At 42.0% G+C, this 57671-nt stretch carries 48 protein-coding genes (2 of these 48 cut by a window edge); 25 read left to right on the top strand and 23 right to left on the bottom strand.

Going from position 1 to position 57671, the window contains the following annotated elements; translation table 11 throughout:
• Positions 1-174, top strand: partial view of an acyloxyacyl hydrolase gene (locus DN068_RS11060; protein WP_165836361.1) — the 3' end only. Its footprint begins 912 nt before the window's first position; only the last 174 of its 1086 coding nucleotides appear in the window; its start codon lies beyond the left edge, outside the window; it ends in the stop codon at positions 172-174.
• On the opposite strand, the gene DN068_RS11065 is transcribed toward DN068_RS11060, so the two are convergent.
• Together DN068_RS11065 and DN068_RS11070 are read right to left on the bottom strand one after the other, a co-directional pair.
• Positions 171-1895 carry a glycosyltransferase family 39 protein gene (locus DN068_RS11065; protein WP_110998975.1) on the bottom strand — a complete coding sequence of 575 codons (1725 nt, stop codon included), beginning with the start codon at positions 1893-1895 and terminating at the stop codon, positions 171-173. The two genes, DN068_RS11060 and DN068_RS11065, sit on opposite strands and share 4 nt — an antisense overlap.
• Before the next feature lie 9 nt (positions 1896-1904).
• Positions 1905-2873, bottom strand: coding sequence for a KpsF/GutQ family sugar-phosphate isomerase (locus DN068_RS11070; RefSeq protein WP_110998976.1), 969 nt, complete (start codon positions 2871-2873; stop codon positions 1905-1907).
• A 154-nt stretch (positions 2874-3027) separates the two neighbouring features.
• On the opposite strand from DN068_RS11070, the gene DN068_RS11075 reads away from it, so the two are divergent.
• Both DN068_RS11075 and DN068_RS11080 read left to right on the top strand, forming a co-directional pair.
• Positions 3028-4401: a LutB/LldF family L-lactate oxidation iron-sulfur protein gene (locus DN068_RS11075; protein ID WP_110998977.1), complete on the top strand. Its 1374-nt coding sequence runs from the start codon at positions 3028-3030 to the stop codon at positions 4399-4401.
• Between the two features lie 23 nt (positions 4402-4424).
• Entirely contained in the window at positions 4425-5720 is a 1296-nt protein-coding gene (locus tag DN068_RS11080; RefSeq protein WP_110998978.1) for a polysaccharide deacetylase family protein, read from the top strand.
• Here DN068_RS11080 and DN068_RS11085 read toward each other — a convergent pair.
• Complete coding sequence (locus DN068_RS11085; protein ID WP_165836362.1) at positions 5707-6378, bottom strand: L,D-transpeptidase family protein; 672 nt, start codon at positions 6376-6378, stop codon at positions 5707-5709. The genes DN068_RS11080 and DN068_RS11085 overlap by 14 nt on opposite strands.
• Positions 6379-6579: 201 nt before the next feature.
• On the opposite strand from DN068_RS11085, the gene DN068_RS11090 reads away from it, so the two are divergent.
• Positions 6580-7254 (top strand): metal-dependent transcriptional regulator, encoded by a 675-nt coding sequence (locus tag DN068_RS11090; protein ID WP_110998980.1) that lies wholly within the window; start codon positions 6580-6582, stop codon positions 7252-7254.
• A 1-nt stretch (position 7255) separates the two neighbouring features.
• On the opposite strand, the gene DN068_RS11095 is transcribed toward DN068_RS11090, so the two are convergent.
• Together DN068_RS11095 and DN068_RS11100 are read right to left on the bottom strand one after the other, a co-directional pair.
• On the bottom strand, positions 7256-7765 hold the full coding sequence (locus DN068_RS11095) for a DUF2480 family protein (protein WP_110998981.1): 510 nt from the start codon (positions 7763-7765) through the stop codon (positions 7256-7258).
• Between the two features lie 102 nt (positions 7766-7867).
• The gene (locus DN068_RS11100) at positions 7868-10027 is read right to left on the bottom strand and encodes a peptidylprolyl isomerase (protein ID WP_110998982.1); all 2160 of its coding nucleotides are present in this window, start codon (positions 10025-10027) and stop codon (positions 7868-7870) included.
• 771 nt (positions 10028-10798) lie between these two features.
• Between DN068_RS11100 and nadA the strand changes: the two genes are divergently transcribed.
• The 4 genes from nadA (at position 10799) to apaG (ending at position 15596) form a co-directional block, all read left to right on the top strand.
• Complete coding sequence (gene nadA / locus DN068_RS11105; protein ID WP_110998983.1) at positions 10799-11812, top strand: quinolinate synthase NadA; 1014 nt, start codon at positions 10799-10801, stop codon at positions 11810-11812.
• 932 nt (positions 11813-12744) lie between these two features.
• Positions 12745-14613 carry a tRNA uridine-5-carboxymethylaminomethyl(34) synthesis enzyme MnmG gene (gene mnmG, locus DN068_RS11110; protein WP_110998984.1) on the top strand — a complete coding sequence of 623 codons (1869 nt, stop codon included), beginning with the start codon at positions 12745-12747 and terminating at the stop codon, positions 14611-14613.
• Between the two features lie 88 nt (positions 14614-14701).
• The gene (locus DN068_RS11115; RefSeq protein ID WP_110998985.1) at positions 14702-15160 is read left to right on the top strand and encodes a regulatory protein RecX; all 459 of its coding nucleotides are present in this window, start codon (positions 14702-14704) and stop codon (positions 15158-15160) included.
• Between the two features lie 49 nt (positions 15161-15209).
• Positions 15210-15596: a Co2+/Mg2+ efflux protein ApaG gene (apaG, locus tag DN068_RS11120; protein ID WP_110998986.1), complete on the top strand. Its 387-nt coding sequence runs from the start codon at positions 15210-15212 to the stop codon at positions 15594-15596.
• A 101-nt stretch (positions 15597-15697) separates the two neighbouring features.
• Here the strand turns inward: apaG and DN068_RS22130 are convergent, their stop codons facing one another.
• Positions 15698-15871, bottom strand: a complete 174-nt coding sequence (locus DN068_RS22130) for a YciI family protein (RefSeq protein ID WP_165836363.1) — start codon at positions 15869-15871, stop codon at positions 15698-15700.
• A 413-nt stretch (positions 15872-16284) separates the two neighbouring features.
• On the opposite strand from DN068_RS22130, the gene typA reads away from it, so the two are divergent.
• From typA to DN068_RS11140, 4 genes are all read left to right on the top strand, one after another.
• A complete protein-coding gene (gene typA, locus DN068_RS11125; protein WP_110998987.1) occupies positions 16285-18093 on the top strand; it encodes a translational GTPase TypA in 1809 nt (602 codons plus the stop codon).
• A 114-nt stretch (positions 18094-18207) separates the two neighbouring features.
• Positions 18208-19233: a homocysteine S-methyltransferase family protein gene (locus DN068_RS11130; protein WP_110998988.1), complete on the top strand. Its 1026-nt coding sequence runs from the start codon at positions 18208-18210 to the stop codon at positions 19231-19233.
• A 368-nt stretch (positions 19234-19601) separates the two neighbouring features.
• Positions 19602-20474, top strand: coding sequence for a UDP-2,3-diacylglucosamine diphosphatase (locus tag DN068_RS11135; protein WP_110998989.1), 873 nt, complete (start codon positions 19602-19604; stop codon positions 20472-20474).
• An 11-nt stretch (positions 20475-20485) separates the two neighbouring features.
• Positions 20486-21514 carry a glycosyltransferase family protein gene (locus DN068_RS11140; RefSeq protein ID WP_110998990.1) on the top strand — a complete coding sequence of 343 codons (1029 nt, stop codon included), beginning with the start codon at positions 20486-20488 and terminating at the stop codon, positions 21512-21514.
• A 27-nt stretch (positions 21515-21541) separates the two neighbouring features.
• Here DN068_RS11140 and DN068_RS11145 read toward each other — a convergent pair whose 3' ends face one another.
• The 3 genes from DN068_RS11145 to DN068_RS11155 form a co-directional block, all read right to left on the bottom strand.
• Entirely contained in the window at positions 21542-22318 is a 777-nt protein-coding gene (locus DN068_RS11145; protein ID WP_110998991.1) for an enoyl-CoA hydratase-related protein, read from the bottom strand.
• A gap of 131 nt (positions 22319-22449) precedes the next feature.
• The gene (locus DN068_RS11150; protein ID WP_110998992.1) at positions 22450-22875 is read right to left on the bottom strand and encodes a bactofilin family protein; all 426 of its coding nucleotides are present in this window, start codon (positions 22873-22875) and stop codon (positions 22450-22452) included.
• A 178-nt stretch (positions 22876-23053) separates the two neighbouring features.
• On the bottom strand, positions 23054-24712 hold the full coding sequence (locus tag DN068_RS11155) for a CTP synthase (protein ID WP_110998993.1): 1659 nt from the start codon (positions 24710-24712) through the stop codon (positions 23054-23056).
• Between the two features lie 337 nt (positions 24713-25049).
• On the opposite strand from DN068_RS11155, the gene DN068_RS11160 reads away from it, so the two are divergent.
• Positions 25050-27029 (top strand): alpha-ketoacid dehydrogenase subunit alpha/beta, encoded by a 1980-nt coding sequence (locus tag DN068_RS11160; protein WP_110998994.1) that lies wholly within the window; start codon positions 25050-25052, stop codon positions 27027-27029.
• A gap of 83 nt (positions 27030-27112) precedes the next feature.
• A complete protein-coding gene (locus DN068_RS11165; RefSeq protein ID WP_110998995.1) occupies positions 27113-27946 on the top strand; it encodes a hypothetical protein in 834 nt (277 codons plus the stop codon).
• A 497-nt stretch (positions 27947-28443) separates the two neighbouring features.
• On the opposite strand, the gene DN068_RS22265 is transcribed toward DN068_RS11165, so the two are convergent.
• Both DN068_RS22265 and DN068_RS11170 read right to left on the bottom strand, forming a co-directional pair.
• A complete protein-coding gene (locus DN068_RS22265; protein ID WP_207798910.1) occupies positions 28444-28602 on the bottom strand; it encodes a hypothetical protein in 159 nt (52 codons plus the stop codon).
• A 109-nt stretch (positions 28603-28711) separates the two neighbouring features.
• The gene (locus DN068_RS11170; RefSeq protein ID WP_110998996.1) at positions 28712-29128 is read right to left on the bottom strand and encodes a RidA family protein; all 417 of its coding nucleotides are present in this window, start codon (positions 29126-29128) and stop codon (positions 28712-28714) included.
• Positions 29129-29243: 115 nt separating this feature from the next.
• Here DN068_RS11170 and DN068_RS11175 point away from each other — a divergent pair, with 115 nt between their 5' ends.
• Together DN068_RS11175 and DN068_RS11180 are read left to right on the top strand one after the other, a co-directional pair.
• Positions 29244-30947, top strand: coding sequence for an acyl-CoA synthetase (locus tag DN068_RS11175; protein WP_110998997.1), 1704 nt, complete (start codon positions 29244-29246; stop codon positions 30945-30947).
• Positions 30948-31174: 227 nt separating this feature from the next.
• Complete coding sequence (locus tag DN068_RS11180; protein ID WP_110998998.1) at positions 31175-31693, top strand: hypothetical protein; 519 nt, start codon at positions 31175-31177, stop codon at positions 31691-31693.
• Here the strand turns inward: DN068_RS11180 and mreD are convergent.
• The 3 genes from mreD to DN068_RS11195 form a co-directional block, all read right to left on the bottom strand.
• On the bottom strand, positions 31690-32238 hold the full coding sequence (mreD, locus tag DN068_RS11185) for a rod shape-determining protein MreD (RefSeq protein ID WP_110998999.1): 549 nt from the start codon (positions 32236-32238) through the stop codon (positions 31690-31692). The genes DN068_RS11180 and mreD overlap by 4 nt on opposite strands.
• A complete protein-coding gene (gene mreC, locus DN068_RS11190; RefSeq protein WP_165836364.1) occupies positions 32235-33098 on the bottom strand; it encodes a rod shape-determining protein MreC in 864 nt (287 codons plus the stop codon). Before mreC ends, mreD begins: the two co-directional genes overlap by 4 nt.
• 87 nt (positions 33099-33185) lie before the next feature.
• Positions 33186-34208, bottom strand: a complete 1023-nt coding sequence (locus tag DN068_RS11195; protein ID WP_110999001.1) for a rod shape-determining protein — start codon at positions 34206-34208, stop codon at positions 33186-33188.
• A gap of 245 nt (positions 34209-34453) precedes the next feature.
• Between DN068_RS11195 and DN068_RS11200 the strand changes: the two genes are divergently transcribed.
• The 4 genes from DN068_RS11200 (at position 34454) to DN068_RS11215 (ending at position 42605) form a co-directional block, all read left to right on the top strand.
• Positions 34454-37486: a glycoside hydrolase family 3 N-terminal domain-containing protein gene (locus DN068_RS11200; protein WP_110999002.1), complete on the top strand. Its 3033-nt coding sequence runs from the start codon at positions 34454-34456 to the stop codon at positions 37484-37486.
• Between the two features lie 175 nt (positions 37487-37661).
• On the top strand, positions 37662-40475 hold the full coding sequence (locus tag DN068_RS11205) for an outer membrane beta-barrel family protein (protein WP_110999003.1): 2814 nt from the start codon (positions 37662-37664) through the stop codon (positions 40473-40475).
• 10 nt (positions 40476-40485) lie between these two features.
• On the top strand, positions 40486-41223 hold the full coding sequence (locus DN068_RS11210; RefSeq protein ID WP_165836365.1) for a GLPGLI family protein: 738 nt from the start codon (positions 40486-40488) through the stop codon (positions 41221-41223).
• 152 nt (positions 41224-41375) lie between these two features.
• Complete coding sequence (locus DN068_RS11215) at positions 41376-42605, top strand: glycosyltransferase family 39 protein (RefSeq protein WP_165836366.1); 1230 nt, start codon at positions 41376-41378, stop codon at positions 42603-42605.
• On the opposite strand, the gene DN068_RS11220 is transcribed toward DN068_RS11215, so the two are convergent.
• The 3 genes from DN068_RS11220 to DN068_RS11230 form a co-directional block, all read right to left on the bottom strand.
• A complete protein-coding gene (locus DN068_RS11220) occupies positions 42600-43049 on the bottom strand; it encodes a GNAT family N-acetyltransferase (RefSeq protein WP_110999006.1) in 450 nt (149 codons plus the stop codon). The two genes, DN068_RS11215 and DN068_RS11220, sit on opposite strands and share 6 nt — an antisense overlap.
• A gap of 231 nt (positions 43050-43280) precedes the next feature.
• Positions 43281-45473: a glutamine synthetase III family protein gene (locus DN068_RS11225; protein ID WP_110999007.1), complete on the bottom strand. Its 2193-nt coding sequence runs from the start codon at positions 45471-45473 to the stop codon at positions 43281-43283.
• Positions 45474-45566: 93 nt separating this feature from the next.
• Positions 45567-46211 carry a 4'-phosphopantetheinyl transferase family protein gene (locus DN068_RS11230; protein WP_110999008.1) on the bottom strand — a complete coding sequence of 215 codons (645 nt, stop codon included), beginning with the start codon at positions 46209-46211 and terminating at the stop codon, positions 45567-45569.
• A gap of 876 nt (positions 46212-47087) precedes the next feature.
• Between DN068_RS11230 and dcd the strand changes: the two genes are divergently transcribed.
• Positions 47088-47624: a dCTP deaminase gene (gene dcd / locus DN068_RS11235; protein ID WP_110999009.1), complete on the top strand. Its 537-nt coding sequence runs from the start codon at positions 47088-47090 to the stop codon at positions 47622-47624.
• 180 nt (positions 47625-47804) lie between these two features.
• On the opposite strand, the gene DN068_RS11240 is transcribed toward dcd, so the two are convergent.
• Positions 47805-48257, bottom strand: coding sequence for an LEA type 2 family protein (locus tag DN068_RS11240; protein ID WP_110999010.1), 453 nt, complete (start codon positions 48255-48257; stop codon positions 47805-47807).
• A gap of 279 nt (positions 48258-48536) precedes the next feature.
• Between DN068_RS11240 and DN068_RS11245 the strand changes: the two genes are divergently transcribed.
• Together DN068_RS11245 and DN068_RS11250 are read left to right on the top strand one after the other, a co-directional pair.
• Entirely contained in the window at positions 48537-49466 is a 930-nt protein-coding gene (locus DN068_RS11245; protein ID WP_110999011.1) for a T9SS type A sorting domain-containing protein, read from the top strand.
• Between the two features lie 6 nt (positions 49467-49472).
• Complete coding sequence (locus DN068_RS11250; protein ID WP_110999012.1) at positions 49473-50942, top strand: ArnT family glycosyltransferase; 1470 nt, start codon at positions 49473-49475, stop codon at positions 50940-50942.
• 157 nt (positions 50943-51099) lie between these two features.
• On the opposite strand, the gene DN068_RS11255 is transcribed toward DN068_RS11250, so the two are convergent.
• The 3 genes from DN068_RS11255 to DN068_RS11265 all read right to left on the bottom strand — a co-directional run bounded on the left by DN068_RS11255 (position 51100) and on the right by DN068_RS11265 (position 53712).
• Positions 51100-52068: a transketolase family protein gene (locus DN068_RS11255; RefSeq protein WP_110999013.1), complete on the bottom strand. Its 969-nt coding sequence runs from the start codon at positions 52066-52068 to the stop codon at positions 51100-51102.
• Positions 52069-52175: 107 nt separating this feature from the next.
• On the bottom strand, positions 52176-52517 hold the full coding sequence (locus tag DN068_RS11260; protein WP_110999072.1) for a translation initiation factor: 342 nt from the start codon (positions 52515-52517) through the stop codon (positions 52176-52178).
• Between the two features lie 334 nt (positions 52518-52851).
• Positions 52852-53712, bottom strand: coding sequence for a glycosyltransferase (locus DN068_RS11265; RefSeq protein ID WP_123985317.1), 861 nt, complete (start codon positions 53710-53712; stop codon positions 52852-52854).
• Positions 53713-54136: 424 nt separating this feature from the next.
• Here DN068_RS11265 and DN068_RS11270 point away from each other — a divergent pair, with 424 nt between their 5' ends.
• Both DN068_RS11270 and DN068_RS11275 read left to right on the top strand, forming a co-directional pair.
• Positions 54137-54379 (top strand): hypothetical protein, encoded by a 243-nt coding sequence (locus tag DN068_RS11270; protein ID WP_110999015.1) that lies wholly within the window; start codon positions 54137-54139, stop codon positions 54377-54379.
• 99 nt (positions 54380-54478) lie between these two features.
• Positions 54479-54880: an RNA-binding S4 domain-containing protein gene (locus DN068_RS11275; protein ID WP_110999016.1), complete on the top strand. Its 402-nt coding sequence runs from the start codon at positions 54479-54481 to the stop codon at positions 54878-54880.
• Here DN068_RS11275 and DN068_RS11280 read toward each other — a convergent pair.
• Both DN068_RS11280 and DN068_RS11285 read right to left on the bottom strand, forming a co-directional pair.
• Positions 54877-55911, bottom strand: a complete 1035-nt coding sequence (locus tag DN068_RS11280) for a WD40/YVTN/BNR-like repeat-containing protein (RefSeq protein WP_110999017.1) — start codon at positions 55909-55911, stop codon at positions 54877-54879. The two genes, DN068_RS11275 and DN068_RS11280, sit on opposite strands and share 4 nt — an antisense overlap.
• 87 nt (positions 55912-55998) lie before the next feature.
• Positions 55999-57671, bottom strand: partial view of a DUF4836 family protein gene (locus DN068_RS11285; RefSeq protein WP_110999018.1) — the 3' portion only. 76 nt of this gene lie beyond the right edge of the window; 1673 of the gene's 1749 nt are visible here — the last part of the coding sequence; the start codon falls outside the window, past its right edge; its stop codon occupies positions 55999-56001.

A 57671-nucleotide genomic window follows, 5' to 3' on the forward strand; every position in this document is an offset into this window, starting at 1 on the left:
TATATCAAACAGGCAGACCTGAAACTGGATCCTTATTACGAAAAACTCGGCGGCAATTTGTACCTCGTACAAAAGGAAAAAGGAGTGCTCAAAGAACTCTGCCTTTCTGCATTGCTCAAAGTACACCAAACACAGGCAGAATTCGCTGAAATGGGCATCGGGTTTGGTTTCTAGTCGCCCATCTGCAAATGCTGTACACGAAATCCCTTCATTATTCCATTAAAATCCCAATCAGAACTTAAATACACTTTCAACTTGCTTTGACGGAATGCTTCTGGCACATCAATATAAAAAGCGTAGCGGTTTAAACTGTCGTTTTCGGCAATTGCATTGAATAAACGAACATGCCGATGCAATGTGGAATCGTTATTTATCAAATCTGCATTTAGATTGCTGGACCAAAGGCTATTTGGCGCCTTGATTAATGCCTCAATCTTCAGCCATTCTTCTCCATGTAAATTCAAATTCGTGTCCAATAATACTTGCTGATTATTCGCTAGGAAATGGATGCTCGTTGTATCCTTAACATCGGCCAGAACAAAATGCCGGTATAAATCTTCAGTCTTGAAGCGGTCATTGTTATCCAGCAAACTCATCTGCTCTGCTGTAGGATGCGCATTGAGATAAACAGCACGATAATACGCACGGTTCATGTCATTATAATGGATAATCGTACGGTCATATTGCCAGGTCTGGAAAAGATTGACACCAAGCAAATAAATGCCCACCGCATAAAATACCAGCTTCCATTTTGTTTCTTTCACCTTTTGCACCAAAGCCCCCAATGGCAGCGCAAACACAGGGTAGCTCTGCATCAGCGCCCTTGTAGAAAAACTACCACCATAGCGCCAGTCATCCCAGGCAATAATGATGTAGATGTTTAGCAAACAAAACCATAAAACTGATTTCCGGAACGGAAACTTCCTGATGAAAAACATACCGGCAATAAGAAACAAAGTAACCGGTGTGTAGATAAACCAGCCCTTTTCAAAGCCAAACAACACACGGAACCACGGATTTAAAAACACCCATTTGCTGCCTACATCAAAGATGAATGAACCGGACGTTATCTTCCAGTAGATAAGCTGCGGAAGGATGCCTAAAATGCCAAAGAACGCCGCAACAAATACCTGTTTACGATGCGCCTTTACCATTGCCCATTTTTCTTTCGCCGCTTCTTTATTCTGCGTAGCCCAGAAGATCGGGATAAACACCATTATCGCCTCCGTAGGGCGGCTTATCGTGGCTAAACCTATTACATATCCAATAAGCGCTGCCCAGCCTATTTTAGGCCGTTCATGCCATTTAATGGTAGCAAATAAAACCAACACATAAAGCGGGAAAATATAAACATGACTTTGCGCATTATCTACCGCTGCATATTGTATGAAATTTGAAGCCAGACAAAGCAGCAATAGTGTAATCGCAGTGGTCGTATCATCAAAATAGCGAAGAAGTATTTTGCGCAGCAATAAAATAGCCAGGAGACAATAAACAAGCACGCCAAAGCCAAGTGCATACTGATATGGCGGTGAAAAACCATCCACAGGATAACCGTAATTTCTGGCAACAAAATCTCCAATAAAAAACCACGGCATTTCGAGAATCGCTACACCCCCGAGGTATTTAAAAACATAGTTGCCATTCTCCTGTTTTTCGGCCTGCCAACCATCACCGCCTGTTACGCTGTATTTTTTATCGATTTCTGTAAGCCAGTCCAGCTTCTTAAAATCATGATAAGTAAATACGGCCGGCAAATACATGTAATAGCCAAAAGCATCCCAGGTTGTGACGACGAGTGGCTTCCCGGATTGTTTGGGAGGATTAATACTACGATACTGAAACAACACGGCAGTAATAAGAATAACCGCCAGCAGGGAAAAAAGGTTTTTCATCAGATTCAATTAGATCAGTCCTTCTCTTACCAGGTCATGCAGATGCAACATGCCGGAATAGCGGCCATCGAGCGTTACCACCAATTGTGTTATATCATACTCCCGCATTTTTTCCAACGCCAGCACGGCAAGTTCACTTTCATCAATATCCTTGGGATTCGCACTCATAATATCGACAGCCGTCAGCTTATTTGGCTCATCGTGCTTCTCCAGCATACGACGGATATCACCATCGGTAATGATTCCTTTCACAACATTGTTTCCATCTACCACCACAGTGGCTCCAAGGCGCTTGCTTGAAATTTCGTAAATGATTTCGCGAATGCGGGCATCTTCTTTTACTTGCGGCTTTTCATTCATTTTGCTCATGTCTGAAACGCGCAGATAAAGCTTTTTGCCCAATGCACCACCCGGATGATAACGAGCAAAATCGCGTGAGGTAAAACCTTTCAGCTCCAACAAACAAACAGCCAATGCATCACCCATCACCATTTGTGCGGTCGTGCTGGTTGTGGGCGCCAGGTTATTGGGACAAGCTTCTTTATCAACGGTGCTGTTTACAAAGCAATCTGTATTAGTCGCGAGGTATGATTTATCGTTACCGCAAAGTGCGATCACCGGATTACCGAAATTTTTCACAAGCGGTACCAAAAATTTGATTTCCGGACTTTCACCGCTTTTTGAAATAATGATCACTACGTCATCTGGCTGAATCATACCGAGGTCGCCATGAATCGCATCAGCAGCATGCATAAACAAAGCAGGGGTGCCTGTAGAATTCATGGTGGCCACAATCTTTTGTGCAATAACCGCGCTTTTGCCAATGCCTGAAACCACCACACGTCCTTTGGATTCGTGTATCAGTGATACGGCTTTTACAAATTCGTCGTTGACAAATGCTTTTAATCCCGCTACAGACTGGGCTTCGAGCTCTATCGTCTCTAAGGCTTGCTTGAGTACAGCTTCTGATGAAAACATAGGCAACAAAGTTGGGCATTTTTATACTCAAAGACAACCCTTTGTTTTTCACTGCCGCCAGACCGTTCTGTTAGCGGTTTTCATGATGATTTCTCGGTAATACTTTTATATTTTTACCGTAATTTTCTTACGGCATAAAATTCCGACCGGCGATATGACTGATAACCGTACCAATTTTCTGGCAAAAAGTGAGGTAAAGGCGCAAGACCTGGAGCACAAACGCAAAGTAGCGTTCAATATTGACAAGTATAATGCTGCTGTGATCAATGGGAAAAAGCAGTTTGCCGATCTTGAACTGGCTCGGAAAAAGGCCAAGAACGCCAAATGGAAAGCTATTGAAAACCTGGATCAGTATCTTGAGCAGTTTGAACAAAACTTCACCGCTCGTGGCGGCAAGCTGATCTGGGCTGAAAATGCAAACGATGCGCTGGACGCAATTCTGGCGATCTGCAAAGAAAAGAATACGCATCAGGTGGTGAAATCAAAGTCGATGGTGACTGAGGAAATTCATCTCAATAAATTCCTTGAAAAAAATGGTATTGAATCTGTAGAAACTGATCTCGGAGAGTATATCCAGCAGCTGGACGGTGAGCCACCGTACCACATCGTAACGCCAGCCATGCACAAAAGCAAGGAAGATGTAGCGAAACTCTTTCACGAAAAATTGGGTACTGATCCCAATCTCGCACCGACAGAACTAACATTGATTGCGCGCGAAAAACTGCGTCAGAAATATCTTACCGCGGAAGTCGGTATTACTGGCGGAAACTTTCTGTTGGCCGATATCGGAGGCGTTTGCGTAACTGAAAATGAAGGAAACGGAAGATTGAGTACTTCTTTTCCAAAAACACATATTGCTATTGTTGGCATTGAAAAAATATTGCCTTCGGTAAATGATCTGCCGCTGTTCTGGCCTTTATTGGCAACTTACGGAACTGGTCAGCAACTTACTGCCTACAATACTATTTTCACTGGACCACGTCAACCAGGCGAAACGGATGGCCCCGATGAGATGTATGTAATTTTGCTGGATAACGGCCGTACAAACATGCTGCAGCACCCTGAAATGCGCGAGGGTATGTATTGTATCCGTTGCGGCTCTTGCCTCAATGCTTGCCCCGTTTACAAAAACATCGGCGGTCACGCATACGGCACTACTTACAGTGGCCCGATCGGATCTGTAATTACGCCACATTTGCAGGGCATTGATGAATACAAGCACCTCAGCTATGCTTCTACTTTATGTGGCAACTGCACAGAAGTGTGCCCGGTGAAAATAAACATTCACGGTATGCTGCTCGAAAATCGCCATACTGCTACCAAAGAAGGCATGAATGGTTTTTCTGAGAACATAGGTTGGAAACTCTGGAGAAAAGGCATGATGAGCCGCACAATGATGAATGCAGCCGGCCCTGGTTTTAAGAACATGATGCTGAATAAAGTGTTTGGCGAAACCTGGCTCAATCGCCGCTCTGGTACACACTTTGCCGAAAAATCATTTAACAAGCTCTGGAAAGAACGGAAATAGTCACGTTCACAAATCGCTGTTTCATGCAAACAATCTCTGTTTTTGTTCCGCAACTTTCACCCAGGCTTTTTTATACGCTTGATTGGGTCTTCAAGGAGCAATTACATTTGGATTATCGTTTGCTTACAGATGAAACTTCTTTGCCTGAAGATTTTTTTATTACCTACGGAAAACCCTTAACTGGTGGGCTTTTCATTCCCGACAACGGTCTGTTGTGGCAGCAAAATATCAGCACAGCGTATCAACCTGTTTTCGAGGAAACACTAGCCTATAATCCATCAGAAAAAGCATTTTCATTTGACGTTTTTTCGGCTGTTTTTTATTTGATTGCACGCTATGAAGAATACGCACCCAATCGCTTTACACCCGACAAACATAACCGTTTTCCGGCAACCGAAAGCGTATTGTATAAACGTGGTTTATTAGAGATTCCAATTGTCGATGAATGGCTGCAAACACTTCGTGAAATACTGACCCAACAATTCGGTTTTAAGCTGCCGCAAAAAACTTTTTCCTTCTTACCTACTTACGATATAGATATTGCATGGTCTTATCAAAACAAGGGCTGGAAACGGAATACAGGCGCATTAGCAAAAGATATTTTATCAGGCAACCTCAGTGCTGCATCAAGTCGGGTGAAGGTTTTATCTGGTCAACAAAAAGATCCTTATGATGCTTTTGACTGGATGCAAAAATTGCATGATCAACTTGATGTGAAGCCGATTTATTTTATGCTTGCGGCTTTAAAAACTACGCCTTTCGATAAAAATATTCTTCCTTCAAATCCGGCAATGCAAGCCTTAATTCGAAAGCTTTCTCTGAATGGTACAATCGGCATGCACCCATCTTATTTTACGGAAAAGAACAATGATCTGTTTGCTCAGGAACAACGCAACTTAGCCCTGATTGCTGATCAGGATATTACTATTTCAAGACAGCATTATATTAAATTGCATTTGCCTGAAACCTATTACCAGCTTAGTTTACATGGCATCACGGCCGACTACAGTATGGGTTATGGCGCCCATCTTGGATTCAGAGCAGGTACAGGTAATTCCTTCAATTGGTACGATCTCCAGAAGGAAGAGGAAACCAGTTTACGAGTATATCCGTTTTGCTTCATGGACACTACAGCGCATTATGAGCAAAAACTCACGCCGGACTTGGCTTTCGAGCGTTTACGCCAGATGGCATTACGTCTTCAAAACTGTAACAGCACGCTGATCACAGTCTTTCATAATTTTTCTTTAGGAACAGATCCTGAATGGAAAGGTTGGCATAATGCTTACGAGCGGTTCCTTCGTTTTATTTACGTATAAATACTCGGGTACCCACGCCCACAAAGCCATACAGCTCTTCGATATCTTTATTTTTTAACGCTACGCAGCCATCGGTCCAGCCGACGCCAAGCTCAATCATATTATCACCGCCAGGCCAGATGCCATGAATACCTACGGAACCACCGATTTTGGCAGTTGCTGGTATAATATGCTGTGCTTTCAAACGATTGAAACGTGCAATAGCCGAGTCATTTGGATAACTCAACCCCATGAACTTGTTATAATGGGATTTGGCATTTTTGTTGGTAATTTTAAACCAGCCCTCAGGCGTACACCGGTCGCCTTCCATGCACTTGTTTTCTTGCGGTCTTGGTCCGAAAACTGCCCGGTAACTCCGAATGACACGGCTTTTATAAAATACCTGCAGGCAATAGTCTGATTTATCAACCATTACCGTAATTGAATCTTTATTTAATGTATCGGGATTTACCGGCGCTGCAAAACCAACTGCCACAGTTTTAGGAATAATGATGGTCTGTGTAACTTTCATCAGTCCTTCGCGGTACTGAATAATGCGTACAATGTTGCCTTTATGGTCACTATACTCATCAAGGACTTTTACATCCTTTGGAATAGCTGTAGCTCCGTTGTTTGCCTGCTGCGCACACACCCAAACTGCACAAAAAATACCCAACACAAAAAGGCCCAATTTTAAGCCCCCCGACAAACTGCGAAAACTTGATAAAAACATATTCCTGACAGCAATAAATTAAATTATTGTGAAGTAAGCGAAAATAGCAAAAATTAAGGTAAGTATGAAGCCAAAAATAATTTGTTTTATATAAAATTTATGAGCTTAGTTGCCAAATCATTAGGGGGTTTCGTAAATTTACCGTCCATGCAAGCACTAACCCTGACTGAGGAAAATTATCTCAAAAGTATCTACACACTGCAGCATCGAAATGCTACGGGTGAGGTCTCTGTAAATGAGATCGCCGAACGTATGCAAACGAAGCCAGCAACGGTTACGGACATGCTTCGCAAGCTTTCTGAGAAAGAACTCATTCATTACGAGAAGTATAAAAAAATACAGCTTTCCGAATCAGGTATTGCCCAGGCTTTACAGATTCTCCGCAAACACCGTCTCTGGGAAACGTTCCTTCATGATAAACTGCAATTCTCCTGGGATGAAGTGCATGAGGTTGCAGAACAGCTGGAACACATTCATTCAAAAAAACTTATTGAAAGTTTAGATGCATTTTTAGGCTTTCCGAAGTATGATCCGCACGGTGATCCGATTCCAAATGCCAAAGGAGAAATGCCTGTCAGCAGAGCCGTAACCCTGCTAAATGTAGAACACGATATCAATTGCCAGATTGTTGCCGTGAAAGACAGTTCTACTGCCTTTTTGCAGCAACTCGAACGTTTTGGTCTGCAAATTGGTGTCACACTCCAGGTAAAAGAACAAATGGCCTACGACAACAGCATTCTGGTACAAACAAAAAGCGATCCTTTCTTTTTATCTGAAAAGACCGCTGATAATATTTTGGTTATTCCTGTCGCTGAATTATAGATTATTTCGGCTTTTTATAGATTGGTACGGTAGAGCAGGGTTCTCCGTACATCAAACTTTTCACAATAGGTCTTAAACGCTCTGTCGCAGCTATATAAGCCATTTCTGGAATTGGTGTGTCACCGCATCCTTTTAAAACCACACGTTTATCGTCGTATTCTGTAATATCGATCTGATCAATATTTTTCGTTACCAGCCATTTCTTCATTTCTACCTGCGTACCAAAATAAATTGATCTGGCGACGGGCTGTAAGTAAGAAGCGGCCAGCATATAAGCCCACATAGGAATAATAGCATCTACTGAGCAAAAAACAGCCACATTTTTACCTTCAAACGGTGCCCAGTCAAAGGCCTGAAGTGCTGTACGATAATCTTTTTCACGTAAGATCATTTCTCTGAATAGAAACGGTTTCAGATCAAAATCAGCAAATGAATCAGCTTCCGGAATATATGGTGCCAGATCCAGCGTCATAATACCGCTTTCCGCCACTTTGTTTACAATAATGTCCATCTTTATAAATCTCCTCCTACAAAAATACTAAGTACTCTTGGGTATAAAAAAACAGCACCGTTATTGCGGTGCTGTTTTTTATTTATCAACTATTAGCTAAAACTAATAAAGCATGCTTGCGTTGTATTTGATGTTCGCGTTGCGACGGAAAACTTCTTGCAGCGTTTGTGCCAGATAGTTTTTGTTTTGCATTTGCGTTTGCATCACTTGTTGGTTCAATGCCATTGGATCCATCGGCTTGTTACTGTCAAAACGGTTAGTAACCATCATATAGATCACACCATCTTGACCTTGAATACCTTCAGAAACTGTATTTGGTTTAAAACCAGCATAGAAAGCGAAACCAATTGCTTTCGGCTCATAACCTAAACCTGGAGCGAAAGGATTCTGCGCATTAAATGAATCAGCTTGTTGGATTGGCTGACCCGCTGTCTGAGACAGTGATTCCAATGAAGCTACAGTTTTGTATTTATCCTTGATCAACTGCGCTTTTTTATCATTTTTAACCAAAGATTCGATCATTGGTTTCGTATTCGCATCCAGTTTCACCAGACCTTTATCTTGAACATCAGCCAATTTCGCTACGATGTAACGATTTTCCAATGTGAAGATGCCAGATACATCACCAAGTTTCGCATCATACATCCATTTAATGATTTCATGAGAAGAACCCAGGCCTTGAATTGTGAAGTCGCTCACTTTTACGTTGCTTGCAACGCGTTTGTTGAGGTTCTCGCTTTTCACAGCAGCATCAAACGAAGCAGCAGTTGTATTCTTACCTGCGAAAGCAGTTGCTTTAGCATATACTGCCTGATCTGTATTCTGACCAGCGAAAAGTGATTTGCTGATTGTAGCCAGTTTCGCAGTTGGTTCAATACCATTTTGATTAATGATTTCAATGTAGTGGTAACCAGTATAGTTATCGTTACTTACTTTAACTACTTTCTTTTCACCAGATTTACCATCGAAAATGAAATCACCGAATTCTTTAGAAAGTTGCGGACGCTGAGCAAGTTGGAAGTCATATTCACCACCATTGTTTTTGCTTCCTTCATCTTCAGAATATTTTGCAGCAAGCGTTTTGAAGTCAGCACCGGCTTTCAGTGCAGTTTCAATACTATCGATGCGTTGTTTGGCAACTGAGTCAGCCAATACTACATTCGCCTGGTCTTTTGTTTTGATCAGGATGTGACGGCATTTTACTGAATCTGGCAAAGTTTTCTTATCAAGAACTTTTGTCAATTTGTAAGAACCGTTTTCGTAGTATGGACCAAATACCGCACCTGAAGGCATATTCATTATGCTATCAGCGTAAGCAGACATCATTGATTTTTTAGTCACGTATGCACCAACAAACTGCTCGTCTGAGTTACGGTTAACTACACTTTCAGCATCGTTAGTTGTCGCAAATTCATTTTTGATTTGTTCCAGTGTTCCTTTTGCCTTCGCAGTGTCTTCGCTAGAAGGCACAATATCAAAAGAAACATAATCGATGCTACGTGTAGGATCTTCGATTGTGTAAAGTGCAGCGTGTTTCTGGAGGTAAGTCTGCAGATCAGCATCAGTCACTTTCACTTCGTTGTCATTAACGGTAGTGTAAGGTACTTTCACAAAACGCACACTTGCCATTGAGTTCTGATCTTTGATCTGACGGTCTACTACAAATTTCGGCGTATACAGACCATTTACAACCAGATTGCTGAATTTCTGGATTCTGTAATTACGCTTTACATAAGTCTTTACAGTTTCCCATGATTCCAATGCTTTTTGTCCCTCCGGTTTAGCGAAGAATGGATTGTTCTTTTGTTCAAAAGCAGCTAAAGCCTGAGCATTAAACTGACCAGTTTTAGGATCCATGAAATAAGGGAACTGCTGAACCATTGGATCAGGATATGGGCCCTTAATAATGTCCTTTTCTTCTTCCTTGGTCATCTGAATACCCAACTCGTCCATTTGTTTTGAGATGAGTTTCTCAAAAACGAGTTCACGGAGTGCCTGGTCATGCAATTGAGCTTTGGCGGCATCGTCCAGTTGACGTTTAGAATAAAGTTCATATAGGGTTTCATATTCCCTGATACGTTCTGCATATTCTTTAGCGTCTACTTTTTCGCCATTTACTTTCACTACGCTGGAGTCTTTACCAAACAACTCGCCGAAGCGGCCGCTGGCAGCGTCCATTAAGATAAAGCCCACAAGCGCCAGCGCAATGATAAAACCAGCCAGCTTTGCGTACTTATCCCTGATTTTTTGAATTACAGCCATATAGGTTGTTACTATTTTATAAGGAGGGCAAATTTATACGAAAAATCCAGATTATAAAGTATTCCTGGCGATAAACCTGAAATAATAATCATTTCTTTTTTCCACTCTCTCTTTTTAAGTCTTAAAACAATCTCACCAATCAGTTTAACAGTTTAAAGTAAAGCTTTAGATTAAAAATCGAACTTTCATATAAACAAATAGTTTTATTAAACTATGTGACGATTTGATGGTTCCATTTTTAATTCGAAAATCAATGTGTTAAAGCTTCACTTTAAGTCTGTTACGTTCGTTACCAAGATAGAATACACATTTGATTCTAAGGAAATCCACGAAAAACGATGCAAAACAACTAAAAAATGTGGATAACCACACTCCAAAAATGGATTTTCAAATAAAAATGAATTAATTGTTAAGGTTATCCACTTTTTACGTGAATTTTTTCTGGATTTCATGGGAATTACCGTGGATGATTAAAGAGTTTTCAAGTTTTACTTTAAGTGGGCAGAAATTTTTAGACCTAAAATTGGCCTTTTCAACATCGTTCTACGATATCCAGATACAAAAACTTTTTCACAGCCTAGTTTATCCACATTTGAGTACCTTTATGTTAGAATATTCTGCCAGAAAGGGTTTCAGATGTGGATAACCTTGGAATAACTTGGGTATTAGTTTCGTTTTGGTAAATTGCAATGGGAATTGCGTATTTGTATCCCCAAATTCACAGCCCTAATGGTAATAGTCTTTTTTTAGAAGAAATTTTTTATTTTTATTATGTCAGATGTGAAATTCCTCGCCGAAGAGACGGCAAAATTAGATATTAAAGGATTTTTAGATGTAGAAATCGATCCGACACTTGATCTGTTTGATGAAATCGAACGATTGAAGAGGGAAAAAAACGCAATTGTGCTCGCACATTACTACCAAGAGCCTGATATTCAAGACATTGCGGATTATATTGGCGATAGTTTAGGTCTGGCACAACAAGCAGAGAAGACAGATGCCGATATCATTGTATTCGCTGGTGTACACTTCATGGCGGAAACAGCTAAGATTCTTAATCCAAACAAAAAAGTATTACTTCCGGATCTGAATGCCGGTTGTTCATTGAGCGATAGTTGTCCGCCACCATTATTCAAAGCATTTAAAGAAAAACATCCGGATCATATTGTTATTTCATATATCAACTGTTCCGCTGGCATTAAAGCTTTAAGTGATATAATTTGTACTTCATCTAATGCCCGCCAGATAGTGGAGAGCTTGCCACTTGACCAAAAAATCATTTTTGCTCCAGACAAAAACCTGGGTGGTTACATTAATAAGGTAACTGGTCGTAATATGTTGCTGTGGAATGGTGCTTGTATGGTACACGAAATTTTCTCATTGGAGAAGATCACCAGGTTGAAGGAGCGTCATCCGGAGGCGAAGTTGATTGCTCATCCGGAATGTGAGGAAGCCGTTTTACGTATCGCTGACTTTATTGGTTCCACGACACAGCTGCTTAAGTTCAGTGAAACTGACGAAGCGCAAAGTTTCATCGTCGCTACCGAAACAGGTATTCTCCACCAGATGCAAAAGAACGCACCTGACAAAACTTTCATTGCAGCACCTCCGGATAATGCGTGTGCCTGTAACGATTGTCCACACATGAAGTTGAACACACTTGAAAAATTGTATCTCTGCATGAAGTATGAATTGCCCGAAATTACGATGGAGGAGCAGCTCAGAGTTGCAGCAAAACGACCAATAGACAAGATGCTGGAATTGAGTCGTCAATTTGGGCTTTAGAGCTGAATTCGTTACAAAACAGGTATATTTTTATTGAAAGATGGGCTTTATGTCCATCTTTTTCTTTTTTATAGACATCGTTTTGGTCTTTGTCCAACAATTCCTTTCCACTGGACAGTCTTTCCCAAACCAGTTGTCTGTCTAACATTTGTTTATCGGCGGATAAAGCATAATCCTCCATAGATGTATATTTAAACTAGTCAATTTACAATCTGAAAAATGCTGGTGATGTGTTAGTCAGGCAAGGTTATTAAACCAAAACTCGTTGAACCGGAGAATGGTAATTTCAATCTTTTTCGGTGGCCGTCTTTTGTCTTAATTGGTTGTTTGCGCGAAAATATTGCAAAGATTTCTGACTAGTAGTTGCATTATTTCAGTCGTCGTGAGAAGATTGTTTTGTACTGGTTTTATGAATTATTTTTTGTCAATGGTGTCTTTCAACAAACAAGGGAGCGCAAATATCAAACCGTTTATGTCGTACTAGCTTTTATTTCTAGGTCTCAGAGTACGTGTAGCTTGTCTATAGAAAAATGATTTAAGGAAACGATGGTGGCAAACATCCACATTATTCTTTGCTTTGCCGTGGAATTTTATTGTTTGTTAGTTTAATTGGATAGACTTTTTGCTTACCTGGAATACACTTAGGGGTGGTGTTTCTCTTGTATATCCGATAATGTTCAACACTCTTTTACTTGTGCTTGATGCTTGTTGTTGTGTTCGTTTGCACTTCGGGTGTTAATCACCTTCTTTCATTTTTCGAACAATACCAGTATTAGCTTAAGATATTGTAAATCAATTTGAAGTTACTTTTTGACGGGGTATTCTATTTTAAGGAGGCTCGGAATTGTCGCTCGTTTGGTTCCACGTGGAACATGAAGCTATAGATAGAAATTTAATCACTAAGTGGCTATAGCTTCGTACCTTTGCGGACTATGTTTCCAGAATATGATGTTATAGTTGTAGGTGCCGGCCACGCTGGATGTGAGGCCGCAGCTGCAGCTGCAAATATGGGATCCAAAGTTCTTTTGGTTACCATGAATATGCAGACCATCGCACAGATGAGCTGCAATCCAGCTATGGGTGGAATAGCGAAAGGACAAATCGTAAGAGAAATAGATGCGCTTGGTGGTTATAGTGGTATTGTAAGCGATAAAAGCATGATTCAATTCAGGATGCTGAATAAATCTAAAGGTCCTGGTATGTGGAGCCCACGTACACAGAATGATCGAATGCTTTTCGCTGCCACTTGGCGTGAGATGCTTGAAGCTACATCTAATGTAGACTTTTGGCAGGATATGGTGAAAGAGTTGATTGTTTCACGTGGAACAATTCAAGGTGTGGTAACAGGAATGGGACAAGAGATTCGCGCTAAGTCTGTAGTACTTACTAATGGTACGTTCCTGAATGGTGTGATTCATATTGGAGAGAAACAGTTTGGTGGGGGGAGAATAGGGGAGAAAGGCGCTTCTGGTATTACAGAACAGCTTGTAGAGCTTGGTTTTGAGTCTGCAAGATTGAAAACTGGAACGCCACCACGTATTGATGGCCGTAGTTTGGACTATACTAAGATGGAAAAGCAGGAAGGTGATGAGGAAATTGTAGGGTTTTCTTATTTACCAGTGGAAAGGATTAAACCGCAAGAGCAGCGTGCTTGCTGGATTACTTATACAAGTCAGGAAGTACACGATATTCTTAAGACTGGTTTTGAGCAATCTCCAATGTATCAAGGCCGTATTAAAGGTAGTGGTCCACGTTATTGTCCTAGTATCGAAGATAAGATCAATCGCTTTGCAGATAGAGATCGTCATCAGTTGTTTGTAGAGCCAGAGGGATGGAATACAGTGGAGATCTATGTAAATGGTTTCAGTACTTCGTTGCCAGAAGACGTTCAATATAAAGCGCTAAAAATGGTGCCTGGTTTTGAGAATTGCCGTTTCTTCCGTCCTGGATATGCCATTGAATACGATTATTTTCCACCAACACAGTTGAAATTTACACTGGAAACTAAGGAAATTCGTAACCTTTTCTTCGCAGGACAGATAAATGGCACCACTGGTTATGAAGAAGCCGCTTGTCAGGGATTAATGGCTGGTATCAATGCACATAGAAATGCACATGAACAAGAACCGTTCGTTCTGCAGAGAAGTGACGCATATATTGGTGTATTAATTGATGATTTGATCAATAAAGGAACAGATGAGCCTTATCGAATGTTTACCAGCAGGGCTGAATTTAGGACGTTATTAAGACAGGATAACGCTGATATGCGCCTTACACCGATGAGCTATGAGATGGGATTGGCCTCTGAAGAGCGTATGGAATTGGTTCGTAAGAAGATGGACGAGGTAGAACAAATCAAAAAAACACTTGCGGACTTTTCTGTAGAACCAGCAGCAGCGAATGAATATTTGTCTTCTAAGGATTCTTCGCCGTTGGTAGAACGTTCAAGAGCACTAAAATTATTACTCCGTCCGAACATAGATTTGAAGGAATTGTGCGCTGAAATTCCAGAATTAAAGGCCGCTATTGGAGACGTGCACATCCATTCCCTCGAGCAGGCTGAGATCCAGGCTAAGTATGACGTTTACATCGAAAAAGAGCGTGAATTGGTTAAGAAAATGGCCAGTTTAGAGGATTTAATGATCCCAGACAGCTTTAATTATGATAAATTGACTGCTTTGTCGATGGAAGCACGACAAAAGTTAAATAAGATAAGACCGAACACTCTGGGGCAAGCAAGTCGTATAAGCGGAGTCAATCCAAGCGATGTGCAAATCCTGATGGTTTATATGGGTCGTTAAAAAATTAAGAAATTGGTTTAGTAGCGTTACTAAGCCAATTTTTTTTGATTATTTTAATGTCTTGATTAGGTACTTTTCAGTCAGATAAATGGATTTCAGAACGGCGATTTACAAATATTGCAATTACCAGGAAAGGTGTCATCAGGATGTACGAAACAAATTATATGATCTTGGTGCAAGAAAAGATCAGGTTGAAACATTGATTGCAGACTTGATAGGAGATAACTTATTGAATGAAGAGCGGTATGCAAGGGCATTTGTAAGGGGTAAATTTCGCTTAAAGAAGTGGGGTAGAAAGAAGATCCTCCAGGAATTAAAGCTCCATAAGATATCGGAATATTGCGTTAAAAAGGGTATGTCTGAAATTGATGCGAATGAGTATGATTCTGTTTTGAATCAATTATGCGTAAAAAAGTGGAGAGAGCTAAATAGAGAAACAAATGAGTTCAATAAAAAAGGAAAGGTCTACAGATATCTTTTACAAAAAGGCTATGAACAGGATTTAATTTCTGATGCTATTAACCAACTATTAGAATCCGGAAGCTAATTAAATAAGTATATTTACTTTAGACGAGGAAATTAAAAGAAAACAAAAAATGGTAAAGCAAATAACTGAAGGTGTCAGTATTACTGTTGAAACATTCTATCAACCGAATCAAAGTAATCCGTTAAACGGGGAATATCTTTTTGCATACAGAATAACAATTGAAAATTTAAGTACAGTGCCAGTGAAATTACTTCGCAGACATTGGCATATTGTCGATTCTAATGGCTTGTTTCGTGAAGTCGAAGGGGAGGGTGTAGTAGGTCAGCAACCGATCATACAGCCCGGGGAAGACTATCAATATGTCTCAGCATGCAATCTGCGCACGGAGATTGGAAAGATGTATGGTACGTATCTGATGGAAAATCTTTACAACAAAAAGAACTTTACTGTAGCGATTCCGGAATTTAAATTACTAGCGCCATTTAAAATGAACTAAGAGTAGAGTGAATTAATGTTCTGCTTTTAATTTACCATTTATTTATTCGCGTTATTTGAAAACAAAACTTTGATCTGATCACCAGGGATGAATTTCATAAGCTAATTTACCGGAAGAAATGACGGATCAGTAATCAACAATTGCTCTACTTCTTCTTTTGTGTCGCAGTTAAAAATAAGTATGCCTCGTCGGTTTCCGTCATTACCGAATGGACCTGCTACAACAATCTTTTCCATTTCTGCAAGTCGGGTAATATATGCTAAATGCCCTTTCATGATCTCAGTAGTTTTTATGCTATTCTGAGTTTTTCTGTTTTTCCTTTTGTCATCACGAAATACTGTTTTAATTTCATGGATTGCCCATTCATGTTTACAGTTTGTGTACGTGGATGATTTTTTTCTGAACAGAAATATTAAGCGAAAATAGCAGAGCTAGGGAACAAAATATTAATATTTATATATTATAATAATTTATCTTTATTAGGTTTTAAAGTTATAAAATGTATTTATTCCGAAATAAATTAATACTTTAAATAAACTTAACTGTCCTTTATTAATTGTAGTCTAATATTTTCGTACCTTTGCGCAAAATTTGAAATGGATGGAGCGCTGTGTGAGTGTCGGTTTTGAGTAAATGAGAAATTTCCTTCGTTCAGCGTATTAAAAAAATCCATCGTTTAATTTATTTTATGCAAATCAGAAACATTGCCATTATCGCGCACGTTGACCACGGTAAAACAACGCTCGTAGATAAAATTATTCATGCGACTAAAGTATTCCGTGACAACCAGGAAACGGGTGAACTGATCATGGATAACAACGATCTGGAACGTGAGCGTGGTATTACCATCCTCAGTAAAAACATCTCAGTAAACTACAAGGATGTTAAGATCAACGTTATCGATACTCCAGGCCACGCCGATTTCGGTGGTGAAGTAGAACGCGTTTTGAAAATGGCAGATGGTGTTGTGCTGCTTGTGGATGCTTTCGAAGGTCCGATGCCGCAAACACGTTTCGTACTGCAAAAAGCACTCGAACTGAATCTGCGTCCAATCGTCGTAATCAACAAAGTAGATAAGCCAAACTGCCGTCCTGACGAAGTGCACGATGCAGTATTTGAACTGTTCTTCCAGCTTGATGCTACCGAAGATCAGCTCAACTTCCCGACTATCTACGGTTCTTCTAAACAAGGTTGGTTTAACACGTCTCTGACGCCTACAGAGGACATCACTCCGCTGTTGGATACTATCCTTGAAAAAGTTCCTGAACCGAAAGTAACCGAAGGTACTGTTCAAATGCAGATCACTTCACTGGATTACTCTTCATTCCTCGGCCGTATTGCCATTGGTAAAGTGGTTCGTGGTACATTGAAAGAAGGTATGCCGGTACAACTGTGCAAACTGGATGGTTCAATGGTGAAAAGCCGTATCAAAGAGCTGTATACGTTCGAAGGTATGGGCAAGAAAAAAGTAACTGAAGTAGCTGCTGGTGATATCTGTGCAATCGTAGGTATCGAAGATTTCCAGATCGGTGAAACAGTTGCTGATTTCGAAAACCCAGAGGCATTGCCGGTAATTGCTATCGATGAGCCGACAATGAATATGCAGTTCAGCATCAATAACTCGCCTTTCTTTGGCCGTGAAGGTAAATTCGTTACCAGCCGTAACCTCCGCGACCGTTTGAATAAAGAGCTTGAAAAGAATCTCGCATTGCGTGTTAAAGACACCGATGACGCTGATAAATTCCTGGTTTATGGTCGTGGTATCCTCCACTTGAGCGTATTGGTTGAAACAATGCGTCGTGAAGGTTATGAACTGACTGTAGGTCAGCCACAGGTAATCACTAAAGAAATCGATGGCCAGAAATGTGAACCATACGAATCATTGGTGGTAGACGTTCCTTCTGAATTCTCTGGTAAAGTAATTGACCTCGTTACGCAACGTAAAGGTGAAATGCTGATCATGGAAAGCAAAGGTGAAATGCAACACCTGGAATTTGACGTTCCTTCACGTGGTTTGATCGGTCTGCGTTCACAAATGCTGACTGCTACTGCAGGTGAAGCTGTAATGGCGCACCGCTTTAGCGAATACAAGCCTTGGAAAGGTACTATCCCTGGCCGTAACAACGGTGTTTTGGTAGCAAAACAAGCTGGTACTACTACCGCTTATTCTATCGATAAACTGCAGGATCGTGGTTCATTCTTCGTTGACCCGGGTGAAGAAATTTACGCTGGTCAGATCTTGGCTGAGCACATTAAACCAGGTGACCTGAACGTAAATGCTGTGGAAGGTAAAAAACTGACCAACATGCGTGCATCAGGTTCAGATGGCACCAGCAGCATCACTCCGAAAATTCAAATGACTCTGGAAGAATGTATGGAATACATCCAACAGGACGAATGTATCGAGGTAACGCCGCAAAGCATCCGTTTGCGTAAAATCATGCTCGATGAGAATGATCGTGCGAAATACGCGAAAATGCTGAAAATCGAAGCTTAATCAGCTTTTTGAAAAATAAATGGAAAGTCCCTGCTTTATGCGGGGACTTTTTTATTAAACATGTCTATAACGGCATATCAACCGTTAGGGCCATATTCCTTAATTTTGCCAATCATGACAAAAAGAGAAATTCTTACAGGATTATTGGAACAACGTATCCTCATCATTGACGGGGCTATGGGAACCATGATCCAGCGACATAAATTACAAGAAGAAGATTATCGCGGCGAGCGTTTTAAAGACTGGCATATAGATCTGAAGGGAAATAACGATTTGCTGTGCCTTACGCAGCCCGAAATTATTAAAGGAATACATAAGCAATATCTAACTGCGGGCGCCAATATCATCGAAACAAACACGTTTAACGCGCAACAGGTTTCGATGGCCGACTATGATATGCAGTCACTTTCTTATGAAATCAATTTTGCAGCGGCACAAATCGCGCAGCAGGCGGTAAAAGAATTTAAGGCAGAACATCCGGATGCAAACTGTTTTGTTGCAGGCGCAATCGGTCCAATGAATAAAACGCTGAGTCTTTCACCTGACGTGAACGAACCCGGTTATCGCGCTATTACTTTCGACGAAGTAGCTACAGCATATTACGAACAGATTGACGCGCTGGTGAAAGGTGGTGCGGACATTCTCCTGATTGAAACAATCTTTGATACGCTGAATGCCAAAGCTGCCATTTTTGCGATCGAGAAATATTTCCGTGATTATTCTGAGATAGAAAAATTGCCAGTAATGATTTCGGGTACGATTACCGACGCTTCTGGTCGTACGTTGAGTGGCCAAACGCTGGAAGCGTTTTATATTTCCGTAATGCACGCCAATCCGGTAAGTATCGGTTTGAACTGCGCATTGGGTGCAGAGCAAATGCGTCCACATATTGCAGAACTTTCTGAGCTGGCTGCTTGCTTTGTAAGCGCTTATCCAAACGCTGGTTTGCCGAATGCGATGGGTGAGTATGATGAAACACCTGAACAAACAGCCGCCATTGTAGGCCAATTTGCGGCTGATGGCTGGCTTAACTTAGTTGGTGGATGTTGTGGTACTACTCCGGAGCATATTGCCGCTATTGCGCAGGAAATGAAGAAATACGAGGCGCGTCATTTGCCTGAGGTTGCTGAAATTATTTAACATTAAGATGTTTTATATCTAAAGCTGCGAAGTGATCCACTTTGCAGCTTTTTTATTTTACATCTGAGTAATAGTCTTAAAAATTTTAACATAATGGATGCTGAATGAAGCATCCTTTTTATTTTTTAATAAATAGACATATTGTGTAATAATGATGGTTTTTTTATTTTAATATAATATTTAAAAACAACCATTTAGAATATATATATAAATCTGTATACTATTATTCATTTTAATGGGGCAAAATTTTGCAAATCAGACTTGAAATGATTTTAATATTTCCTTAATACATTCTTAATCCAGCCTTTATAATTAAATGTTCTCTTTGTAAAAGCCCTCAAATTTTTAAACACGCTTTTATAAAAGATATGGCTAAACGGGAAGTAGATATAGTTGTGATATCGGATGTGCATTTGGGCACCTATGGTTGTCATGCGAAAGAGTTGTTGCAGTATTTGAAAAGTATCAGCCCCAAGGCAGTCGTGTTAAACGGCGACATTATAGACATCTGGCAATTCAGCAAACGGTATTGGCCGGCAACACATATGATGGTTGTAAAGCATCTTGTTGGGCTAATCGCGAAGGATGTGCCTGTTTATTACATCCCAGGTAATCATGATGAATTACTCCGGCGGTTTAAAGATTTCCATCTTGGCTCCTTGAAAATTGCCAATAAACTTTCTTTGAAAATTGATGGTGCCAATGTCTGGATTTTCCATGGAGATGTGTTTGACGTGGTGATGCAACATAGTAAGTGGCTGGCAAAACTGGGCGCGATAGGTTATGATACACTTATTCTTATCAACCGTTTCGTCAATTTCATTTCTTTAAAAATGGGTCGTGGAAAGATTTCTCTTTCTAAAAAAGTCAAAAACAGTGTGAAAGGTGCGGTGAAATTCATCAACAAATTCGAATCAACTGTTTGTGAAATAGCAGCCAGCAATCAGTATAAATATGTGATTTGCGGACATATCCATCAACCGGAAATTAATACAGTTGTAACCGAAAAAGGCTCAGTTATTTATATGAATTCAGGTGACTGGATCGAAAATCTGACCGCACTGGAATACAACGAAAATAAATGGAGTATTTATCGTTATTCTGAAGATCCAGTGGCTCAAGCTATAGAAATCAAGAATAAGAAGAAAAATAAGGGTGAAAGTCCTAAGGAACTGATGGCTAGCTTACTGCATGAACTTAATGTCAAGAATCCAGAACATGGCCCTGTTGAAACAGACTAAAAAATACTAACGTGAATATTCTTTTCGCCATTCAAGGTACAGGAAATGGCCATTTGAGCCGTGCCCGTGATGTTTACCCAGAGCTTTGCCGATATGGAAATGTAGACGTGCTTATTTCTGGTATTCAGGCAGATGTAGAGGTCCCGTTTCCGGTAAAATATAAGTTTTACGGTCTTAGCTTCATTTTTGGCAACCACGGCGGCGTAGATCTTTGGCAAACAGCCAAAAGCATGAAATTGCCCCGTTTAATTCGTGATATTTCTAGTCTTCCGGTTCGTGATTATGATTTAGTGATTAATGATTTTGAGCCAGTAAGTGCCTGGGCCTGCAAAATGAAAAAGGTTCCCTGTATTGCGCTGAGTCACCAATCGGCTGTGTTAGATAAAAAAGTGCCATTGCCGGATGAGCATGACCGTTTCGGAATGCTGGTATTGCGGAGATATGCACCGTACACCGCCGCTTATGGTTTTCATTTTCGTTCATTTTCCCGAGATATTTATACACCGGTGATCCGGAAAGAAGTTAGAGAATTGGCTGCTACTAATGAAGGGCATATAACGGTTTATCTTCCAGCCTATAATGATCATGATCTGATACAGCACTTATCTCGTTTTGAGGAGGTAGAATGGCAGGTATTTTCCAAACACAATAAAGAAGCATTCTCTCATAAGAATGTGCATATTAGCCCGATAGAAAATAAAGCTTTTATCAAAAGCATGGCTTCAAGTAATGGAGTATTACTTGGTGCTGGTTTTGAAGGGCCCGCAGAAGCGATGTTTCTTGGTAAAAAGATAATGGTAATACCGATGCAGAATCAATATGAACAACAATGTAATGCCGCTGCATTGGCTAATATGGGTATTCCGGTTATTAAATCACTGAGCAGGAAATATTATGATCGTATCCGTTTGTGGTTGAGCGCGGGAAAAGTATTACGTGTGGATTATCCGGATCAGACCGCACAGATCATTGACCGTATTATACTTGAACATGCAACGATCGCCGGAAATGAAAAAGCGCAACTGGGATTGTTGCGCTAAGTATTGTTTTTAGAGAAAATTCAGGAATTACTTGCCTTTAAATTCAGGCTTTCTTTTTTCAAGGAAACCATTGACGCCTTCCTTAAAATCTTCAGTGCGACCTGCTTTCACCTGCAGTTCTTTTTCCAGTTCCAGCTGCTGATTCAGGTTGTTGTTATAAGACTGATTCAGTGCACGTTTAGTAAGGCCAAGGCCAATTGTCGGCATTTGGGCCAGAGTAGCAGCAATGCGCTTGCTTTCCTGTTCGAACATTTCATCATCGTAAGCGCGGTAGATCATACCCATGTTTACTGCTTCTTCTGCAGTTACTTTATCGGCCAGCATCATTAGTGCAGAAGCGCGTTGTAAACCTACCAGGCGTGGCAGGAAGAATGTGCCGCCACTATCAGGAACGAGGCCTATTTTGCTGAATGCCTGAACAAAAGATGCTGATTTATTAGCTACTACCACATCGCACGCAAGGGCGAGATTAGCGCCGGCACCGGCTGCGACACCATTTACGGCTGCAACTATAGGTTTTTCAATGTTTCTGAAACGGGAAATAACCGGATTATAATGCTCGCGTACCACTTTTTCAAAATCAATCTCCGCAGGAGAAGGAAATTCGCTCAGATCCTGGCCCGCACAAAAGCCTTTGCCATTGCCGGTAATATAGATACAACGCACATTGTCATCTTTTTCGCAGGCATCAAGATGAGCCTGTAAAGTCAGCGCCATGTCGCGGTTAAAGCTATTGTATTTTTCAGGTCGGTTAAGAGTTATATATGCAACGCCATTTTCGATGTGCAGTAAGACAGTACTCATGAAAAAGTATTAGAAATCAAATGTAAAAATGCAAATAATTTGGCAGAATATTATATCGAACTTATACTTATTTATAATGTAAAATTTTCATAGGTATAAAAATATATATTCAAACTGCTATTGCCGATGTATTAATTTAAAACACCAGCAGATCGTTTTGTTTTTTCTTCTTTTTGCGAAAGAGCGTTCAGGCTGGGCGTCATCTGGCAGTTACCATTAAATACCGCAGCAGGTTCAATTTGGAGTTTTCCGGAATTAATATTGCCGTTAATCAGGCAATTATCTTTCAGTTGAAGCAGCTCTTTTATAAAAAGGTTTCCGGTCACTTTGCCGACTATGTCCGCTTCATGTGCTGTAACATCACCTTCTATTTCGCCTTCAGGGCCTATTACAACTTTTGCCTTTGTCTGCACATTCCCAATGATTTTGCCGTCTATCCGCACATTGGTTTCGCTCGTAATATCACCTTTAATAACTGTGCCCGTACTGATTGTGGTGGTACTATTGGCTAACTGATCATAGGAAAAATCTCCCTTTGATTTATTACCTCCAAACATAAAATTGAATGGTTAATGATTTCATTCAAAATACGTGGATTTGAAATATGAATGTCCAAAATGTCATTTTTTTATTGTTAACCAATAATCCAAAAATCGGACCAGAATTTAATGAGTATAAAAAAGCCGGTAAAATTTTACCGGCTTTAGCTATTTATAAACAGATCTCAATAATCAATTAAGCAACTGTTTTTTCGAAAACTTTGTGCGTATTGCCATTGTTGCGCTGTTCCTGCGCTTCTTTAGCGGCTTTTACAAATGCAACGAACAAAGGATGCGGGTTTTCCACAGTGCTCTTATATTCAGGATGGAACTGAGTACCTACGTAGAATGGATGTTCCGGAATTTCAACGATTTCAACCAGACCCGTCTTAGGATTTTTACCTACCGGAATCATACCTGCTTTTTCAAAAGCATCGATGTACTCATTATTGAACTCATAACGGTGACGATGACGTTCTGAAATACGGTTAGAACCATAAATTTTAGCCGCTTTAGAGTCATCACGGAGTTCACAGTCATATGCGCCCAGACGCATTGTACCACCCATTTGTGTGATGGCTTTTTGCTCTTCCATCATGGCAATTACAGCGTTATGCGTATCAGGATTCATTTCTGTAGAATGTGCAGTTGCCATATTAAGTACGTTGCGAGCAAACTCAACACAAGCCATTTGCATACCCAGACAAATACCGAAGAATGGAATTTTATTTTCACGTGCGAATCGAATCGCATCGATTTTACCTTCAATACCACGGCTTCCGAAGCCAGGAGCTACCAGAATCGCATCCAGATTGTGCAGTTTTTCTACCGCGTTTTCCGGAGTCAGATATTCAGAGTGGATATTGCGTACTTCTACTTTACACTCATTCATGGCACCAGCGTGGATCAGCGCTTCCAAAATAGATTTGTAAGCATCCTGCAGTTCCACATATTTACCGATAAGACCAATGGTTACTTTAGATTTTGGATAGCGGAGTTTGTTAAGGAATTCTTTCCATTTACCTAAACCGAGTTCAGGATCAGGACCGAGTTCCAGACCGAGCTTCTGCAGACAGATCACATCCAGGCGTTCGCGCATCATTTCCAGCGGTACGCTGTAGATAGTGTCGGCATCCAACGCTTCAATAACTGAATCTTGCGTCACATTACAGAACTGAGCGATTTTGCGTTTCAGATCTTTGTATAAAGGCTCTTCGGTACGGCAAACCAGGATATCCGGATTAATACCGTTTTCACTAAGCAGTTTTACAGAGTGTTGTGTTGGCTTTGTTTTCAGTTCCTTAGCTGCTTTCAGGTAAGGAATCAAAGTCAGGTGCACTACCAGACAGTTGTCATCACCGAGTTCCCATTTCAGCTGACGAACCGCCTCAATGTATGGCAGCGATTCAATGTCACCTACAGTACCACCCAGTTCGGTAATCACGATATCAAACTGATCATCATTGCCCAGAAGCATAATGCGACGTTTGATTTCATCGGTGATGTGCGGAATTACCTGCACGGTTTTACCGAGGTAAGCGCCTTCACGCTCTTTGTTGATTACATACTGATAAATACGGCCGGTGGTAACGTTGTTGGCCTGAGAAGTGTGCGTATTGAGATAACGCTCATAGTGGCCGAGATCGAGATCTGTTTCCGCGCCATCTTCCGTTACATAACATTCACCATGCTCGTACGGGTTTAGCGTACCAGGGTCAACGTTGATATACGGATCAAATTTTTGGATGGTGGTGCGAAAGCCACGTGCCTGGAGCAATTTTGCCAGGGATGCTGCAATAATTCCTTTACCTAACGAAGACGTAACGCCTCCGGTTACAAATATATACTTAGTCATAACGCTCCAGTTTTATGACCGGTGCGCAGCTATCGCAAAACAATAAAATAGTCGGGAAAAGCTGTTCGGTCGCACAAAGTTAAGAAACTGTAAGCAATGCGACAATTCGGTGTTTTAAATTAAGCAAATGTGTATTTTATTTTTCCTGAAAATCAGGGCGAACAAAGCAAAAATATTTAGTGAAGATTAGTTGCCGGGCAATTTCAAGAAGAATTAAAAATTTGTTCCGGAAAACTTATCTATTAAATTATTTTATCTGAGAAAATGCTGGAAATAGTTTGCCGCGCATAGTACCATTAGTAATGAAGTAATTTACCTTTGCCCCCAAATATTTTGTATGCGATTTGACAGGACTGGCTTAACGAATGATCAGCTTATACAATTATATACAGAGCTGGTGCGTCCGAGAATGATTGAAGAAAAAATGTTGGTGCTGCTGAGACAAGGCCGCATCAGCAAATGGTTTAGTGGGATAGGACAGGAAGCTATTTCTATCGGAGCCACACTGGCGCTCGATTCGGACGAATATATCATGCCGCTGCACCGGAATCTTGGCGTATTTACAGCACGTAAAATGCCGTTTGATAAATTATTTATGCAATGGCAAGGCCGCAAAGAAGGTTTTTCTAAAGGCCGTGAACGCTCTTTCCACTTTGGCGCCAACGAATATCATATCTGTGGTATGATTTCGCATCTTGGTCCTCAGCTGGCATTGGCCGACGGTGTTGCATTAGCTCATAAACTGAATAAAGAAAATAAAGTATCGCTCGCATTCAGCGGCGATGGCGGTACCAGTGAAGGTGATTTTCATGAGGCGCTCAACGTAGCAGCTGTATGGGGCCTGCCGGTTATTTTCCTTATTGAGAACAATGGTTACGGTTTAAGTACGCCGGTAAACGAACAATTCGTTTGTAAGCAACTCGCAGATCGTGCTGTAGGTTATGGAATGAAAGGTTTGACGATCGATGGAAATAACATCCTTGAAGTGTACAAAACCATCAGCGAAGCCCGTGAATATTGTATCAAAGAGCAAAAGCCTATTCTTATTGAATGTATGACGTTCCGTATGCGTGGCCATGAAGAAGCCAGCGGCGTGAAGTACGTTCCAAAGGAATTGTTTGAAGAATGGGGTAAAAAAGATCCGATTGCTAATTATGAAGCATATCTGCTGAAAGAAAAAGTGATCAAGCAACCGCAGATCGATGCAATTCGTGCAGGTATTCAGAAAGAAATTGAAGAAGGGTTGGCAACCGGATTCGCGGCAGAACCAATCAAACCGGATACAGCAGCGGAAATAGCGGATGTATATGCACCGCACGACAGCAAAGCGATTGCGCCGGCTTCAGAAGCAAAATCAGAGAAGAAATTTATACAAGCCATCAGTGATGCATTGCGCATTTCTATGGAGCGCCATCCAAATCTGGTTTTGATGGGGCAGGATATTGCGGAATACGGCGGTGCTTTTAAAGTAACAGATGGTTTTGCTGCACAATTTGGTAAAGAACGTGTGCGCAATACACCAATCTGTGAAAGTGCTATTGTGGGTGCCGCTTTAGGTCTTTCGCTGAAAGGCGGCAAGGCAATGATGGAGATGCAGTTTGCTGATTTTGTTACAGTAGGTTTTAATCAGATTATCAACAACCTGGCAAAAATTTATTACCGTTGGGGCCAGAATGCAGACGTGGTAGTACGTATGCCTACAGGCGGTGGTGTTGGCGCTGGTCCATTCCACTCACAGAGTAACGAGGCATGGTTTGTACATACTCCAGGTTTGAAAGTTGTTTATCCTTCTACACCGGAAGATGCAAAAGGCTTACTGTTGGCAGCATTGGAAGATCCAAACCCGGTGATGTTCTTTGAACACAAAGCACTTTATCGCAGCATCAGTGGTATGGTTCCTGATGATTTTTATACAGTAGAGATCGGAAAGGCGCGCCAGGTGCAGGAAGGTGAAGATATCAGCATCATTACTTACGGAGCCGGTGTGCATTGGGCGATGGATTATGCAAAAAATCATCCGGAGCTGAGCATTGATATTCTTGACCTGCGCACATTGTTGCCATTGGATTATGATGCCATTAAAGCAGCTGTAATGCGTACCGGGAAGGTATTGTTGCTGCATGAAGACACATTGACCGGAGGAATTGGCGGTGAATTAGCGGCATGGATTTCTGAAAATTGCTTCGAACACCTGGATGCGCCAGTTGTGCGTTGTGCAAGTCTGGATACGCCTGTGCCGTTTGCAATTGAGCTGGAACAGAATTTCCTAGCGAAAAGCAGACTGGACGCAGCTGTTAAGAAACTGCAACAATACTAATCTGTGATTTAATAAATATTCTTTTAAAATGCCCTGTATAACTGCAGGGCGTTTTTTATTTTCGTACGCGAAATTACACAGTCATGAAATTTTCGAATCTACATATAGCTGTTGCAACGGCGATGCTTGTTTCTTTTACTGCTTGTCAGAGCGGGGTTAATAAAAGTCACGGGCCTATTGTAATTGGTGATTCATCAACGATCGTAACAGAAGCCGATTCTAAATATTTAGAAGATTTCGTAACGGATATTCAACCGAAGACTCCTGACACTGCAACTGTTTCAACCGAAACGACCACACCCAAAGATACTGTTCAAGCCGCGCCGAAAGAGCAACCAAAACAACAAGAGCCGGTAACTCAGGCGCCGAAGGGTAACGGTCTGACAGTAGAGTTTAAGGATGTTACCGTATTTATTCCCGGTGTCTCCAGCAAAAGTGGTAATAGTAAACACAACGGTAATAGCGCAGCATACGGTCTTTCTGGCGGGGAACTGAATGGAAGTCAGCTTCAAATCAGCGGGGGAACGGTACAAAAACTAACGCAGCGTTATACAACATCCGTCATTCTTGATGGTGATCTTGGGACTTTTGTCTTGGAACAACTCAACCATACTTCCAGCTGGACGCCTCTTAAAGGTAACGGCAGCAACTATTATATTACCGGTTTAGATGATCGTCATCTCGAGCATTCAAATGCCAGTGCTAATGCAATCAGAAGTGCCGTTCAACGCGCTGCAAAAGCTAAAAGACTGAGCCGCAAAAAGGAAAATGAATTACTCAATAGTGTTCGTAATGTAAAAGCAGTCAACCAAAAGCCGCTGGAAGTTGTATTACGTACTGTAGTTTGGCAGATTGAAGGAAAAGACGCTAAAGGTAAAAGCTTCCGCAAAGAATTACGAATTGACATGCCTATTTAAGTTGTAATGTTGATTTCGTCAGACGATTAATACTTTCAAAAACGTTGATAAGTTGAAATGGCCCTCCTGAAGGGCCATTTACATTTTGTGCCGACTAATCAATATTTTATTGGTTTGGATGATTCAGTGTATACCCATGAGGTGATAAAGAAATTTAAGCTTCGAAAAGATCCTTTTTTACTGATTTATTGCGCCAAAGAATCGGGATCCGCTTTTAATAAGAACGGCTTGTTTTGTTTTAGCGAATAGTTGCAAATTTTCATTTCTCTCAAAATCTGCGAATGCCTAGTCTGGAGCGTGATTATTACGCTGTTAGTGAAATTTGTCGTATTGAAATTGGCATCATAATTGATGGTAACTCCAATACTCGGAGTTGCTATGATGTTATTATATGGACTTAAAAAAGCCAAGACTAAGCGTGTAAGTGTGTCGAACCTGGCTTGTAAATGTTGTGAAAAAAAAGGTGGAATTAAAGTGCAGTGTTACCAACATTACTTTCATTTTTTAAGTGTTGCTTTGATGCCGTTGAAACGAACGGCTGTAGTAACATGCAGTCTATGCGGGCATAAAATACGCTGGAGGAGATTGGATATGCAATACAAATACACTTGCAGGCGGTTATTGCCATTACCACCGCTTTGGACGTTTTCCGGCATTTTTATTTTCCTGCTGATTATTGGTTTTTGCCTCGAAAAGTTGTTGTCAAAATATTAAACAAAAAAGGACGATGATTAATCATCGTCCTTCAAAATAGAATAGTGAAAATTATATAGTAGCGATACATTTCAGCTCAATCGCTATCGCTGATGGCAATGAATTTACACTCACTGTAGTACGGCAAGGTTGGTTCTCTTTGAAATACTCTGCATAAATGCGGTTGTAGATATGAAAATCACGTTTCATATCCACCAGAAATACCGTTACATCCACCAGTTTATCCCAGCTGCTGCCGCTTTCTTCCAATACAGTGCGCACATTTTTAAATACGCTATGGCATTGTGCTTCAAAATCAAATTCTGTGAACTGACCATGTTTGTCCAGCTTCAGACCAGGAATTTCGTCGGTGCCTGGTATGCGCGGACCAATGCCGGAAAGAAACAGCAGATTGCCCACTTTACGTGCATGCGGATACAAGCCCATCGGTTTGGGTGCTTTATCAGTAGAGATCAATTCAGAAGCCATATAATTACGTTTGTTGCAAATTTAGTTTTCCGCCTCAAAAAATTACCATTTTAGCAACAGAAAACAACGGCAGCGTTTGCTTAACTTTAAGTAACACGCAGAAAACAGTAGAGTTATGTCATTTAGAGAATCTTTTACTGCCATTATTGAGGCGATCGAAGCAAGACACTATGATACCTTAAATAGTTTTTCTTACGAAGTTCCGGAACAGTTTAACTGGGTAAGAGACGTATTTGAGTCGGTTCATCTTCCAAAACATTCAGGAAAACCGATGCTGGAATTAGTAAAAGAGGATCAGGGAACGATAACGCTGACTTATGACGATGCAGCCAGAAGATGCAATCAGCTGCTCAATTACATGCGGGCTAATCTTGTGGAGAAAGGGGATGTTGTATTTGTGATGTGCGGACTTGATGAATCGCTTTGGGTGAGTTATCTGAGCATTATTAAAGGTGGTTTTGTAATGATACCTGCGGCCGGCATTTTAAGTGAAGACGACATCGCTTATCGTTTTGAAAAAGCCAATCCGAAGGCCATTATTACCGACAAGGAGAATTTTCCGAAAATAGAGAAGGCACTAGCAAAATATGGAAAGGATGTTCCAGTGAAAATCCTGCTCGATGTTAGTCATCCCGGCTGGCAGAATATTTCTGTAATCGACACAGGTTCTACTATAGCCGAGGCGGCAGATACCCGTGCAGATGATATACTGTTTTGGTTTTTTACTTCTGGTACTACAGGATTTCCAAAAGTAGTGGCGCACACCCATAGCAGCTATCTGCTGGGGCATTTGAGCACAGCTGCATGGATTGGGCTAAAACCTGAAGACAAGCATTATAATATTTCACAACCCGGATGGGCCAAATTTGCCTGGAGTTGTTTTTTTGCACCTTTAAATGTCGGCGCTACCATTTTCTGTTATCGTCAGCGGGATCGTTTTGTGGCTAGTGAACATCTGAAGGCGATACAGACACATAAAATAACAACACTCTGCGCGCCACCAACAGCGCTGAGATTGTTGATACAAGAAGATCTGACAGCATATGATTTTTCTGGTTTGCGTGAATGCGTGAGTGCCGGTGAACCGTTGAATCCGGAAGTCATGGAAGCCTGGAAAAGCGGCACAGGTTTATTGCTGCGTGATGGTTATGGTCAGACGGAAAGTACTTGTATGGTATACAATTTGCCCGGAGATAAAATCAAGTTTGGGTCAATGGGCAGGCCTTCTTTTTTGTATGATATTGTAATAGCTGATGATGAAGGCAATGAAATGCCGCTGCATGAAGAGGGACAAATAGCAGTACGAATGCACGAAGGAAAATTCAATGGCATTTTTAAAGAATACGTGGGTGATCTGGCGAAACGGGCAGAAGTGTTCAAACATGGACTGTATTATACGGGAGATAAGGCGTATAAAGATGAGGACGGTTATGTCTGGTTTGTGGGTCGTAATGATGATGTGATTAAATCCTCAGATTACCGCGTGGGTCCATTTGAAGTGGAAAGTGTACTACTGGAAGCCGGGCATATTCTGGAATCGGCTGTAGTGGGAAGTCCACATCCTATAAAAGGTTATGAGATCAAAGCGTTTGTTGTGTTGAAGGCGGGCGTCGAGAAAACAGAAGAATTGGCCCACGAGATATTTCGTTATTGTCGTCAGCATATGGCGCCATACAAAACGCCGCGTATTATTGAATTTGTGGATGAGCTGCCGAAAACCATTAGCGGAAAGATAAAAAGAGTAGAGCTGCGTGCGCTCGAAGCCTATAAAAAGGCAGCAGGCGAGCATGGACAACACGAGTATCATATGCACAAGTAGGCAAACGTGAAACGTCAAATGTCAAGATGTTGTATAAAAACACGGTGCTTGACCTTTCACGTTTGACCAAGCGTGTTAAACGTCAATCCATGAAGTGATTTGCTCGAGGCAGCAGCCGAAAGTCAAGATATTGTTTAGAAACAAGGGTATTTGACCTTTCATGTTTGACATTTGACAAATTTGGTGGCATTGGTTTTTTATCTATATATTTATAAAAACCAAATGTCATGAAAGCTGTAATATTATGCTGCATAGCCATATTATTTGCCGGAGTTGCTACTTGGGCTCAAACCCTCAAACCATCTACACAGCTGGCACTTGACACCGGAAACCGGTATTATTATCAGAAGAGTTTTCCAGAAGAAGGAAAAGAGAAAAAAGCACTTTATCAGAAAGGGAAAACTTGGGTTAACACCAATCTGGACCCGTCCGATAATTATTTTATGGTCGATGATGCAGGTAATGATAGCATTCGTACCATGGCTTATATTACCATTGACGATCTTCCCGAAGTGCAGAATCAGGTAATCAGTTTTAAAGTGCTTTTGCGGTTTTACAACGGTTCAGTTGATATGATCGCAACAGGCTTCTGGTATTCGGCCATGAATAAAACAAATGGCGATCAGATAGACCAGCCGTTGGGGCATCTTAAAGGGTTAAACCCGGCCACGCAAGGCAGCGTTATTTTTGCAGTAGATAAGAAATTCAGAATAATGATACAGAGGCTGCAGCATGCGCTGGATTAAGCGGAACGCTGCACTGCCTGTTTGGTAAACAATAGCAGATACACCACGATAAACAGCAGCGAAGTAATAGCCGATGCAACAATCTTGAGTAAGAGATAAGCGATGTTATTAACGCTCCAAAGCTCTACCAGGAAGAAGACGGTGTGATGTATTAAAATCAGAAAGCCGCAATAAACAAGGAACGGTACCCAGCCCATATTTTTTACATTCGGAGACTGGCCAGGGTATTCCGAAAGGTGCTTTGGCATCAATGCTGCCAGTACATTGGTGCGTAAATAAGCGATCAGTACTGTAGCCATGGCGTGCATGCCCGCAGTAGAGTTAAATGTATCAACTGTAAGACCGGTAACCAGGCCTAGTATAAGCATGAGCCAAACAGGTGTTTCGATTGGCAATAGCAAAATAAACAAAGGATAAACGTACGGAACAAACACAGGAAATCCGGCTGGGTTTGACCACCAGCGCAGATTAATCTTATTCAGGATAAGTTCCTGGATAAGAATGATAAGACAAAAACGCAATAGATTTTTTACGTAGTCGCTCATTTGTTTTTTCCTTTTGTAGAGTCTTCCAATTGCGTGCGCTCGCCGCTCATTTTATTCTCAATCACGTATACATACTGCAGGTTCCGGAAATTGGTAGCAGGACGGATAGATAATTGCTGTGTGTTGTCTTTTTTCAGGATCTCCTTCTTAAATACCGTACCGATCAGGATATTGGCCGGCAGGTATTGAGAATATCCTGTTGTATAAACAGAGTCGTTGTTTTTTACTTTAATCTCCTGTGCGATACCTTTCATCAGCAGCACATCTGGCCGTTCGCCTTCCCAGTTAACGACGCTGAAGGTGGTTCCTTCTTTTAGTTTCGCACTTACCGGTTGTTTTACGTTCAGCATGCTCAGTACTGTTGCAAAATGTTTGGAAACATTTTCAACCCGGCCAACGAGGCCATTACTGGAAATAACGGTCATGTTTTTCTCTATACCATCTTCACTGCCGCGGGCAATGGTTAGATAGTTGTTGGCAGACGTGACGGAGTTATTGATGACCCTTGCCGTGCGGTAATGGTATTCTGCGAAATGCAGCACATGCGTAGAATCACTGAAATTGAGCGGAAGGCTTGTTTTCCCGTCTTTCGCGGTGTCTACAGCCGAATAGGCGGCCAGTTCAGAGCGAAGGCGCGCATTTTCATTCAGCAGGCTGTCGTTCATCTGGCGAAGGCCGAAATAATAAACGAGATCATTCTGCTTGTTATAGAAATATCCCGAAACACTGTTTGCTGAATTCATCAGTTCATTTCCCTGCAATGTTTTAGTGCGGGCAATGAGCACAATACATACGATCTCTAACCCCAGAAAGAAGATGAGGTTAAAAAATCTGCGTATGAACAGGATAAACGTGCGCACTGGGGAAATGAAGTTGGATGGATTGGAATATAAAGTGCGCTACCGGAGTTTTTAGTTTGGAAGGAAATTCCGGTAGCGCAAAAGATTTTATTTCATCAGGAAAGGCATTTTGACAACATTTTTCAGTGCCATGCCAGTGCCGCGCACTACAGCACGCAGCGGATCGTCTGCTACATGAACCGGCAGCTTGATCTTATGGGAAATGCGGCGGTCGAGACCACGCAGCAGTGCACCACCACCTGTGAGGTACAAACCGCGACGGTAAATATCGGCAGCCAGTTCCGGCGGAGTACTTTCCAGCGCTTTCAGGATCGCTTCTTCAATTTTGAAGATCGATTTATCCAGTGCTTCAGCAACTTCCTGGTAAGATACCATGATCTGTTTTGGAATACCTGTTACCAGGTCACGTCCGTTTACAGCGATATCATCTGGTGGATTGTCGAGGTCTTTCAGTGCAGACCCAACGTGTATTTTGATTTGTTCTGCAGTACGCTCACCAATCATCAGACTGTGATAGCGGCGCATTGCTTCCATAATGTCGGCAGTAAATTCATCACCTGCGATACGGATAGATTGGTCACAAACGATACCGGCGAGCGCGATTACAGAGATACCGGTAGTACCACCACCGATGTCGATGATCATGTTGCCGGTCGGTTCTTCTACGTCGATACCGATACCGAGTGCAGCAGCCATTGGTTCGTGAATCATGTAGACCTCTTTTGCGCCTGCTTGTTCGGCAGAGTCACGCACCGCGCGTTTTTCTACCTCAGTGATGCTGGAAGGAATACAGATAACCATGCGCCAGCTTGGTGGAAACAATGGTTTTTTGGGATACACAAGCTTGATCATTTCACGGAGCATCCCTTCAGCCGCATTAAAGTCTGCGATTACACCGTCTTTCAAAGGGCGAATCGTTTTCAGATTTTCGTGCGTTTTTTCGTGCATCATCATGGCCTTTTTACCAACAGCCACAATTTTATTGGAAGTACGGTCGATCGCTACAATAGATGGCTCGTCTACAACTACCTGGTCGTTATGAATTATAAGAGTATTGGCGGTGCCTAAATCAATGGCAATTTCCTGAGTTAAAAAGTTAAACAAGCCCATAAAAAAATCAAGACAGCTGCATTATTGAATAATAATGGCAAAGTTGCGAAAAAATCAATCTGTTTTATACGAAGTTTGGTTTTTTTTGCGAAGTTTCAACAAGCTTTTTTAAAAAAGCTGGCATTGCTTTTGCACTATGCTTCGAATGTAGCCGAAAATCTACATAGAGCGATAATTTTCATGCAACAAGAACGTCTTTTTTTGGCGTTTAGGCATTACACTTCATTACCATTATTTTTGTTCTTATGACTATCCGGAAACCGTTTGCTGCTTTACTGGCAGGACTTTTTATATGCTTTTTTTCTGCAGGCGCCAAAGGGCGAAATTCGTCGGTGCCCAAAACTAACTATCGGACAAAGTGGGTAGACAGCATCTACAATAATCTGAACAGGCAGGAACGGATCGGGCAGCTGTTTATGGTGGCGGCATATTCCGGCGGAAAAAACATGAATGATACGCTCATTTCACGTCTTGTTTCAACTCATCAGATCGGCGGATTGATATTCATGCAGGGCGGTCCTGGGCGGCAGGCCGTTTTAACCAATAAGTACCAGCAGATGGCTCAGGTGCCGTTGATGATTGGAATGGACGCTGAGTGGGGGCTTGGCATGCGTCTGGATAGCGTAATGAGCTTTCCGAAACAAATGATGCTGGGCGCGGCCAATGATACGGCTTTGATGTATAAAATGGGCATGGCCGTTGCATACCAATGCAAACGTCTTGGCGTGCATGTAGACTTTGCTCCGGATGTGGACGTAAACAACAATCCGGCGAATCCGGTGATCAATATGCGGTCGTTCGGCGAAGACAAAACCCGGGTGGCGAAAATGGGTATCGCTTACATGCGTGGTTTGCAGGACAATGGTGTAATGGCTTGCGCGAAGCACTTTCCGGGCCATGGTGACACAGATGTAGACTCGCACAAAGATTTGCCAACGGTCAATAAATCATTGGAACAGCTGGATACGCTCGAATTATATCCGTTCAAAGCATTGATTAAAGCGGGTGTACAAAGTGTAATGGTTGCACACTTATCTATTCCGGCATTGGAAACAGAGCCAAATATTCCGACGACGCTTTCTTATAACACGATTACAAACTTGCTGAAAAACAAGATGGGCTTTAACGGGCTCGTATTTACCGATGCGTTGAACATGCAGGGCGTTGCTAAATGGTTTCCTTCAGGCGAAATAGATTTGCGTGCCTATCTGGCCGGCAACGATGTGTTGCTTTTTTCGCAGGATGTACCAACAGCTATTCAAAAAATTGACAGTGCCATCAATGACGGACGCATCAATGAAAAAGATCTGGAACAACGCGTGAAAAAGATTCTGGCGGCTAAATACGATGCGGGACTTGCCAAATGGACTCCAATTTCGACCGTTAATATCGTCAACGACATCAATCAGTTTACGGCTCCGCTGCGCAAGCAAATTGCGACAACCGCTGCAACGTTGGTTCGTGATAATGATGCGACTATTGGAAAAATTGCCGCTCGTAACCTGCATGTCGGTTACATTGGCGTTAATGCAACAAGCAGCCAGCTGGCTGAAATCATGGGCGATGCACAACGGAATATGGCTACCAACTGGCTGCCGAAAACAAGTACTAATCTGCAGGCGAAAAAGCTGTTGGATACCATCGCAACTAATGATGTGACGATTGTAGCGATTCATAATCTGAATATTTATCCGGCAAATAATTATGGTCTGGATGCACAACAGGTCTCATTTCTGCAACAATTACAAGGCAAAAAAGATGTGATGATTGTGCTGATGGGTAACGCGTATGTGATGCAAAACTTCTGCAGTGCACCGAATGTACTGATCGCTTATGATGATGATACGCTCACGCAGCAATCAATTGCGCGGGTATTGCTCAATGAAGTAAAACCGAAAGGTATTTTACCTGTTTCGCCTTGCAATGTGATTCAACCGAAACTGGATACTACGGTTAATATGGGTACCGGTATGTCGCCCGCAATGGAGATGCCTCTCATTCCAGCAGTACCATATCAGCTAAGAAAAGTAACCAGTCCGGGTGATGCTGGGGTGGTCAATCTTGAGGCGCTGGATAAGCTGAACCGGTTTATTCAAAACAGCATTGTGAGTGGTGCATTTCCGGGCTGCCGGATTATTGCCGCCAAAGATGGAATGGTATTTTACAATGAATCGTTTGGTTATTATACGTATGATAAAAAGCAGCCGGTCGACAATAAAACAATTTACGATGTCGCTTCCGTGACGAAAGTGCTGTCGACAACGCTTGCTGTAATGCGCCTCTACGAGGATGGAAAGTTAGATCTGAACAAAACTATTGGCGATTATCTGCCGCAGGCAAATGGAACCGATAAAGCGAAATTGAAAATTGAAGATTTGTTGATGCATCAGGCCGGATTGAAGAGCTGGATTCCGTTTTATAAAGAAACGCTGGACAGTGCCGGAAATTTGCGAGCAGACCTTTACAGAACAAAATCAAACGATACATTCGACACTCAGGTAGCCAATAATCTTTTTATCCGCAACGATTATAAAGACACCATCTGGAACCGTATTTACACCACGCCGCTGGAGAATAAAAGCCGTTATGTTTACAGCGATCTTGACTTTTATTTTCTTGCAGCCATCGTAGAAAAGATCAGTGGAACTACAATTGACAAGTATGTGCAAACACAGTTCTACAAGCCTCTTGGATTGAAATCAATCATGTATCAGCCAATGGAAAAGTTTGATTCTACCCAAATAGCGCCAACAGAATATGATGTGTTTTTCCGTCATCAGCTGGTGCATGGTTATGTCCATGATCAAGGTGCAGCGTTGCTTGGTGGCGTAGCGGGACATGCGGGCATTTTTGCTACCGCAAATGATGTGGCTGTTGTTTTTCAGATGTTGCTCAATTACGGTTCTTACAAAAACAAACAGTATTTTAAAAAGGAAACCATTGAGAAATTCATCGCGTACAATTCCCGTCTGAGCCGCCGTGGTTTCGGTTTTGATAAACCACAGCCAGATCGTGATGACGCTGGTCCGACAGGGAATCGCTGCAGTGGATATGCATTCGGTCATCAGGGTTTTACAGGTACCTGCGTGTGGGCTGATCCCGCAACAGGTGTAGTGTTCGTGTTCTTGTCGAACCGTGTATATCCTTCTGCAGAAAACAATGAAATCAATAAACTCAGCGTTCGTACGGTAGCACAAGATTATATTTATGAAGCACTTGGTATTCCGGTAAATCATAATCGTCCGGAAGTGAAAAAGAAACAAATGGCAGGAAAGTAACTTGCAGATAACCCAAGTCGACAATAGTAGGCCAAGCAACACTCTAAAGTGTTGCTTTTCTTTTTGTTTTGAAAATTCCCCCAAACATTCCCCCCGGATTTTGCAGATCAAAATTTGGGGTTTAAAACAATAAAAGGATTTTTGTCATCGTTTCGTAAACATTAAATCCCTGACTATGCACAACTATCGTAACCCTTTGCTGGTCTTCATTTTGCTGGTTCTTCCTTTTTTGAGCAAAGCACAATCGCATGCATTTTCCATTAGTGGAAGTGTTGCAGATACGTTTAATAATGCACAGCTACCGCATGCCTCCGTTACGTTGCTGCGCGCAGAAGACTCAGTGCTCGCCACTTTTACAAGAACCAATGAGCAGGGACAATTTTCCCTACATCCATCAAAGGGTGGCAAGTTTATCTTGATGATCAGCTTTCCTGGATTTGCAGACTACATTGATATCGTAAAACTTAACGAAAAGAATTCCGTAGACATGGGAATTGTGCCGATGGTTTCTAAAACCCACCTGCTGCAGGAGATCGTAGTTAAACAGCAAATTGCCGCGATCAAAGTAAAAGGGGATACTACGGAGTACATGGCTGATAGTTTCAAGGTAAAGGAGAATGCTACTGTAGAAGATCTTTTGAAAAAATTGCCCGGTATTCAGGTTGATAAAAACGGACAAGTAACGGCACAAGGCGAGCAGGTTGCAAAGATTCTGGTTGATGGTGAAGAGTTCTTTTCCGACGATCCGGCGGTAGTGACAAAAGGGCTGCAAGCCAATGCTGTGGAGCGGGTGCAGGTTTTTGACAAGAAAAGCGATCAGGCAGAATTTACGGGAATAGATGATGGTCAGAAGACCAAAACAATCAATTTGCAGCTAAAAGAAGACAAGAAAAAAGGGTATTTCGGAAAGCTGAATGCAGGCGGCGGAACAGACCAGTATTATGAAAATCAGGGGATGCTCAACGCATTTAAAGGCAAGCGACAGATATCTGCATTTGGCATTATTTCCAACACAGATAAAGTAGGCCTTGGCTGGCAAGACCGTCAGAAATATGGTGCCGATAACAATACAATTACCGGTGTAAACGAAGACGGCGGCATCTATACGTCCTTTACTTCCGATGATGATTTCACCAGCTGGGACGGAAATTACGGGGGACAAGGCTTACCGAAAGTATGGACAGGTGGTATTCACTTTGCAGATAAATGGGGTAAAGATGATGCTTACCATACTACAGGAAACTATCGCTACGCGAAACAAAATCTCGAAGTAGAAGGAAATACAACGACAGAATACACGATTCCGGAATCCAGATATTTTACGAATGAGCACAGTAATAAATTCAGCAGCGGCCAGCGTCATGAAGCAGATGGAATGTTTGAATGGAAAATTGATACCACTTCTTCACTAAAAGTAACAGTGAATGGAGGTTATCGTGAAACGCAGACCAGCACTGATTATCAGACGCAGGCAATAAGCAATGATGCAGATACAAGCTACAATTCGCATCGCACGTTGACCAGTAATGCCAACTCCAAAAACTTCGATGCAACAATGTTGTATCGAAAGAAATTTGCGAAGAAAGGTCGCACCTTGTCGATAAACTTCAATGAGAATTATCGTGAGAACGCCAGCGACGGATTTTTGAATTCATTCACGCATTACTACGCTACAGGCCGCGACAGTGCTATCGATCAGCATAAAGTAAACAACTCTGCTAACCTTGTGTTTAAAGGGAAAGCGACTTATACGGAGCCGATTTCTAAAGTGACATTCCTGGAGTTGAATTATTCGGTCGGCGTCAATAATAGTAATGCAACGAAGAGCTCTTATGATAAGCAGCCATCCGGGGACTATACCGATAGCCTGAACCCAATGTATAGCAGCGATTACATGTACAATATCCTGCAAAACAGTGGTGGTGCTTCCTTTCGCTTTGTGTATAAGAAAGTGAATTTTGCTTTTGGCGGTGATATGTCGAATACTGCGTATAAGCAGAAGAACCTAAGTACGGATACGCTCTATCATCGCAGCTATGAATACAGCTACAACAACTTTTTTCCGAGAATTAATTTCAATTACAAACCGAATAAACAATCCTCGGTAAACCTGAACTATTACGGAAGCAGCAAACAGCCTACGATCGATCAGATTCAGCCGCTGCGCGACAATACTGATCCCCTTAATGTGCCGATCGGTAATCCTGGCCTTACACAGCAATTCAATCACACAGTGGCCGCGCGCTATAATTTTTACAAAGTGATGAATGGTGAATATCTCTGGTCGAATGCTTCTTATACCTATATCAACAACGCCATCAGCCGCGCGGACAATGTAAATCCGGATGGAACACGTTCTTATCAATATATCAACGTGCAGGGTAACTATAACGGTTATCTGTATCTGGGCTACAATGTGAAAGTAAAAGCAGTGAGGATCGGTGCCCGTATCAATACGAACGTGAATCGAAGCAAAACCTTTGTAAATGGTGTAGAGAACATTAGCAACAATAATGGATACGGTATCGATTTTGATTTTAACTATGATATCGAAAACAAACTTTCCATCTATTTCACGCCGGGCGTAGGTTACAGCGATAATAAATCAACAATCAGTACTTACACTACCAGTTATTGGTACACAGGAAATGACCTGACGGTTACTTATCAGTTACCAAAGAAAATAGAATTGGGAACGTACATCTCCTGGTACATGCGTCAGCGTACGCCCGGTTTTGAAGAAAACACAAGCGTTGTACGCTGGAATGCTTACATCAGCAAAAAGCTTCTAAAGAAGGATCAACTGGAAATACGTGCTTCTGTATTTGATATCCTGAATCAGAATATGGGAATCAACCGTTATGCGCAGAACAACTATGTAACGCAGACGAACTTCAATACAATACGCCGCTACGGCTTGTTTAGTGTGATCTGGAATTTTTCGCACACACCGATGAGTGCACCGCAAAACAATGATTCAAACAAATAAATCAACAGCTATGAACCGTTTCTTTTTTTATATCATTTTATGTTCTCTGCCATTAATGGCAAATGCGCAATACACAAGCCAGGGCACTATTGAGTTTGAGCGTAAGATAAATGTGCACCGCCAATTTCAGGATGAAGAGAATGAGTGGTTTGAGCGGGTAAAATCACAGGTTCCCAAATTTAATATCAGCTCTTTTGTGCTGTACTTTAATCAGCAGCAAACCAAATACAAGCTGGCTAAGGAATTGGACGACCCGGCGAAAATGTTTGGCGGTTATCCTGCTGCTGAAAATGAGGTGCTGACCGATTTTGCGACACATCGCGTTACCGCCGCGAAAAAAATTTACGAGAAAAATTTTCTGGTAGAAGACAGTATGCGGGTAATTGAATGGAAAATTACTGACGAAATACGGACCATCGCCAATTACAAATGCCGCAAAGCTGTGGGTAAGATTTGTGATTCTGTTTATGTAGTAGCTTTTTATACTGATGATATCATAGTAAGTGGTGGACCGGAAATGTTTAGTGGCCTGCCAGGTATGATACTGGAACTTGCGGTTCCGCGTCTTTATACAACATGGGTAGCAACTAAAGTGACAGTGGATCCGCCTCCTGTAAATGAATTTGGTGCACCGAAGCCGCCTAAGGCCAAAAAAGTTAATCAAAAAGAGCTCACGGAAGCACTCAAAACCGGCTTTAGCGACTGGGGTAAAAGTGCTGCGCGGTTTTATTGGTGGAGTGAGTTGTAATCGCTAGTGGTTGATGTCTGATCGGCGGACCGCAATAAACGGTCGGATGACTTAAAGTCGTCCGACCGTTTTTGTATATAGCATACTACTGCTGAAGTTTTATCTTGCAACGGATAAAAACGAAACCTGCGCGGTATAAAATGGAAAAAAGTATGACAGCAAAACGATTGAATATTTGGTGTGCAAGCTGCGCTTTGATCGTTTTATTTACAATGATCTTTTTTTCGCCCAACCAGTATATTTCAGATGAGCCGTTCTATATAAATAATCTTGCACTGTTTGGCAATCTGGGTCTTGGAAAGGACTTCCTGTTGCACATGACGCATCAGTCGCCGGGTCCCCTGTACCAAGTGGTTTTGGCGAGCTTCGGTACTTTATGTCCAGTTACACCGGTAAGCATGCGCTTTTTAAACGGATTGCTTTTTTTATTGCTTACAGGTATCACCTATTTGTTTTTTAAAAACCGGAAAGAAGAAGATCCGGCAGGTGCAGCTTTAATCCTTCTTTCGGTTCCGCCGTTATGGGGACTAGCTGGAGTAGGGCTTTCAGAGCTGCCGGCGATGATGTTTTTCAGCCTGGGGCTGTTCTTGTTTTATAAATCAATCAGCAAGGAAAGTAACGGTTTTGCCAGTTATCTACTGGCACTATTAGGAGGGTTTTGTATCAGTCTGGCAATTATGGGGCGCGCGCAATTTTTAATGTTGCTCGTGACCACGCCACTGCTGTTTCTGGTAAAGGGGAAATTCAAAGAGATCATTTTATTTCTGGTAGCTGCAGCAGCGATCCCTTTATATGTTTTTGGATTGTGGAAGGGGCTTATGCCGCCTGCTGCGCAACACATTCAACGAGGCACAGTTTATATGCATGGATTTCTTGCATTAGGTTATCTAGCCATTATTACATTGATCATTTGTCACAGATGGCTTTTATTGCCGCGCCGGTTTTATTATCTGGGCATAGTGCTCACTGTGTGTGCCTGTGTCGTCAACATATTGGGGCATTTTATAGCTTATGAACCACTGCAGACTGTTGTTCACCGGTTGCAGATCAGTGAACTCATGCCGGGCTATAAGTACGTAGCGCCAGGCATGATTGTTGGAGCGGGTTCGTTCTTTCTTATTGCATCTTGCTATAGAATATGGGAAAATCGCAGCGATATCTGGTTTGTTTTCTTTTTCCTTACAGGCCTGGCTTTGGTAGCAACATCCATTAAAATTACCTGGGTATTTTCGAGCCGCTATGTAGCGCAGGCGATCCCCGTTTTGTTGATTCCTTATGCGCGTTATATCTCCAATAATTATATTTCCTGGCTGTTGCGTATCGCCGGTATCGCGTTTGGTATTGCAGGGTTATGGAGTTACTATCACTACAGAATTTTATAGTTTTTTTTCAAAGCAGATACTGTCGGCAACGTCCGCATATTGACCATAATTTGGAATGACTGTATATCCGTTTTTGTGATAAAGCGCTACCGCTTCAAATTGTTTTTCGCCGGTTTCCAGAACACATTTTGCGTAGCCCAGTTCTTTTGCCCAGAGTTCCAATTCCCGCAACACGGCTGATGCAATGCCTTTGCCTCTTTGCGTTGATTGCACAAACATTCTTTTTACTTCCATTGTGTCAGATGCATATTCTTTAATCGCTCCACAGCCCACCGCTATTTCGCCGTCGTAAGCGACAATCACATGCTTAATGGCGTCAAGCGTATTAAACTGCGTAAAGAAAGCCTGCGCTTCGCCGTTGCGAATGCTCAAATCCGCATCCAGCGCAACTATTAGCCAGCGAAAATCTTCATTTGCCGCGTTTGTTCTGGTGTATTGAATCATTTTCTTTGAGTATTAAGTAAGGCCTCTTCTAGTTCCTCCGAAGGAGGAGAACTTCCAGAGCGAGATTGCACCATGCGATTTCACCACGTTGAGCACTCACAATTGACAACTCGCCACTCACTCCTTCCACTCAGCTCACGGCGACATCAGCGATCAAAAATCAGCGATCAGCCATGTAAAAAAAAGGCCAGTCCTGGAAAGGACTGGCATACCTCTGAGTAGAAATTGCGTTTAGCGCAAAAACAGCAGTTCGCGATATTTTGGCAGTGGCCAAAGTTTATCATCCACGATCAGTTCCAGTTTATCAGCGTGGTAACGGATCTTGTCGAAATATGGTTTCACATCGTTGCAGTAGAGGGCTGCACGTTTGTGCGTGTCCGCTACATTGTTGGCACGTTTACGCGCTTCAATCATAGCTTCTACGTTATCGTTGATGTTTTGAATATGACCGCTTGCAACTTTAAGCAGATTCAATTGTGCTTTGTAAGTGCTTTCGTCCAGACCGAGATCTTTTAGACCTTTTACATTTTCAAGCAGTACATTCTGATAGTTGATTGCTGCAGGCAAAATGTGGTTGGTAGCGATATAGCCCAGGATTCTCGCTTCGATCTGTACCTTCTTCACATAGTCTTCCAGCATGATTTCGTGGCGTGCTTCCAGTTCACGTTCGCTGTAGATGCCGTTGTTGAAGAATACTTTCTTAGCGTTTTCTGTTAAGAATGAATCCAGCGCTTCAGGCGTAGTTTTGAAGTTGTTCAGACCGCGGCGTTTTGCTTCTTCAGCCCATTCGTCGCTATAGTTATCACCTTCAAAACGGATGTTTTTAGAATCAGTGATATACTTGCGCAGGATGTGCATGATAGCGATTTCTTTCTTCTCGCCTTTTTCGATCAGTGCGTCTACTTCTTTTTTGAATTGTTTCAGTGTGTCTGCAACGATTGTGTTCAGCACAGTCATCGGAGAGCCACAGTTGGCAGTTGAACCAACCGCACGGAATTCAAATTTATTACCAGTGAATGCAAATGGAGAAGTACGGTTGCGATCCGTGTTGTCCATCAGCAATTCCGGGATTTGTTTATGGATATCCAGTTTCAGGATTACTTCATCCTGCTCGCTGAATTTATCTTTTACGCGCTCTTCGATTTCGTCGAGCACTTGAGAAAGATAAGTACCGATATAAACAGAGATGATTGCCGGAGGCGCTTCGTTTGCACCCAGACGGTGGTCATTGCTTGCAGAAGCAATAGCAGCACGCATCAGATCTGCATAATCATGAACCGCTTTGATCGTGTTGATGAAGAAAGTGAGGAACATGAGGTTGGTACGAGGCGTTTTGCCAGGAGCCAACAGGTTTACACCAGTATCTGTAGCCAGACTCCAGTTATTGTGTTTACCGCTACCGTTTACACCAGCAAATGGTTTTTCGTGCAGCAATACTTTCAGCTTGTGGCGTTTTGCAACACGTGCCATAACGTCCATCAGCAAAGAGTTGTGGTCAACAGCGATGTTTACTTCTTCGAAGATTGGCGCACATTCAAACTGGCCGGGAGCTACTTCGTTGTGACGTGTACGTAGCGGAATACCCAGTTTGTATGACTCTTGTTCGAAATCCTGCATGAATGCAAATACACGCTCAGGGATTGCGCCGAAGTAGTGGTCTTCCAGCTGTTGCCCTTTTGCAGGAGCATGGCCCACCAGTGTACGACCGCACATTACGAGGTCAGGACGAGCGTTCGCGAGATTTTCATCGATCACGAAATACTCTTGTTCCCAGCCCAGTGTTGCTGTTACTTTAGTTACGTTTTTATCGAAATAGTTGCAAACGTCTACAGCTGCTTTATCCAGTGCAGCGATAGATTTCAGCAAAGGCGCTTTATAATCAAGCGATTCGCCGTTGTATGCAATAAAGATGGTAGGAATGCAGAGTGTTTTGCCATGGCCGGTTTCCATGATGAAAGCCGGAGATGACGGATCCCATGCCGTGTAGCCGCGAGCCTCGAAAGTCGCACGGATACCACCGTTCGGGAAGCTGGATGCATCTGGTTCCTGTTGGATCAGCGCGTCACCGTCAAACAGTTCGATTGCGGTGCCGTCGCTTTTTATAGTAAAGAAAGAATCGTGTTTTTCTGCTGTAGTGCCTGTCAGCGGCTGGAACCAATGCGAAAAGTGAGTAACACCACGCTCTTCTGCCCACGCCTTCATGCCTGCTGCAATCTGGTCGGCCATTTTGCGATCAATCTTATTGCCACTTTTTACAGAAGCCATCAGGCTTTTGTAGGCTTCATCACTCAGATATTCGCGGATCGTACGTCCTGTGAAAACGTTACTGCTGAAAATCGCGGTGATTTTTTTGCCGTTATAGTGGCCAATCTTTTTTTCTTCAGAGCTTAACTCTTGCAAAGCTGGAAAACGCAAAGATGACATAAATATTAAATTTTACGCAAAACTAAAGGAAAAAGGTGTTTCACTCCAAAAAAATGATAAAATTGGATGAATAATAACAAATAAATTAAATCATCAAGTGATTGATAGGTTGAAATTCTCTGTGGTATTATGAACAATTGACAGTGCAAATGATTCATTTATAAAGCCTTCTAAGTTTAAAAGCCATTTTGGATTTGTCAATTCAAGATTTATTGTAATGTGTGTTTTCTCATTTTCATTTCCCCAGGATAGAATGGGGAGATGGTCGATGAATTCTACGCCTCGTTTTCCCTGCCATTTATAGGCTGCTTCTTTAGCGCACCAAGCCAATGTGGTCAGTTGGGAATCGTTTTGTGTGAATTGTTGCTCTTGCTCCGAAAGGTATTTATGCTGCAGTTTCAATATCCTGGGATGGTAACATTGGATATCAATGCCGGCTTCGGCATAAGGACTTACAACTGCTGCCACATATGGGAACGAATGAGAAATGGAAAAGAAATAGTTGTTGTTAGGTATCCGTGGTTTGTCAGACGCATCCGGTGCAATGTCCAGCAGCGGAAAATCGTTTTTCAGATGTTTCAGTAAAAATCGTCCTGCCTGGCGTTCCATCCGCCTTTTGTCGTTCTTAATGTCCGAAACAATACCAATCTGTTCGGTGAAAAATGATTCTGGCTCGTCAATTTTCCAGATGGCGGCAAGACTAAAAGGGTCACTTTCCCATTCCTTTATCAACGGCATAGGCAAAAGTAAAGAAGAGCGCAGACTCTGAACGCATTTAGGTGGTGGTTCCTAAAAGAAAGATTCCGATAGAATATCGGAATCTCACGAAATATTGCCAGTGGTAAAATATACTACAGATGGCCTGTAACAGAAATACCAAGGATAGATGTAACTAAAGACAGAATCACAGTGATGCTCATGGTTTATATTTTGACTTTGATTTAGCCTACTCTTTTTCTCGGGTTTTCGGCAATCCCCGCTACAATTTGGTTGATCATGGCGCAGCATGATGATCTGAAGCTGTTTATTGAACTACAGACCGAGCAGACCCAGGATAGTTTGAAGCAGTTGCGTGATGATTGACATCGTAAAGCTCTTTAGTTGTTATTGCCTACTCTAAGGTTTTCGGCGAATCCCTTTTCTCCGGTCATTTCTTCGGAATGACCTTTTAGAATCTTTCTGGTTACAGACCGAGCAGTGCCAGAATAGACTGCAACAGTTGAGTGATGATACCCATTGTTTTTGCTGTTTGTTGGTGAACGCCTACTCTGTTAATGGTTTTCGGCAATCCCATGGTTATACCCTATGAAGCAAAAATAAATGACCCGCCTGCCTGGAACAATAGAAAAAGTACTATAAAACAATGATTATCAATACGTATTTTCTATTGTAGAACTTGATTGGGGGCGATGAAAAAATTCATTGTACACCAGAATAAGACGTGGATTTTCAGTGAAATGTAAACGAGTTGTTAATGAGTGGCGCTTTGAGAAAATCTATAATGTGCGTTCGTGCGTGAGCTGATTTAGTAAAAAGATAAAAATTCGGCCATTTGGGAGCAAGAGCTACAATCGCGCCAAAGCAATTTTTATATTTGCACTTTCTCTTAGCAATATGATCCTTTCTGATAAACGCATCCTCGAAGAAATAGAAAAAGGCAGCATCGTAATAGAGCCTTATCATCGCAAATATCTTGGCAGCAACTCTTATGATGTGCACCTTGGTAAGCATCTTGCGGTGTACGAAGACAAAGAGCTGGATGCGCGCAAACACAATAAAGTACGCCATTTCGAAATTCCGGAAGAAGGGTATGTGCTGCAGCCTGGCGTTTTATATCTCGGCGTCACTGAAGAATATACGGAAACGCATAACCATGTTCCTTTCTTGGAAGGCAAATCCTCTACGGGCCGTTTGGGTATCGATATTCACGCAACTGCCGGCAAAGGTGATGTGGGCTTCTGCAATACCTGGACATTGGAAATCTCTTGCGTGCATCCGGTTCGCATTTACGCAGGTATGCCGATTGGTCAGCTGATCTATTTTCCGGTTGATGGCGAAGTTGAAAACAAATACAACACCAAGCAAAATGCGAAGTATACGGAGCGCACCATTCGCCCGGTAGAAAGCATGATGTGGAAGAATGAATTTTAATAAAGACGAAAAGAGCCGAAAGGCTCTTTTTTTGTGAGTGGTGAGTAGTCAGTTGTGAGTCATAGTGCGCGGCTCCATTACGAGGTTTTTCGCCCTTTGATACCTCGCTCGTTATGCCTCTTCCGGGAGAGCCGTATTTTTTACGTTTTATAAAACGCACAACTCACCATTGACCGCTCACTATTTCAGTTGAATTTTCTCCTTCGTAATACAATCGACCGGCACGCGGATGAAAACGCCGGCTTTGCCCACCTTTACATAGCCTTTTAGATGAATGGTAACATCAGATGATTGCAGAAACTGAAATGAATTTTGCAATAGACTGCCCATGCTCAATGTCACGGAAACCGGAACTGAAAATGTATCCAGCTTCGGGATGTCTGTAGTCGTTTCAATATTCGCCTTGCCCAGATATTTATCGTTCATAAACACGTCAATATCGCCGCCCTTGGCTTTCAATCCGTATTTGTTGGGATTGTAATAAACCACATTCAGCCCAACGGAAGATTCTTTAAATCCAAGCTTACTTAGGTGAACGTTATTGATTTGTTGGTAAACTAGATCTTTGGGCTTGGAGCAAGAGGAAAGAAAAAGTAGCGCAACGATGTGTATGAAAAATGATTGTTTGAACATGACCGCAAAATTAAGACAAGGCTGAAAAGTCCGGTTGTGTTCTGTCTCGTAAGCCAAATTTAAGATTAGCAATTATGCATCTTGTATTTGATTATTCATTTCGCATATCACAAAAGTTCAAGACTTTTTAGTGAGATGCCTCCATTCTGTGTGTTCTGCACGATAGTGTTGGTAGCGACTAAAGACAAAAATACAATTACTTACAAAAAAATATATGCATAAAAAGTAAATTTGGTACGATTGTTGGTATTGGTTTTCAGGCCATTAATCAACAATTTAATGAAAACTGGGTTTTTCAAAAGCATGTTGTTTGCGTTTTTAACTTTTTCATTTAATGAATCAGTTATTGCGCAGTGTAGATTAGATTATTCCAATTATCAGTTAGTTTTTGAAGAGAATTTTGACAATATCTCCTCGATAAATCAGCTTGCTGGCAGATCGATGTTTCGTCATGACGAACCTGGATGGGGATGGGGCGACGTTCGCAATGCAAATGGGACATACCAGAGCTATGGAGAGTATTATGATCAGAGCCAGGTGTCAATACAACCAGGTGGTATTTGGAGCCATTCTTGGCTGCCATATACGTATAGCAGTCCAACTTTGGGATATGCAAATGGAGATTTGGCCAAAAGCTCTCTCGACTGGGGCAATTCAATTCAGCGGGTTTGTTATGCAGGGTTCGATGGTCGAATACAATGTTTCACCAGATATGGTACCTCGTGGGCGCATGCGTGGATAGACGACTATTGGAATACGGATGAATATTCTTCTTTTAACAGTAATCAGAACTCAAACACAAGTGCGTCAGTAAAATTCGGTTTTGACGCCGGAGATCGGAGTAAGTTCTACACCAGAAAAGACAATCATCTAGCATACTTCAAGTATGAAAATTGTGAGGTGTTAAATCCTGTAAATAATAGCTGGCGTAGTTTAAATAGACTAGGTATAGTACAGGCAGCACTAGAGACGGAAAAAATTGATATCTATCCTAATCCCGCCAATGACATTTTACATATTCGCGGGCTTAAGAATTCAGGCTCCTTTAAAGAGATAAAGATATTTAATGTTTCTGGAAGCCTTGTTTCGCAAATTACCTCAAGAGATGATGAGCCCGCGGTCAGTCTGGAGAAACTAAGTCCTGGCATATATGTCATGGAAGTGGATTATAACGGAGGAAAACACCATTTCAAATTTTCAAAACAATAAGCCAGAATGAGATTATCAATGGCGAGTTGTTTGAAAAAAAATTGGGAGATAGTTGTCATTTCGTTCATAGGTTTTGTTTTAAGGATTTACATAACACATTTAGACCCGTTCCTACACGATTGGGATGAACGTTTTCATGCTTTGGTGGCTAAGAACATGATGAAGTATCCTTTGAAACCTATGCTGAATGCAACTCCTGTAGCGGATTATGATCCAAACATGTGGTGCTGTAATAGCGTTTGGCTGCATAAGCAGCCACTATTTATGTGGCAGATGGCATTAAGTATGAAAATTTTTGGGGTCTCCGAATACACTATACGTTATCCTAGCGCGTTGTTTGGTTTCTTGATAATTCTTTTGACTTACCGAATTTCAATATTGCTTACTGAAAATAAGCAGATAGCAATAATAGCCTCACTCCTCGTGTGCTTTTCCAATTATCAATTAGAGCTTATTTCTGGTCGTATTGGGATGGACCATAACGATATGTCTTTTTGCTTTTACACGCTGGCAAGTATTTGGGCGTATATGGAGTATCTGAAAAAGAACAAATGGTATTGGGTGCTATTAATTGGAATATTTTCAGGGTGTGCGGTATTGAACAAATGGCTCACTGGACTTTTAGTTTATTCTGCCTGGGGAATTGACGTTCTTATCCAGTTTTACAAAAGCAAAAGTTGGAAAACGTTGATTCCTATTCTTTGTTCAACGATGACATGTTGTATGGTTTTTCTTCCGTGGCAGTTCTTTATCCTTTACAAGTATCCGGAAATAGCCAGGTATGAGTATGCATATAATTCAAAACATATTACCGAAGTGGTCGAAGCCCATTCCGGAAGTATATTTTTCTATGTAAGGAACTTTCATCTTTATTTTGGCGGTTATATCTGGACACTGGGGCTCATTGGACTTTTTTTACTGGCACGAACAAAGTGGGATTTCAAGATAAAATATTCGCTAGTGTTATACACGGTAATAACTTTCGCGTTTTTCTCGTTCGTTGTAAAAAGCAAACTTCCAACATACTTTTTTGTAGTGGCACCCATAATCAACATATTTATGGCGGTCGGTATTCTCTATTTCGTTAGGCTGTTTGGCAACAAATTTGTTTCGTTTCTTGCAGTCTCTTGTTGTCTGTTTCTTGTGCTGAATCCCAGAGATCTATATCGTTATAGGAGAACCAATACGGAGCAGTTAATCAAGAACTATAACACCAACATTTATAAGCATCTTAATGAGGTTCTTCCCAAGGGAACGAAAGTCATTATTAACGTGAACGCATTTGAACACACTGAGGTAATGTTTTACAATGATGGTATCACAGCGTATCATTGGTGGTTAAGCAATGACGATATTGACAGGTTAAGCAAAACACACACGAGAATAGCAGCGTTTGAAAATCATGGAAATTATGTGTTGCCAGATTACATCGTCAGGTATCCGTATTTAGATATTATTCCAATAAAGTTGAGATAGGTAGTAAGTAGATGAAATTTATCTTGGTATGGAAAGGCGATAGCTTGAATGATTTTTAGCGGGCAAACAACTTGGCAGGTACAGTTCAAAACATCTCAAACTTTAAACAAAACAGGCGACTCAATGAGTCGCCTGTTTCAATATTAGTATACTAAGATTATTTACCTTTTCTCGCAATTGCTTTTTCTGCAGCAGCAATGATATTTTCTTTAGTCAGACCATATTTTTTCAGCAGGTCTGTTGGTTTTCCGCTTTCGCCAAAAGTATCCATTACCGCAACATATTCGTGAGGAACCGGACATTCGCGGGCGGCAACGTTTGCGATGCTATCACCGAGACCGCCATTGATCTGATGTTCTTCTGCAGTTACAACAGCGCCTGTTTTTTTGATTGATTTCAGTACAGCTTCTTCATCCAGTGGTTTGATGGTATGAATATTGATCAGCTCAACGGAAATGCCTTTTGCATCCAGTTCTTTTGCCGCTTCTACAGCAATCCAAACGAGGTGACCACAAGCGAAGATTGTTACGTCAGAACCTTCAGCCAGAACCTGTGCTTTACCGATTTTGAAATCGCTGCCGTCTTCAGCGGTAAAGTTTGGCCATTTCGGACGACCGAAACGCAGATACACCGGGCCATGATGCTCAGCAATTGCCATTGTTGCTGCTTTAGTCTGGTTGTAATCGCAAGGAACAATTACCGTCATACCTGGCAGCATTTTCATCATGCCAATATCTTCGAGTACCTGGTGTGTAGCACCGTCTTCACCCAATGTAAGGCCAGCATGCGACGCACAGATTTTTACATTCTTGTCGCTATAAGCAACAGACTGGCGGATCTGATCGTAAACGCGGCTGGTAGAGAAGTTTGCGAAAGTTGTAGTGAACGGAATTTTACCACCGATAGTCATACCTGCAGCAACACCGATCATATTAGCTTCGGCAATACCACATTGTACAAAACGTTCAGGAAACTCCTTAATGAAGGCGTTCAGTTTCAAAGATCCTGCGAGGTCGGCAGTAAGTGCCACCACATTCGGATTCTTACGGCCTGCTTCCAAAATACCGTCGCCAAATCCGGCGCGGGTTTCTTTTTCATTTAATGGCTTAATATCCTGAATAGACATATGTGAGTATTGTAAAAGTTGCGCAAAAGTAAGACAATATTATTTGCTATTGAAGATCGAATTTGCTCGCGCCAGGAGTTCTTCTGCTTTGGAGGAGCCGAGAAGGCTTATTTAGTCTGTGAATAACCCCATTCTTTCAGCCAACCCAGGATTTTTGCCCTATAATCGCCCTGAATGATAATGAAGCCGTCTTTTACACTGCCGCCGGTACCACATTTGGTTTTCAATTGTTTGCCCAGTGCGTCCAGATCTTCCGCCGTCCCAACAAACCCATCGACGAGCGTTACTACTTTGCCGGCGCGCTGTTTGGTGTCCAGCTTTACTCTCAGTTTCTGTTTTTCTTTCGGTAGTGTCTCGGCAGCGGTATTTTCTTCTTCGTAATCGTTATAAAAATCCTGGTTGGTAGAATAAACCAGTCCATCTGTCCGACCTTGATGTTTTTTTGACATAATTCTAGGGATTTTGATGTAAAGATGTGCAATTTCTCCATTCCGGAGCACAAAAATGCCGCCGGTAGACACCAGGCGGCGCTCATTTGGTTAATAAACCTTTGCAGGTTATCATTTATCGGCAAAAAGCAGAATAATATTAATTGATTCGTTTGTTCAGACCGGAGAACAGCAAAAGGTTTGTTTAAAAATCGTTCCCACAGTAAATGAAAATAACGGCGCTAACTCTATCATGAATTTAAGCATATTTATCCGTATTTGTCGTTAAAATGTAATTTTTTTGGAATGGGAAAAACAGCAGCAGATATTCCACAAATGCCGCCCGGTCGGATTTTTACAGGCGATGAAGCCAGGTATCGAGCACAACTCGGTATTGAGTGAAATCGCGTATTGAAAAACGCGCGTCAAATCGGAAGTTTTGGGTTTGTAAAAGGCATTTCTTTAAATCGAAATCATTCTGGGTTGAGTGAAGAAACTGCCCGGAGCGAAATAACTCTTTGGCGAGATATTCCTGTTCTGTCTGGCCTGGCGTGGGAATGAGCACTGCTTTTTTTCCGAGTGCGGCAATGTCCATCAAAGAAGAATATCCGCTTCTGCAAATTACCAGCGAAGCTTTTTCCAGCAGTGGTTGCAAATCTCTTTGTGAAAGTCTGCCGAAATACTGCACATGTGCCGGAATCTCTTTGGGTTTGGCTGCTGCATCAGAACCTGCTATAAAAATGACCGGTTGCGAAATCTGATCTAATTGTTCCCAGATTTTTTCAGCAAGCATACTTCGCTGTGGTTCAGGACCCGAAAGCAGGATTAAAATATGTGCCTCGCTGGTTTGAAATGGTGGCTCAAACTGCGACAGTAATCCAAGGTAGCGGACGTTCGCGGGCAATGATTTTGGATGACCAAGGCTGCCACTGAGGTTTGCGGTCTTATTTACGTCAGGAATCCAGCATTCTGAAAACCGGTTCAGGAAACGGTAATGTTGTGGTCGTAAAAGCGAATCCACTGCATTTCCGAGACCTGTTTGGACCTGCAATTGATGTGTTATAATGACGCTTGGGATGGTTTCATGGAAAAGCCCGTAACGATTGTCTGAAATAATGCCGTCGAAATGATGAATTTTCGCCTGCTCCTGCAGCCATTGGTGTTCTTTGTTGACCGTTTGGAGGATACGAGGCACTTGTTTCAGCAGTTTGGTCATAAATGCTGCGGGGTGGCGTGAATAGGAAACGTTATAGCCCTCCAGCGACAATGAGGGAATAGAAGGAAAATATTCCGTTAAAAATTTAACTTGGCTATTATTGCCAGCGATAGTAACGCAGTGGCCGAGACTCCTTAAATACTTGATTAGCGGAACACATCGGGTAGTGTGCCCAAGGCCCCAATCAAGCGGTGCAACGAGAATTTGTTTGCTATGCGGAGTGATCAAATATCCTTATTTTTACAACAAAAGTAGCAGATTAATAATGCGGAATAAGACAAGCAAAATAGTTGTTTTTTTAATGAGCGTATTAATGGCTGGAATGATGCTTGAAGGGTGCAGCAGCAGCAAGAATTGCGGTTGTGGTACTGATCTCAACAAAGTTTACAAGCCGGTTAAGCAACATCGCTAAAATTGACTTTTTATGTGGCAGGACCGTGGAAAAGTTTGGATGCATTATCTCAATGATATTATTGCTGCAGATCTTTATTCTGCAGTGTTCCTTTCGTCTTATATGCGCCATTCGGTCATTACGCGCCACTACGTAAATTTTCTGGAGGTAATTGACCTGCAGAAATATAAAGTGATCCGGAAGTTTCCCAAAGTGAAGGCGGCGATTAAAGACCGCAGTAATATTCCGTTTGTATTTGTAATTGGTAAAAACTAATTCTTTGCGATAATTGTAGAGACGTTGTATGCAACGTCTCGGGTTATGCATGTAAATTAGAGCGTAGCATCCTGCGTCTCTACAAAAAAATTTGTTGGTATGAGTGAAAAATTAAGACTGGACAAGTATCTGTGGGCGATTCGTGTTTTTAAAACACGTACACAGGCTACGGCTGCTTGTGACGAAGGAAAAGTAAAATTGAACGGAGCCTCTGTAAAACCTGCGAGACCGGTCGCTTTGGGCGATCGCTATGATATAAAAACTCCCGCCAGGAAATGGACGATTGAAGTAACTGGATTATTGCAAAACCGCGGATCTTACGAAGTGGCTATTCAAAACTATGTAGACCTTACTTCGGAAGAGGATTTGAAAATGAATCAGCAAATGGCCAGCAGTTTCTTTACGGGTAAGCGCCTCAGCAAAACAGGTCGCCCGACTAAGAAACAGCGGCGCGACCTGAATGAATTTATGGGAGGAGACGAAGCCCCCGAAGATCTTTAATACAAGGTTGAGAAATCTCCCGGAATGGTTTGTATCCAGTTCTGACCATTGTCTTCACTGCGGTACAGACCATCGCTCGTAGCAAGATAGTAGTATTGTTTTGTTACATCGTTTTTGTAAACATCATCTTTACCTGCAATGGCGCGAACAGATGTGTTATGTGCCAGGCCGTTGTTTGCCGGAACAAAGTTTCCGTTTACCAGACGGTATACGCCGTAGCCTTTAGTGCCTACAAACAGATCTTGGTCATAAGGAGCATAAGTTGCATACAACGGAACGTTCGGCAGGGTACCACCATATTTTTTCCAGATTACACCACTGTCTTCGCTATGCCATACCCCTTGTGAACCGCTATAGTCGGTAAGAAGCAGGGTATTTCCCATATGGCTGAGGTAGTAATAAGTAGAGCTGGATGTTGGTAACCCTATCGGATTGATACGGATCCAGTCTGCGTTTTTAGAAACACGGGCGTACAAATAGCCATCAACATTGCTATGTGCAAACAGAAGGCCGTTTTGCAGCTGTGTCAGCGATGTGGTAGCGCGGATCTGCATGGTGTCGTTATAAACCATCGTGTCGATGATCCATGTTTTACCATTGTTCTCACTATACACAATGCCGTTGGTCGGATGGTTGTTGCTATAACCTTCAGATGCCAGATATACGCGACCATGGTCGGGAACATCAAGCATGATCGATTGCCACATACCTCTTTTGGTAACGCTGGAATCCGTCGGGTTGAAATTGCCGCCGTCGTTCAGGCTTAAATGTGTATTAGATTTTACAAAAAGCAGATTGTTGCCTGAAGTAATAATGGAGCGGTCCGGATAACCGTCTGGTGGAAAGATAAGTTTTATGGAATCACCAGTATTGGTATTCCATAAAGCACCTTGCTCATCACCTATATACAAACCGTAGGGTTTTTTGATAACTGAATCATTATCAATGCCATTCTTTTTATGACAACTCTGAATTCCTATCACAACCAGCGCGAGAATGGCCAGCTTATAGAAACGGTAAGCTTTTCGCATGGAAAAAATTTTTACCAAGTTTATAAAAATAAGTTTAAAAATCAAACATATAGTCTCTTTGATAAGACGACTAAAAAGTGCTAATGGTTAGTTTTTCGAAGAAACTGAATCCATCGGAGCGGTTGGGGTTGCGTTTGCAACAGGAGGTTGCATTGTTTTTGCCTGATTTTTTTTCTCCATTGCCTCTTTTGCTTTCAGTCCAAAATCTATCAAAACCAACAGGCTGTTTTCGTCTTTATTGGCAAAATTGACCGTGATGTGACTTTGTGACGCGCTTCCTTTAAACTCGCCACCATTCATTGATACATTGGTTATGAGTTTACGGGCTTCTTCTGCAATCGCTGCATCATTAGGATCTGTTCCTGCAGGCAGGGCAACGTTTTGTGCGATGGACTGGACATCCATAAACATCCCGAAAGGATGGCCGTAAATAGATTGTTTTACCACGTCTGGCATTTTATCTGACTTGAATTTGCCATCGAGGAAATTTTTGGCTGTTTCAGCGTCTTTCGCAAGGACGATAAATTCTTTGTTGAGTGAAAGAACCGGAGAATGTTCGCCAGCCATGCCAAATGTATAGGTATCTGTTCCTGCTGGTTTAAGAATTTCATTGGTAACGGCCATTTTTACAAACTTGTCAATTGCAGATCTTTTGTTGATCTTCATCGCAAAGAGGTAGTTCATTTGGGGCATTGTGATTGACGCCGTAGTATCTGGAACAGACATTTTGAAATCTGTCAGTTCATACGCCATTTCGCCCGTAAAAGCATCGGAGATATCATCAAATGAAAGTTGTTGACTCATCAGTCCGATATTTACAAAACTGATGACACCCGTTTTTTCCAGTATCATTTTAAGGCCTTTCGGGGTAATCTTGCCCGACGCGATCAGGTTTACGTTTTGTGCCGGAAAGCGGTCCAGCAGCTCTTTGCTCACATCACCTTTTGCCAGTTCGCTGTAAGCTTCTTTCATGTCGGATGAGACAAAGTGAAGCATATCGCCGTTGATCGCACCTTTGTCAAAGCTGAAACCTGCGGCCAGTGCAGCATCTTTCCAGAGCGGGCTCACGTTCACTCCGAGGGCGCCGGCGCTCATATATTGGTTCATCAGTCGGTCGTAGTTGACCCAAACACTGATATCGTGATTTTCTTTTTCAAGGGTGGCAAAACGTTTATCGTTGACGATAGAGTTGTCTTTCGTAACAGCAAATGCTTTGTCCATTTCAGATGCCATGATGGTTTCATCGTCTACAATGTGTGGCATTTTTGCAGATGGCATCACAGTGGTGCCCGTGCTGTCTATAGTAATAGCGTTGTTGTATTGATTCGCCATATCTTCTGCAGAGCCACCTTTGTGCAGCATTTCGAAGATAAGAAGCTCGTTATTCCACGCAGCATAAAGGCCAGTTGTAAGATGGGCTTCTTTGCGGTCTTTCACCGTTTTAATCACAGCTTGCGGAAAAGATGTTTTTACATAAGCTTCCCATTCAGAAACATTGGAAAGCGGAATAAGTCCGGTAATACGGTTGTAGCCCGAGCTGCGGTTGTCGGTCATTACATAAGTATACATTGTGCTCATAGTTTTGATACCGGCTTTGTCCAGCCCTTTCGCTGCATCTTTAGATTGCTGTTCTTTCAGTCGGTCCAGAATTTTACTGCCTACGATGGCATTCCAGGCTACCTTTTTGCCGAGTTCTTTCGTGTTGAGGCCAATTACAACAGAGGCGTCTTTGGGAATGTAACGCGCATGCTCTGGTATAC

Source organism: Taibaiella soli, assembly GCF_003236175.1.
Classification (GTDB): domain Bacteria; phylum Bacteroidota; class Bacteroidia; order Chitinophagales; family Chitinophagaceae; genus QKTW01.

Bases quoted from the DNA above. Each gene is read 5' to 3' on its own strand.
- DN068_RS11175 (WP_110998997.1), top strand. From the start codon at position 29,244: ATGTCATTTAGAGAATCTTTTACTGCCATTATTGAGGCGATCGAAGCA.
- DN068_RS11130 (WP_110998988.1), top strand. From the start codon at position 18,208: ATGACAAAAAGAGAAATTCTTACAGGATTATTGGAACAACGTATCCTC.
- mreD (WP_110998999.1), bottom strand. From the start codon at position 32,238: ATGAGCGACTACGTAAAAAATCTATTGCGTTTTTGTCTTATCATTCTT.
- DN068_RS11240 (WP_110999010.1), bottom strand. From the start codon at position 48,257: ATGTTCAAACAATCATTTTTCATACACATCGTTGCGCTACTTTTTCTT.
- DN068_RS11075 (WP_110998977.1), top strand. From the start codon at position 3,028: ATGACTGATAACCGTACCAATTTTCTGGCAAAAAGTGAGGTAAAGGCG.
- DN068_RS11255 (WP_110999013.1), bottom strand. From the start codon at position 52,068: ATGTCTATTCAGGATATTAAGCCATTAAATGAAAAAGAAACCCGCGCC.
- DN068_RS11065 (WP_110998975.1), bottom strand. From the start codon at position 1,895: ATGAAAAACCTTTTTTCCCTGCTGGCGGTTATTCTTATTACTGCCGTG.
- DN068_RS11070 (WP_110998976.1), bottom strand. From the start codon at position 2,873: ATGTTTTCATCAGAAGCTGTACTCAAGCAAGCCTTAGAGACGATAGAG.
- nadA (WP_110998983.1), top strand. From the start codon at position 10,799: ATGTCAGATGTGAAATTCCTCGCCGAAGAGACGGCAAAATTAGATATT.
- DN068_RS11280 (WP_110999017.1), bottom strand. From the start codon at position 55,911: ATGCGAAAAGCTTACCGTTTCTATAAGCTGGCCATTCTCGCGCTGGTT.
- DN068_RS22130 (WP_165836363.1), bottom strand. From the start codon at position 15,871: ATGAAAGGGCATTTAGCATATATTACCCGACTTGCAGAAATGGAAAAG.
- DN068_RS11155 (WP_110998993.1), bottom strand. From the start codon at position 24,712: ATGACTAAGTATATATTTGTAACCGGAGGCGTTACGTCTTCGTTAGGT.
- DN068_RS11195 (WP_110999001.1), bottom strand. From the start codon at position 34,208: ATGGGCTTGTTTAACTTTTTAACTCAGGAAATTGCCATTGATTTAGGC.
- DN068_RS11275 (WP_110999016.1), top strand. From the start codon at position 54,479: ATGAGTGAAAAATTAAGACTGGACAAGTATCTGTGGGCGATTCGTGTT.
- DN068_RS11135 (WP_110998989.1), top strand. From the start codon at position 19,602: ATGGCTAAACGGGAAGTAGATATAGTTGTGATATCGGATGTGCATTTG.
- DN068_RS11165 (WP_110998995.1), top strand. From the start codon at position 27,113: ATGAAATTTTCGAATCTACATATAGCTGTTGCAACGGCGATGCTTGTT.
- DN068_RS11205 (WP_110999003.1), top strand. From the start codon at position 37,662: ATGCACAACTATCGTAACCCTTTGCTGGTCTTCATTTTGCTGGTTCTT.
- DN068_RS11225 (WP_110999007.1), bottom strand. From the start codon at position 45,473: ATGTCATCTTTGCGTTTTCCAGCTTTGCAAGAGTTAAGCTCTGAAGAA.
- DN068_RS11145 (WP_110998991.1), bottom strand. From the start codon at position 22,318: ATGAGTACTGTCTTACTGCACATCGAAAATGGCGTTGCATATATAACT.
- DN068_RS11270 (WP_110999015.1), top strand. From the start codon at position 54,137: ATGTGGCAGGACCGTGGAAAAGTTTGGATGCATTATCTCAATGATATT.
- DN068_RS11095 (WP_110998981.1), bottom strand. From the start codon at position 7,765: ATGGACATTATTGTAAACAAAGTGGCGGAAAGCGGTATTATGACGCTG.
- DN068_RS11115 (WP_110998985.1), top strand. From the start codon at position 14,702: ATGGATTTCAGAACGGCGATTTACAAATATTGCAATTACCAGGAAAGG.
- dcd (WP_110999009.1), top strand. From the start codon at position 47,088: ATGATCCTTTCTGATAAACGCATCCTCGAAGAAATAGAAAAAGGCAGC.
- DN068_RS22265 (WP_207798910.1), bottom strand. From the start codon at position 28,602: ATGCCGGAAAACGTCCAAAGCGGTGGTAATGGCAATAACCGCCTGCAA.
- DN068_RS11215 (WP_165836366.1), top strand. From the start codon at position 41,376: ATGACAGCAAAACGATTGAATATTTGGTGTGCAAGCTGCGCTTTGATC.
- DN068_RS11265 (WP_123985317.1), bottom strand. From the start codon at position 53,712: ATGACCAAACTGCTGAAACAAGTGCCTCGTATCCTCCAAACGGTCAAC.
- DN068_RS11160 (WP_110998994.1), top strand. From the start codon at position 25,050: ATGCGATTTGACAGGACTGGCTTAACGAATGATCAGCTTATACAATTA.
- DN068_RS11100 (WP_110998982.1), bottom strand. From the start codon at position 10,027: ATGGCTGTAATTCAAAAAATCAGGGATAAGTACGCAAAGCTGGCTGGT.
- DN068_RS11150 (WP_110998992.1), bottom strand. From the start codon at position 22,875: ATGTTTGGAGGTAATAAATCAAAGGGAGATTTTTCCTATGATCAGTTA.
- DN068_RS11210 (WP_165836365.1), top strand. From the start codon at position 40,486: ATGAACCGTTTCTTTTTTTATATCATTTTATGTTCTCTGCCATTAATG.
- DN068_RS11080 (WP_110998978.1), top strand. From the start codon at position 4,425: ATGCAAACAATCTCTGTTTTTGTTCCGCAACTTTCACCCAGGCTTTTT.
- mnmG (WP_110998984.1), top strand. From the start codon at position 12,745: ATGTTTCCAGAATATGATGTTATAGTTGTAGGTGCCGGCCACGCTGGA.
- typA (WP_110998987.1), top strand. From the start codon at position 16,285: ATGCAAATCAGAAACATTGCCATTATCGCGCACGTTGACCACGGTAAA.
- DN068_RS11090 (WP_110998980.1), top strand. From the start codon at position 6,580: ATGCAAGCACTAACCCTGACTGAGGAAAATTATCTCAAAAGTATCTAC.
- DN068_RS11230 (WP_110999008.1), bottom strand. From the start codon at position 46,211: ATGCCGTTGATAAAGGAATGGGAAAGTGACCCTTTTAGTCTTGCCGCC.
- DN068_RS11260 (WP_110999072.1), bottom strand. From the start codon at position 52,517: ATGTCAAAAAAACATCAAGGTCGGACAGATGGACTGGTTTATTCTACC.
- DN068_RS11220 (WP_110999006.1), bottom strand. From the start codon at position 43,049: ATGATTCAATACACCAGAACAAACGCGGCAAATGAAGATTTTCGCTGG.
- DN068_RS11250 (WP_110999012.1), top strand. From the start codon at position 49,473: ATGAGATTATCAATGGCGAGTTGTTTGAAAAAAAATTGGGAGATAGTT.
- DN068_RS11180 (WP_110998998.1), top strand. From the start codon at position 31,175: ATGAAAGCTGTAATATTATGCTGCATAGCCATATTATTTGCCGGAGTT.
- DN068_RS11170 (WP_110998996.1), bottom strand. From the start codon at position 29,128: ATGGCTTCTGAATTGATCTCTACTGATAAAGCACCCAAACCGATGGGC.
- apaG (WP_110998986.1), top strand. From the start codon at position 15,210: ATGGTAAAGCAAATAACTGAAGGTGTCAGTATTACTGTTGAAACATTC.
- DN068_RS11200 (WP_110999002.1), top strand. From the start codon at position 34,454: ATGACTATCCGGAAACCGTTTGCTGCTTTACTGGCAGGACTTTTTATA.
- DN068_RS11245 (WP_110999011.1), top strand. From the start codon at position 48,537: ATGAAAACTGGGTTTTTCAAAAGCATGTTGTTTGCGTTTTTAACTTTT.